Origin of the sequence: Pseudaeromonas paramecii, from assembly GCF_039540575.1 — a bacterium.
GTDB classification, from domain to species: Bacteria; Pseudomonadota; Gammaproteobacteria; order Enterobacterales; family Aeromonadaceae; genus Pseudaeromonas; species Pseudaeromonas paramecii.
The window spans coordinates 1-54,788 of sequence record NZ_BAABFC010000012.1 but is presented as its reverse complement, the minus strand read 5'-3'; the positions used below and the strand labels follow the sequence as shown (position 1 = coordinate 54,788).

Annotated in this window: 60 protein-coding genes (1 of these 60 running past the window's edge); 36 read left to right on the top strand and 24 right to left on the bottom strand. The window is 63.0% G+C overall.

From position 1 onward, the window contains the following. On the top strand, positions 1-1,083 hold the 3' portion of the coding sequence (locus ABD847_RS08855) for a methyl-accepting chemotaxis protein (RefSeq protein WP_345012113.1). The gene continues 492 nt to the left of window position 1, outside the view; only the last 1,083 of its 1,575 coding nucleotides appear in the window; its start codon lies beyond the left edge, outside the window; its stop codon occupies positions 1,081-1,083. On the opposite strand, the gene ABD847_RS08850 is transcribed toward ABD847_RS08855, so the two are convergent. Next, a complete protein-coding gene (locus ABD847_RS08850) occupies positions 1,080-1,973 on the bottom strand; it encodes a LysR family transcriptional regulator (RefSeq protein ID WP_345012688.1) in 894 nt (297 codons plus the stop codon). The genes ABD847_RS08855 and ABD847_RS08850 overlap by 4 nt on opposite strands. 185 nt (positions 1,974-2,158) lie before the next feature. On the opposite strand from ABD847_RS08850, the gene ABD847_RS08845 reads away from it, so the two are divergent. Next, the gene (locus ABD847_RS08845; protein WP_345012111.1) at positions 2,159-3,565 is read left to right on the top strand and encodes an APC family permease; all 1,407 of its coding nucleotides are present in this window, start codon (positions 2,159-2,161) and stop codon (positions 3,563-3,565) included. Positions 3,566-3,613: 48 nt separating this feature from the next. On the opposite strand, the gene ABD847_RS08840 is transcribed toward ABD847_RS08845, so the two are convergent. The 3 genes from ABD847_RS08840 to prfB all read right to left on the bottom strand — a co-directional run bounded on the left by ABD847_RS08840 (position 3,614) and on the right by prfB (position 6,812). After that, positions 3,614-3,985 carry a VOC family protein gene (locus ABD847_RS08840; protein WP_345012109.1) on the bottom strand — a complete coding sequence of 124 codons (372 nt, stop codon included), beginning with the start codon at positions 3,983-3,985 and terminating at the stop codon, positions 3,614-3,616. 178 nt (positions 3,986-4,163) lie between these two features. Further along, positions 4,164-5,696, bottom strand: coding sequence for a lysine--tRNA ligase (gene lysS, locus ABD847_RS08835; protein WP_345012107.1), 1,533 nt, complete (start codon positions 5,694-5,696; stop codon positions 4,164-4,166). A gap of 17 nt (positions 5,697-5,713) precedes the next feature. Further along, positions 5,714-6,812, bottom strand: a protein-coding gene (gene prfB, locus ABD847_RS08830; RefSeq protein WP_345012105.1) for a peptide chain release factor 2 whose coding sequence is annotated in 2 segments (ribosomal slippage) — positions 5,714-6,736 and positions 6,738-6,812 — 1,098 coding nt in all. Because the reading frame shifts where the segments join, the coding sequence is not laid out codon by codon here. A 331-nt stretch (positions 6,813-7,143) separates the two neighbouring features. Here prfB and ABD847_RS08825 point away from each other — a divergent pair. Next, a complete protein-coding gene (locus ABD847_RS08825; protein WP_345012103.1) occupies positions 7,144-9,009 on the top strand; it encodes a methyl-accepting chemotaxis protein in 1,866 nt (621 codons plus the stop codon). Positions 9,010-9,080: 71 nt separating this feature from the next. Here ABD847_RS08825 and recJ read toward each other — a convergent pair whose 3' ends face one another. After that, complete coding sequence (recJ, locus tag ABD847_RS08820; protein ID WP_345012101.1) at positions 9,081-10,799, bottom strand: single-stranded-DNA-specific exonuclease RecJ; 1,719 nt, start codon at positions 10,797-10,799, stop codon at positions 9,081-9,083. Between the two features lie 130 nt (positions 10,800-10,929). On the opposite strand from recJ, the gene ABD847_RS08815 reads away from it, so the two are divergent. Further along, positions 10,930-11,529, top strand: a complete 600-nt coding sequence (locus tag ABD847_RS08815) for an HD domain-containing protein (protein ID WP_345012099.1) — start codon at positions 10,930-10,932, stop codon at positions 11,527-11,529. A gap of 1 nt (position 11,530) precedes the next feature. Here the strand turns inward: ABD847_RS08815 and xerD are convergent, their stop codons facing one another. Then, positions 11,531-12,418 (bottom strand): site-specific tyrosine recombinase XerD, encoded by an 888-nt coding sequence (gene xerD, locus ABD847_RS08810; RefSeq protein ID WP_345012097.1) that lies wholly within the window; start codon positions 12,416-12,418, stop codon positions 11,531-11,533. A gap of 107 nt (positions 12,419-12,525) precedes the next feature. On the opposite strand from xerD, the gene fldB reads away from it, so the two are divergent. Together fldB and ABD847_RS08800 are read left to right on the top strand one after the other, a co-directional pair. Next, positions 12,526-13,044, top strand: a complete 519-nt coding sequence (gene fldB, locus ABD847_RS08805; protein WP_345012095.1) for a flavodoxin FldB — start codon at positions 12,526-12,528, stop codon at positions 13,042-13,044. 64 nt (positions 13,045-13,108) lie between these two features. Further along, on the top strand, positions 13,109-14,119 hold the full coding sequence (locus ABD847_RS08800; protein WP_345012093.1) for a DUF2860 family protein: 1,011 nt from the start codon (positions 13,109-13,111) through the stop codon (positions 14,117-14,119). Between the two features lie 63 nt (positions 14,120-14,182). Here the strand turns inward: ABD847_RS08800 and brnQ are convergent, their stop codons facing one another. Both brnQ and ABD847_RS08790 read right to left on the bottom strand, forming a co-directional pair. Continuing rightward, positions 14,183-15,481 carry a branched-chain amino acid transport system II carrier protein gene (brnQ, locus tag ABD847_RS08795; protein WP_345012686.1) on the bottom strand — a complete coding sequence of 433 codons (1,299 nt, stop codon included), beginning with the start codon at positions 15,479-15,481 and terminating at the stop codon, positions 14,183-14,185. A 186-nt stretch (positions 15,482-15,667) separates the two neighbouring features. Next, on the bottom strand, positions 15,668-16,375 hold the full coding sequence (locus ABD847_RS08790; RefSeq protein WP_345012091.1) for a tRNA1(Val) (adenine(37)-N6)-methyltransferase: 708 nt from the start codon (positions 16,373-16,375) through the stop codon (positions 15,668-15,670). 84 nt (positions 16,376-16,459) lie between these two features. Between ABD847_RS08790 and srmB the strand changes: the two genes are divergently transcribed. Next, entirely contained in the window at positions 16,460-17,770 is a 1,311-nt protein-coding gene (srmB, locus tag ABD847_RS08785; RefSeq protein ID WP_345012089.1) for an ATP-dependent RNA helicase SrmB, read from the top strand. Positions 17,771-17,917: 147 nt separating this feature from the next. Here the strand turns inward: srmB and yaaA are convergent, their stop codons facing one another. From yaaA to tapT, 3 genes are read right to left on the bottom strand one after another with little or no spacing between them, the layout of a single operon-like run. Then, positions 17,918-18,691, bottom strand: a complete 774-nt coding sequence (gene yaaA, locus ABD847_RS08780) for a peroxide stress protein YaaA (protein ID WP_345012087.1) — start codon at positions 18,689-18,691, stop codon at positions 17,918-17,920. A 46-nt stretch (positions 18,692-18,737) separates the two neighbouring features. Then, positions 18,738-19,844, bottom strand: coding sequence for a PilT/PilU family type 4a pilus ATPase (locus tag ABD847_RS08775; protein ID WP_345012085.1), 1,107 nt, complete (start codon positions 19,842-19,844; stop codon positions 18,738-18,740). 9 nt (positions 19,845-19,853) lie between these two features. After that, complete coding sequence (tapT, locus tag ABD847_RS08770; protein ID WP_345012083.1) at positions 19,854-20,888, bottom strand: type IVa pilus ATPase TapT; 1,035 nt, start codon at positions 20,886-20,888, stop codon at positions 19,854-19,856. 36 nt (positions 20,889-20,924) lie between these two features. On the opposite strand from tapT, the gene ABD847_RS08765 reads away from it, so the two are divergent. The 8 genes from ABD847_RS08765 to hemW all read left to right on the top strand — a co-directional run bounded on the left by ABD847_RS08765 (position 20,925) and on the right by hemW (position 28,614). Then, entirely contained in the window at positions 20,925-21,632 is a 708-nt protein-coding gene (locus ABD847_RS08765; protein ID WP_345012081.1) for a YggS family pyridoxal phosphate-dependent enzyme, read from the top strand. Next, a complete protein-coding gene (gene proC, locus ABD847_RS08760; protein WP_345012079.1) occupies positions 21,633-22,457 on the top strand; it encodes a pyrroline-5-carboxylate reductase in 825 nt (274 codons plus the stop codon). It begins immediately after the preceding gene. 8 nt (positions 22,458-22,465) lie between these two features. Further along, the gene (locus tag ABD847_RS08755; protein WP_345012077.1) at positions 22,466-23,017 is read left to right on the top strand and encodes a YggT family protein; all 552 of its coding nucleotides are present in this window, start codon (positions 22,466-22,468) and stop codon (positions 23,015-23,017) included. After that, the gene (gene yggU / locus ABD847_RS08750) at positions 23,017-23,307 is read left to right on the top strand and encodes a DUF167 family protein YggU (RefSeq protein WP_345012075.1); all 291 of its coding nucleotides are present in this window, start codon (positions 23,017-23,019) and stop codon (positions 23,305-23,307) included. Before ABD847_RS08755 ends, yggU begins: the two co-directional genes overlap by 1 nt. Before the next feature lie 84 nt (positions 23,308-23,391). Continuing rightward, positions 23,392-25,032 (top strand): hypothetical protein, encoded by a 1,641-nt coding sequence (locus tag ABD847_RS08745; protein WP_345012073.1) that lies wholly within the window; start codon positions 23,392-23,394, stop codon positions 25,030-25,032. Positions 25,033-25,179: 147 nt separating this feature from the next. Beyond that, positions 25,180-26,799 (top strand): hypothetical protein, encoded by a 1,620-nt coding sequence (locus ABD847_RS08740; RefSeq protein WP_345012071.1) that lies wholly within the window; start codon positions 25,180-25,182, stop codon positions 26,797-26,799. A gap of 73 nt (positions 26,800-26,872) precedes the next feature. After that, entirely contained in the window at positions 26,873-27,469 is a 597-nt protein-coding gene (gene rdgB / locus ABD847_RS08735; RefSeq protein WP_345012069.1) for an RdgB/HAM1 family non-canonical purine NTP pyrophosphatase, read from the top strand. Beyond that, on the top strand, positions 27,469-28,614 hold the full coding sequence (hemW, locus tag ABD847_RS08730) for a radical SAM family heme chaperone HemW (protein ID WP_345012067.1): 1,146 nt from the start codon (positions 27,469-27,471) through the stop codon (positions 28,612-28,614). The genes rdgB and hemW overlap by 1 nt, the downstream gene beginning before the upstream one ends. Here hemW and ABD847_RS08725 read toward each other — a convergent pair. After that, on the bottom strand, positions 28,611-29,507 hold the full coding sequence (locus tag ABD847_RS08725) for a LysR family transcriptional regulator (protein WP_345012064.1): 897 nt from the start codon (positions 29,505-29,507) through the stop codon (positions 28,611-28,613). The two genes, hemW and ABD847_RS08725, sit on opposite strands and share 4 nt — an antisense overlap. A 113-nt stretch (positions 29,508-29,620) precedes the next feature. Here ABD847_RS08725 and ABD847_RS08720 point away from each other — a divergent pair, with 113 nt between their 5' ends. Continuing rightward, positions 29,621-30,400 carry a dioxygenase family protein gene (locus tag ABD847_RS08720; RefSeq protein WP_345012062.1) on the top strand — a complete coding sequence of 260 codons (780 nt, stop codon included), beginning with the start codon at positions 29,621-29,623 and terminating at the stop codon, positions 30,398-30,400. Positions 30,401-30,442: 42 nt separating this feature from the next. Further along, positions 30,443-30,850, top strand: coding sequence for a DoxX family protein (locus ABD847_RS08715; protein ID WP_345012059.1), 408 nt, complete (start codon positions 30,443-30,445; stop codon positions 30,848-30,850). Positions 30,851-30,914: 64 nt separating this feature from the next. Here ABD847_RS08715 and ABD847_RS08710 read toward each other — a convergent pair whose 3' ends face one another. The 4 genes from ABD847_RS08710 to rplM all read right to left on the bottom strand — a co-directional run bounded on the left by ABD847_RS08710 (position 30,915) and on the right by rplM (position 33,124). Beyond that, entirely contained in the window at positions 30,915-31,343 is a 429-nt protein-coding gene (locus tag ABD847_RS08710; protein ID WP_425568453.1) for a ClpXP protease specificity-enhancing factor, read from the bottom strand. 15 nt (positions 31,344-31,358) lie between these two features. Beyond that, positions 31,359-31,991, bottom strand: coding sequence for a stringent starvation protein SspA (gene sspA / locus ABD847_RS08705; RefSeq protein ID WP_345012055.1), 633 nt, complete (start codon positions 31,989-31,991; stop codon positions 31,359-31,361). 297 nt (positions 31,992-32,288) lie between these two features. Next, complete coding sequence (rpsI, locus tag ABD847_RS08700; RefSeq protein ID WP_345012053.1) at positions 32,289-32,681, bottom strand: 30S ribosomal protein S9; 393 nt, start codon at positions 32,679-32,681, stop codon at positions 32,289-32,291. 14 nt (positions 32,682-32,695) lie between these two features. After that, positions 32,696-33,124: a 50S ribosomal protein L13 gene (rplM, locus tag ABD847_RS08695; RefSeq protein ID WP_345012050.1), complete on the bottom strand. Its 429-nt coding sequence runs from the start codon at positions 33,122-33,124 to the stop codon at positions 32,696-32,698. Positions 33,125-33,582: 458 nt separating this feature from the next. Between rplM and ABD847_RS08690 the strand changes: the two genes are divergently transcribed. The 3 genes from ABD847_RS08690 to degS all read left to right on the top strand — a co-directional run bounded on the left by ABD847_RS08690 (position 33,583) and on the right by degS (position 36,620). Continuing rightward, entirely contained in the window at positions 33,583-33,969 is a 387-nt protein-coding gene (locus ABD847_RS08690; protein WP_345012048.1) for a Z-ring associated ZapG family protein, read from the top strand. Positions 33,970-34,043: 74 nt separating this feature from the next. After that, complete coding sequence (locus ABD847_RS08685) at positions 34,044-35,408, top strand: DegQ family serine endoprotease (RefSeq protein ID WP_345012046.1); 1,365 nt, start codon at positions 34,044-34,046, stop codon at positions 35,406-35,408. Between the two features lie 57 nt (positions 35,409-35,465). After that, positions 35,466-36,620, top strand: coding sequence for an outer membrane-stress sensor serine endopeptidase DegS (gene degS / locus ABD847_RS08680; RefSeq protein ID WP_345012044.1), 1,155 nt, complete (start codon positions 35,466-35,468; stop codon positions 36,618-36,620). 77 nt (positions 36,621-36,697) lie between these two features. Here degS and murA read toward each other — a convergent pair whose 3' ends face one another. From murA to mlaF, 7 genes are read right to left on the bottom strand one after another with little or no spacing between them, the layout of a single operon-like run. After that, on the bottom strand, positions 36,698-37,957 hold the full coding sequence (murA, locus tag ABD847_RS08675) for a UDP-N-acetylglucosamine 1-carboxyvinyltransferase (protein WP_345012042.1): 1,260 nt from the start codon (positions 37,955-37,957) through the stop codon (positions 36,698-36,700). A 14-nt stretch (positions 37,958-37,971) separates the two neighbouring features. Then, entirely contained in the window at positions 37,972-38,229 is a 258-nt protein-coding gene (gene ibaG / locus ABD847_RS08670; protein ID WP_345012040.1) for a BolA family iron metabolism protein IbaG, read from the bottom strand. A gap of 14 nt (positions 38,230-38,243) precedes the next feature. After that, on the bottom strand, positions 38,244-38,504 hold the full coding sequence (locus ABD847_RS08665; RefSeq protein WP_345012037.1) for an STAS domain-containing protein: 261 nt from the start codon (positions 38,502-38,504) through the stop codon (positions 38,244-38,246). Then, positions 38,501-39,130, bottom strand: coding sequence for an ABC transporter substrate-binding protein (locus ABD847_RS08660; protein WP_425568452.1), 630 nt, complete (start codon positions 39,128-39,130; stop codon positions 38,501-38,503). The genes ABD847_RS08665 and ABD847_RS08660 overlap by 4 nt, the downstream gene beginning before the upstream one ends. Positions 39,131-39,151: 21 nt before the next feature. Continuing rightward, a complete protein-coding gene (gene mlaD / locus ABD847_RS08655; protein ID WP_345012031.1) occupies positions 39,152-39,625 on the bottom strand; it encodes an outer membrane lipid asymmetry maintenance protein MlaD in 474 nt (157 codons plus the stop codon). Positions 39,626-39,630: 5 nt separating this feature from the next. Further along, positions 39,631-40,410 (bottom strand): lipid asymmetry maintenance ABC transporter permease subunit MlaE, encoded by a 780-nt coding sequence (gene mlaE / locus ABD847_RS08650; RefSeq protein WP_345012684.1) that lies wholly within the window; start codon positions 40,408-40,410, stop codon positions 39,631-39,633. Beyond that, a complete protein-coding gene (mlaF, locus tag ABD847_RS08645; RefSeq protein WP_425568445.1) occupies positions 40,410-41,213 on the bottom strand; it encodes a phospholipid ABC transporter ATP-binding protein MlaF in 804 nt (267 codons plus the stop codon). The genes mlaE and mlaF overlap by 1 nt, the downstream gene beginning before the upstream one ends. Positions 41,214-41,358: 145 nt before the next feature. On the opposite strand from mlaF, the gene ABD847_RS08640 reads away from it, so the two are divergent. Genes ABD847_RS08640 through ABD847_RS08590 form a run of 11 tightly spaced genes read left to right on the top strand, consistent with a single transcriptional unit; the run spans position 41,359 to position 48,497 of the window. Continuing rightward, positions 41,359-42,333 carry a KpsF/GutQ family sugar-phosphate isomerase gene (locus ABD847_RS08640; RefSeq protein WP_345012682.1) on the top strand — a complete coding sequence of 325 codons (975 nt, stop codon included), beginning with the start codon at positions 41,359-41,361 and terminating at the stop codon, positions 42,331-42,333. After that, positions 42,330-42,887 carry a 3-deoxy-manno-octulosonate-8-phosphatase KdsC gene (gene kdsC, locus ABD847_RS08635; protein WP_425568444.1) on the top strand — a complete coding sequence of 186 codons (558 nt, stop codon included), beginning with the start codon at positions 42,330-42,332 and terminating at the stop codon, positions 42,885-42,887. Before ABD847_RS08640 ends, kdsC begins: the two co-directional genes overlap by 4 nt. Next, positions 42,884-43,444, top strand: coding sequence for an LPS export ABC transporter periplasmic protein LptC (lptC, locus tag ABD847_RS08630; protein WP_345012025.1), 561 nt, complete (start codon positions 42,884-42,886; stop codon positions 43,442-43,444). Before kdsC ends, lptC begins: the two co-directional genes overlap by 4 nt. Further along, positions 43,419-43,943 carry a lipopolysaccharide transport periplasmic protein LptA gene (lptA, locus tag ABD847_RS08625; protein WP_345012023.1) on the top strand — a complete coding sequence of 175 codons (525 nt, stop codon included), beginning with the start codon at positions 43,419-43,421 and terminating at the stop codon, positions 43,941-43,943. Before lptC ends, lptA begins: the two co-directional genes overlap by 26 nt. Before the next feature lie 3 nt (positions 43,944-43,946). Beyond that, entirely contained in the window at positions 43,947-44,672 is a 726-nt protein-coding gene (gene lptB / locus ABD847_RS08620) for an LPS export ABC transporter ATP-binding protein (RefSeq protein ID WP_345012021.1), read from the top strand. Between the two features lie 45 nt (positions 44,673-44,717). Next, complete coding sequence (locus ABD847_RS08615; protein ID WP_345012018.1) at positions 44,718-46,166, top strand: RNA polymerase factor sigma-54; 1,449 nt, start codon at positions 44,718-44,720, stop codon at positions 46,164-46,166. A 35-nt stretch (positions 46,167-46,201) separates the two neighbouring features. Next, complete coding sequence (gene hpf / locus ABD847_RS08610; protein WP_345012016.1) at positions 46,202-46,489, top strand: ribosome hibernation promoting factor; 288 nt, start codon at positions 46,202-46,204, stop codon at positions 46,487-46,489. A 2-nt stretch (positions 46,490-46,491) separates the two neighbouring features. After that, entirely contained in the window at positions 46,492-46,938 is a 447-nt protein-coding gene (gene ptsN, locus ABD847_RS08605) for a PTS IIA-like nitrogen regulatory protein PtsN (protein WP_345012014.1), read from the top strand. 7 nt (positions 46,939-46,945) lie between these two features. Continuing rightward, complete coding sequence (gene rapZ, locus ABD847_RS08600) at positions 46,946-47,812, top strand: RNase adapter RapZ (RefSeq protein WP_345012012.1); 867 nt, start codon at positions 46,946-46,948, stop codon at positions 47,810-47,812. Further along, positions 47,799-48,074: an HPr family phosphocarrier protein gene (locus ABD847_RS08595; RefSeq protein WP_345012011.1), complete on the top strand. Its 276-nt coding sequence runs from the start codon at positions 47,799-47,801 to the stop codon at positions 48,072-48,074. The genes rapZ and ABD847_RS08595 overlap by 14 nt, the downstream gene beginning before the upstream one ends. A 51-nt stretch (positions 48,075-48,125) precedes the next feature. Beyond that, on the top strand, positions 48,126-48,497 hold the full coding sequence (locus tag ABD847_RS08590; RefSeq protein WP_345012010.1) for a hypothetical protein: 372 nt from the start codon (positions 48,126-48,128) through the stop codon (positions 48,495-48,497). A 3-nt stretch (positions 48,498-48,500) separates the two neighbouring features. Here the strand turns inward: ABD847_RS08590 and pmbA are convergent, their stop codons facing one another. Continuing rightward, entirely contained in the window at positions 48,501-49,844 is a 1,344-nt protein-coding gene (pmbA, locus tag ABD847_RS08585; protein ID WP_345012009.1) for a metalloprotease PmbA, read from the bottom strand. A 154-nt stretch (positions 49,845-49,998) separates the two neighbouring features. Here pmbA and yjgA point away from each other — a divergent pair, with 154 nt between their 5' ends. Genes yjgA through ABD847_RS08560 form a run of 5 tightly spaced genes read left to right on the top strand, consistent with a single transcriptional unit; the run spans position 49,999 to position 54,720 of the window. Next, on the top strand, positions 49,999-50,532 hold the full coding sequence (gene yjgA / locus ABD847_RS08580; protein ID WP_345012007.1) for a ribosome biogenesis factor YjgA: 534 nt from the start codon (positions 49,999-50,001) through the stop codon (positions 50,530-50,532). A gap of 16 nt (positions 50,533-50,548) precedes the next feature. After that, entirely contained in the window at positions 50,549-50,881 is a 333-nt protein-coding gene (locus ABD847_RS08575) for a rhodanese-like domain-containing protein (RefSeq protein WP_345012005.1), read from the top strand. A gap of 55 nt (positions 50,882-50,936) precedes the next feature. Further along, a complete protein-coding gene (locus ABD847_RS08570; RefSeq protein ID WP_345012004.1) occupies positions 50,937-51,848 on the top strand; it encodes an AAA family ATPase in 912 nt (303 codons plus the stop codon). Further along, positions 51,845-52,792, top strand: coding sequence for a DUF58 domain-containing protein (locus tag ABD847_RS08565; protein ID WP_345012003.1), 948 nt, complete (start codon positions 51,845-51,847; stop codon positions 52,790-52,792). The genes ABD847_RS08570 and ABD847_RS08565 overlap by 4 nt, the downstream gene beginning before the upstream one ends. Further along, positions 52,789-54,720 carry a transglutaminase TgpA family protein gene (locus tag ABD847_RS08560; RefSeq protein ID WP_345012001.1) on the top strand — a complete coding sequence of 644 codons (1,932 nt, stop codon included), beginning with the start codon at positions 52,789-52,791 and terminating at the stop codon, positions 54,718-54,720. Before ABD847_RS08565 ends, ABD847_RS08560 begins: the two co-directional genes overlap by 4 nt. Positions 54,721-54,788 lie beyond the last annotated feature (68 nt).

Genomic DNA, 54,788 nt, shown 5'->3' with positions numbered 1-54,788 from the left:
CTAAGCTCCGCCCTGCTGTTGGTTGACGACCTTTGGCCCGGGTTGGGCGAGACCCTTGGACTGGGTTCCACTGCCGCCAGCCTGCTGCACCTCATCAATCTGCTGACACTGCTACTGTTGCTGGTGTTGCTAAATCGCCAGATCTTTACCCCAATGCGCCTCTGCCAGCAGGAACTGATCCGCATCGCCAACGGTGATCTCACCGCCAACCTGCCGGATCTGCCTCAACATGAACTGGGACAGCTGCTGCTGGGGATCCGCATGATCCAATCCCGTTTACTGGCCATCTTTGGCCGCTTTGGCGAGGCCTGCGGCACCCTATCCCACTCATCCGGTACCCTGACCCAGACGGCGGATCAGCTCAGCCGCGGTGCTGGTACCCAGGCCGCCAGCGTGGAAGAGAGCACGGCGGCCATGGAGCAGATGGGGGCCTCCATCAGTCAAAATGCCGACGGCGCCCGTCTGACGGGTGAGCTGGCCACCCAGGTGGCACGGCATGCCGAACAAGGCGGCGAGGCGGTACGCCAGACAGTCAGCGCCATGAAACAGATCGCCGGCAAGATTGGCATCATCGACGACATCGCCTATCAGACCAACCTGCTGGCCCTGAATGCCGCCATTGAGGCCGCCCGGGCCGGGGATCACGGCAAGGGCTTTGCTGTGGTCTCCGCCGAGGTCCGTAAGCTGGCCGAACGCAGCCAGGTAGCGGCGCTGGAGATTGGCCAGGTGGCACGACAAAGCGTGGCCATGGCGGAAGAGGCGGGCCATCTGTTTGAGCAGATGACGCCGGACATAGAGCGCACCTCGACCCTGGTGCAGGAGATCGCTCAATCCTGCGCCGAACAAAATACCGGGGTGGAACAGATCAACATCGCCATGAACCAGCTCAGCCAACTCAGCCAGCACAGCGCCAGTGCCGCCGAAAATCTGTCGGAAACCGCCAGCGCCATCGAGGGTCAGGCAGCCCGGCTGCAGGAGATGCTGGCTTGTTTCCGTCTGCAGGCTCAGCAGGGAATGGCCAGAAAAGGCACGATAGAGCCGGTCAGCCCCACACTGCGCGTGCCCAGAGTCAAACCCGCCTAGCTCCCCATCAGATGGCACTGGCTAATCTCCTCGATCAGCCAGCGGATATCCGCCTGATGGTCGTACAGGGAGTGGCTAAGGATGGTCAGGGTCAGCTCGGGTGCCCCGTCAGGTAACTCTATGATGCGCAGGGGCAGCATCTCCACCAGCTCCTGGGCGATGCGCAAGGGCACACACATCAGATAACCGGAGCTCGCCACCACCCGGCCACCCACCGCATAGCTCTGCACTATGGTGGCCAGGGTACGGGACTGATGCTGGGCGCTGAGCCAGCGCTCGATGAGATCCGCCCCCGAGATCACCGCCGGCAGGTGCACCTGGGGTTCCGCCAGAAACTGCCTGAGGGTGAGACGCGCCGGCAGATCCGTGCGTTGCCGTGCCGTGATGGCCACGAAACGATCGGTAAGCCAGGTGCGCTTGTTAAAGGAGTGGGGCACATGCTGCAACCCCTCGATACCGACAAACACGTCCAGCTGCCCCGACTCCACCCCGGTATCCTGAATTTTCTCCGCCAGAATATCCACGCTCAGCCGGACATTGGGCGCCAAGGTCTTGAAGCGCGACACCAGCCTGGGTAGGGCGAGAAACTCGAAGTAATCCACCGCCCCTATGTAGAAGGTGCGTGCCGACTCGGCCGCGACAAACTGGCTCCCCCCCTGCAGACCGCGCTCCAGTTGCCCCAGGCTGCGCCGGATCACCGGGATCAGCTCCTGGGCCCGCGGCGTGGCCTCCATCCCCTGGCTGGTGCGCACGAACAGCGGGTCCCCCAGCTGCTCCCGCAGGCGGTTGAGGGCATGGCTGAAGGCCGACTGGCTGATGAACAACCGCTCCGCCGCCTTGGTCACGCTGCGCTCTTCGGACAACACCAGCAAAAGCCTTAATAAATTCAAGTCTATAGACAGCAAAATGAATTCCAGTCATGGTTTTATTAGAACATTGCATTTAAATCATAATCCTTGGCGAGGTATTACTGAAGACTCAGGAGATCAATGACCAAGGAACCCTTCATGTCAGGACGAACGCAGCAAGCCCTCCCCCCATGCCATTATTCCGCCCAACGGCAGGAGGCCACACTATGAGCCAGTCCCGCAACACCATAGGCCTCGGCGGCCAAATCCTCTTCATCCTCTGCGCCGTCCTCATCATCGACACCCTGACCGCCGCCGCGGCCCTGGGCCCCAGCGTCATCGGCTGGTGGGGGCTGACCCTGCTGGCCTTCGTGGTGCCCTATGCCCTGATCGCCACCGAGCTGGGCACCGCCTACCCGGCGGACGGCGGCCTGTATGACTGGGTCAAGCGGGCCTTCGGCGACAAGATGGCCGCCCGCACCTCCTGGCTCTACTGGATCAACGTGGGTCTGTGGATGCCGGCCGTCTATATCCTGTTTGCCGGCATGGCCTCCGAGCTGTTCGATCTGGAGCTGAGCCTGGCCGCCCAGGTGGGGCTGTGCATCCTGCTCACCTGGCTGACCGTCTGGTTCTGCAATGTGGCGGTGGATATCGGGGTGGGGATCAGCAAGGTCGGTGCCCTGCTCAAGATGGTGGTGATCCTGGCCCTGGGCATCGCCGGCTTCCTCTACGCCAAAGAACACGGCATGGCCAATGAGCTGACCTGGCAGAGCATGCTGCCCTCCTTCGAAGGCGGCGTCGGCTTCCTGCCGGCCATCATCTACAACCTGTTGGGGCTGGAGCTGGTGGCCTGTCTGGGCCGCGACCTCAAGGATCCGGTGCGCAGCATGCCCAAGGCCATGCTGCTGGCCAGCCTGGCCATCGCCCTGCTCTACGTGTTCGGCACCCTGGGGATCCTGGCCGCCCTGCCGGTGGATCAGGTGGGTCTGGTGGCCGGTCTCACCGATGCCCTCAAGATCCTGTTTGCCGCTCTGCCCTACGGCCAGTTCTGGGTGATGGGGCTGGGCATCCTCGGCCTGCTGACCCTGATCAGCAACATGGTGAGCTGGACCATGGGCTCCAGCCGCGCCGCCGCCGAATCCGCCCAGGCGGGCGAGCTGCCGGCCCTGCTGGGCTACCGTCATCGCCGGCTGGGCACCCCGGTAGGCGCCAACTGCCTCACCGGCCTGGTCTCCACCGCGGTGATCCTCTGCTATGGCTTGCTGGCCAGCAGCAACGACGAGCTGTTCTGGACCGTGTTCGCCTTCTCCAGCACCGTCTTCCTGCTGCCCTACCTGCTGATGTTCGCCGCCTTCTTGCGCCTGCGCCTCAAGGATGCCCGCCACCCGCGCCCCTTCCCGCTGCCCGCCAGCCGGCCGCTGGCCTGGCTGCTGACCGGCTGCAGCCTGAGCTTCATCCTGGGCGCCCTGCTGCTGTTCATCTTCCCGCAGCTGGCCGAGGGGATCATCGACTGGCAGGAGAGCGGCCCCCTGCTGCTGGGCCTGGGGCTCACCCTGCTGCTGGGCGAGGCGTTGATCCATCGCCGCCTGGGCCGAACCGCCCAACCCGAGCTGGCCCGCCACACCGCCGGCTAAATAAAAAGCCCCGCTCAGATGAGCGGGGCTTTTTCCTTATGGTCGCAGTTAGCCGCCCTTCGGCGAGCAAAACCACAGCTTGTTGCCCTCGCTGTCGAGGAAGCTGCCCACCAAGAAGGCCTCATCGTACAAGGCCACCGGATCCGCCACCCGGACACCCAACGCCTGCAAGGCTGCCTGGGTCTCAAGCGCGGCGTCCACCGCCAGGGTGACCCTGGGGTTCGGCTGCTCGGTGGGAGCCCGCTCGCCGTCGTCCTTCAGCATCAGTATGCTGCCTCCTAAGCGATAACCCAGAACCAACCCGGCCTCCTCGGCCACCGGCAGGCCTAACACCTCACCGTAAAACTGTTGCGCCCGCGCCAGATCCGTTACCGCCAGGGCGATGACCTCCACGTTGCGCAAGCCCAATCTCTGCTGCATCTCTGCTCCTCCCAACACTGGAGTCACAGCCGGTCGGGTATTGGGCCCGGCCCCCCCAGGCCGCCAGATCGAACCATGTAAAGGTGCCTGTCAATTACCAGTATAGTTGCCGCTGGCCGGCGGCCGACCAATAAAAAGCCCCGGCACAGAGCCAGGGCTTTTTGCTAGACGCTAGGCCTTACTTCTGCGGCCGCAGGGCCGGGAACAGGATGACGTCGCGGATGGTGTGGCTGTTGGTGAACAGCATCACCAGACGGTCGATGCCGATGCCTTGGCCGGCGGTGGGCGGCAGACCGTGCTCCAGAGCGGTGACGAAGTCGGCGTCATAGAACATGGCCTCGTCATCACCGGCTTCTTTTTGTTGCACCTGGGCCTGGAAGCGCTCGGCCTGATCCTCGGCGTCGTTCAGCTCGGAGAAGCCGTTGGCCAGCTCGCGACCCCCGATGAAGAACTCGAAGCGGTCGGTGATCTCCGGGTTGTCATCATTGCGACGGGCCAGCGGAGAAACGGCCGCCGGATATTCGGTGATGAAGGTGGGCTGCATCAGCTGCGCTTCGGCGGTCTCTTCGAAGATGGCGGTGATGATATGGCCCAGCTCCCAGCTCTTCATCAGGTCGATGTGCAGACGCTTGGCCACGGCGGTGGCGCCTGCCAAGGTGGTCAGCTCCTCCGCCTGCACGCCCGGGGCGTACTTGAGGATGGCCTCGATCATGGTCAGGCGGGCAAACGGCTGGCCGAAGTCGATCTCGAAGCCCTCTTCCCCTTCCTTGGCGTAGCGGATCCGGGTGGTGCCATGAATGTCCTGGGCCAGGGTGCGCAGCATCTCCTCGGTCAAGTCCATCAGATCCCGGTAGTCGGCGTAGGCCATGTAGAACTCGAGCATGGTGAACTCGGGGTTGTGACGCACCGAGATGCCTTCGTTGCGGAAGTTACGGTTGATCTCGTACACCCGCTCGAAGCCACCCACCACCAGCCGCTTGAGGTACAGCTCGGGGGCGATACGCAGGTACATGTCGATGTCCAGCGCGTTGTGGTGGGTGATGAAGGGCCGGGCGGAGGCGCCGCCGGGGATCACCTGCATCATGGGGGTTTCCACTTCCATGAACTGCTTGGCGTTCAGGAAGTTGCGGATACCGTTCACCACCTGGTTGCGGATCTGGAAGGTGCGGCGGGACTCTTCGTTGGCGATGAGATCCAGGTAGCGCTGACGGCAGCGGGCTTCCTGGTCGGTCAGGCCCTTGTGCTTCTCGGGCAGCGGACGCAGCGCCTTGGTCAGCAGGCGGATGTCGGAGACGTGCACGGAGAGCTCACCGGCATTGGTGCGGAACACTGTGCCTTCCACGCCGACGATATCCCCCAGATCCCACTTCTTGAACTGCTCGTTGTAGAAGCCTTCGGCCAGATCGTCACGGGTCACGTAGACCTGGATCTTGCCGCCCATGTCCTGCAGGGTGGCAAAGGAGGCCTTGCCCATGATGCGGCGGGTCATGATACGGCCGGCGATCTTCACCTTGACCGCCAGGGCCTCAAGCTCTTCGTTGCTCTTGTCGCCGTAAGCGGCATGGATGTCGCTGGAGATATGGTCACGACGGAAGTCGTTGGGGAAGGCGTTACCCTGTTCCCGCAGCGCCGCCAGCTTGGTGCGGCGCTGGGCCATCTCGTTGTTGAATTCCTGAACGTCCTGTTCCGGGCTTTGATTCTGTTCTGACATTATGATTCCTGCTTTGCTTACAGCCCGGACTTCAGGCTGGCCTCAATAAACTTGTCCAGATCGCCGTCCAGCACCGCCTGGGTGTTGCGGGTCTCGACGCCGGTACGCAGATCCTTGATGCGGGCATCGTCCAGCACGTAGGAGCGGATCTGGCTGCCCCAACCGATGTCGGACTTGGTCTCTTCCAGTGCCTGCTTCTCGGCGTTCTGCTTCATGATCTCCAGCTCGTACAACTTGGCCCGCAGCTGCTTCATGGCCTGGTCCTTGTTCTTGTGCTGGGAGCGATCGTTCTGGCACTGCACCACGGTATTGGTGGGGAGGTGGGTGATCCGCACCGCGGACTCGGTCCGGTTGACGTGCTGACCACCGGCGCCGGAGGCACGGTAGACGTCGATGCGCAGGTCCGCCGGATTGATCTCGATCTCGATGTCCTCATCGATTTCCGGATAGACGAAGGCCGAACTGAAGGAGGTGTGGCGGCGGCCACCGGAATCGAAGGGCGACTTGCGTACCAGGCGGTGTACACCGATCTCGGTGCGCAGCCAGCCAAAGGCGTATTCGCCGGTGAACTTGATGGTGGCGGACTTGATGCCGGCCACTTCCCCTTCGGAGCATTCGATCAGCTCAGGCTTGAAGCCGTGGGCTTCCCCCCAGCGCAGGTACATGCGCAGCAGCATGTTGGCCCAGTCCTGGGCCTCGGTGCCGCCGGAGCCGGCCTGGATGTCCATGTAGCAGTCGGAGGCATCGTGGGGGCCGGAGAACATGCGGCGGAACTCCAGCTCGGCCAGCTTCTTTTCCAGGGCGGCCAGTTCTTCCTCGGCCTCATGGAAGGTCTGCTCGTCTTCGCCTTCCACCGCCAAGTCCACCAGCATGGCCACATCGTCGGCGCCCTGAGTCAGATCGTCGATGGTCTTGACCACGCCTTCGAGGGCGGAGCGTTCCTTACCCAGGGCCTGGGCCCGTTCCGGCTCGTTCCACACATCCGGCTGTTCCAGCTCGGCGCTTACTTCTTCCAGACGCTCTTTCTTGGCGTCGTAGTCAAAGATACCCCCTCAGGAGTTCTGTCCGTTCAGACAGCTCCTTGAGAGTATTCAGTACGGGATTCACTTCAAACATGAAGGAGGCTCTCACTTGGGTTCAGCGGGTCATCGCCAGGATGACCAAAACAATCGACCGCCCCTGACGCGGGCCGGCCATGAAAAGCGCAGTATTTTACCCAATCGGCTGGGGAATAGACAGCCAAAGCCGGCGTTTTTTGCCGCTAAACCGACTAGAAGGATTCGTCGGATAAACAGTAAAAAAAACTACTTTACTGCATAAATTGAATTATTATTCACCACCAAGACGCGGTATTCCCGCGTCTCTTCCCAAGACAATACCCATCAGGCCCGGCGTGTGCCCCAGGGCAACTTCCCCAACACCCCGGCCAAGGAACGAAGGACCCCGAATGAACTCCATGACACTCAAGCAAAAAATCCTGCTGACGGTGAGCCTGGCACTGGCGTGCGCCATCCTGCTGCTCTCCGGGCTGGCCTACCGGGACAGTCGCCAGCAGCTGCTGGACGATCACTTCGCCCTGTTGCAGGGGGTGGGCCACGAAGGCGCTCGCGCCATCGCCAGCTGGCTGGACATCAAACGCCAGGCGGTGGATGCCCTGTCCCAGCAAAGTGCGCTGGAGTCCACCCGTGAGCTGAGCCTGCTGAAAAACGCCGGTGGCTTCCTCACCGCCTACGTGGGCGATGCCCAGGGCGGCATGAAGGATGAAAATCCCGCCTCCGATTACAGCGACTATGACCCCCGCACCCGCCCCTGGTATCAGCAGGCCGAGCGGCAGGCCGGTACCGTAGTGACCGAGCCCTACGTGGATCACACCACCCAGAAGCTGGTCATCACCCTGGCCCGCAAAATCGACGGCGGCGTGGTGGGGGCGGATCTGACCCTGGATACCGTGCTCGACACCGTCAACGCCATGAAGCTGCCGGATCATGGGGTGGCCATTCTGGCGGACCAGGCGGGCAATGTCGTTGCCTACAGCGACTTCAAGCAGGTGCTCAAGCCCCTGGCGGAGCTGGTCCCCGGGCTGGATCGCGGTCAGCTGGATCGCCTGCAGCAGGCCCAGGAGTTCAGCACCCTGAGCTGGCAGAACCGGGATCGGCTGGCCTGGGCCATCGCCGTGCCCCAGACCGACTGGCGACTGGTGTTCCTGCTGGATAAAGACCAGACCCTCTCCCCCCTCTCCGGTTATCTAATGAAACAGATCGGGGTGGCCCTGCTGGTGCTGCTCATCAGCCTGCTGGCCATCAACAGCCTGCTCTCCCTGGTGCTGCGGCCCCTGGGAGTGGTCTCCAGTGCCCTGGCGCGCATCGCCGACGGTAACGGCGATCTGACCCAGCGCATCCGCCTGGACAGCCGGGATGAGGTGGGTCAGCTGGCGGAAAACTTCAACCGTTTCGTCGGCAGCCAGCATGAGCTCATCGGCCACATCCGCCATGAGGCCAGCCTGCTGGGTCAGGCCGCCAGCGATGGCCTGCAGCGCAGCCACGCCACCGTCAGCGAGCTGGGCCGCCAGCAGCAGGAGATCGCCATGGTGGCCACCGCCGTCACCGAGATGGCCTCCGCCACCGCCGAGATCGCCCACAACGCCGAGAACACCGCCACCGCCGCCCAGCAGTCCGCCACCAGCAGCGACCAGGGCCGCAACCTGGTGAACCAGACCCGCGGCTCCATCACCCAGCTGGCCAACGGCGTGGGGGAAGCCACCGAGGTCATCGGCGAGCTGAGCCGTCACGCCAACGACATCTCAGGGGTGCTGGCCACCATCCAGAGCATCGCCGAGCAGACCAACCTGCTGGCGCTCAACGCCGCCATCGAGGCGGCGCGGGCCGGTGAGCACGGCCGTGGCTTTGCCGTGGTGGCCGACGAGGTGCGGGTGCTGTCCAAGCGCACCGCCACCTCCACCACAGAAATCCAGACCACCATAGAGACGCTGCAGCGCACCACGGGTCAGGCGGTGGAGATCATGGACAAGAGCCGTCAGCTGGCCGAACGCAGCGTCCGTGATGCCGAAGCCGCCACCGCCGCGCTGGAGGAGATCACCCAGGCCATCGGCCTCATCTCCGACATGTCCAGCCAGATCGCCACCGCCGCCGAGGAGCAGAGCAAGGTGACCGAGGAGATCACCATGAACGTCACCGCCATCAAGGAGGTGGGGGATCAGCTGGCCGACGAGGCCCAGCAGGGACGTCAGGAGTCCGATCGCCTGCAGCAGCAGGCCGACAGCCTCAACCAGAAGGTGGCGCGCTTTATCCTGTAATGCCGTCTAGTTAGCGCAGACCAAACGCACAGGGCCCGCCATCGCGGGCCCTGTTTTATCCGGCGCGGCCGTCATAACGGATTGAGCACAGACACCAGCAGCTGCACGCTGCGGTTGCCCCGCCACTCGTTGATGTCCAGCCGGTAGCCCAGCTCCACCCACTGCACCGAGGCATCGGGCCAGCGGGCCAGATCCACGTTGAAGGCGATGGCATCCAGGGTGGGGCCACCGGCCTCGGGCTGCACCTGCATCTTCAGGTGCTTGGCCCCCACCAACCGCTGAGCCAGCAGGCGGAAGCGGCCGTCGAAGGTCGGCTCGGGGAAGGCCTGGCCCCAGGGGCCGCCGTCCCGCAGCGCCTCGGCCAGGCTCAGGGTCAGCTCGTCCGCCGCCAGCTCGCCGTCGGACAGCCAGTAACCGGTGCGCAGCTCGGGCGCCAACCAGGTCTCGGCCAGGGCGACAAACTGCTGCTCGAACGCCGCCAGATGGGCACTGGGCAGACTCAAGCCCGCCGCCATGGCATGACCGCCAAACTTGCCGATGAGACCGGGATGCAGGGAGTCGAGCCGCTCCAGCAGATCCCGCAGGTGCAGGCCGGGCACCGAACGTCCCGATCCCTTGAGCTCGCCCTCCCCCGCCTCGGCAAAGGCGATCACGGGTCTGTGGTAGCGCTCCTTGATCCGCGAGGCCACCAGCCCCACCACCCCCTGGTGCCAGTCCGGCCGGTAGAGCACCAGGCCCGCTGGCGGCTCGGCGCCGAAATCCAGCGACTGCAGCCCCGCCAGGGCCTCCTGCTGCATGCTCTGCTCTATCTCCTTGCGCTCCTGGTTCAGGCTGTCCATCTGGCTGGCCAGGGTACGGGCGCGATTCATGTCATCGCACAGCAGGCAGTCGATGCCCAGGCTCATGTCATCGAGCCGCCCCACGGCATTGAGCCGCGGGCCGAGGAAGAAACCCAGATCGCTGGCGGTAAGCTGGCTCAGGGTGCGCCCCGCCACTTCGCACAGGGCCCGTAGGCCTGGACGACACTGGCCGGCACGGATGCGCTGCAGCCCCTGGTGCACAAGGATGCGGTTGTTGGCATCCAGCGGCACCACGTCCGCCACCGTGCCCAGCGCCACCAGATCCAGCCACTGGGCCACGTTCACCGCCGGCTTGTCGGCAAACCAGCCCAGCTTATCCAGGTGGCTGCGCAGGGCCGCCATCAGGTAGAAGGCCACCCCCACCCCGGCCAGGGCCCCCGAGCCGAAGCCGCAATCCGCCTGATTGGGGTTGATGATGGCGTCGGCCGCCGGCAATGCGGGGCCGGGCAGGTGGTGGTCGGTCACCAGCACCGCCATGCCCGCCGCCTTGGCCGCCGCCACGCCGGCAAAGCTGGAGATGCCGTTGTCCACCGTGATGAGCAGCTGGGCCTGCTGCTGTACCGCCAGGGTGACGATCTCCGGCGACAGGCCGTAGCCATACTCGAAACGGTTGGGCACCAAAAAGGCCACCTGGCGGGCGCCGAAGGCGCGCAGGGCCAGCACCATCAGGGCCGTGCTGGTGGCGCCGTCGGCATCGAAGTCGCCGACGATGAGGATGCGCTGCTGCTGGCGCAGCGCCGTCTCCAGCAGACTCAGGGCCACGTCGAGGCCCTTGAGGCCGGAGGGCGACAGCAGGCCGCTGGTCTGGCGATTGAGTTCGGCAGGCAGCGTCACGCCACGGCTGGCGTAGATCTGGCGCAGGCGCGGCGGCAGCTCGGACGGCAGGGCGGAATCATCCACAAGGGGGCGGCGGCGGATCAACTGGGTCATGGCATCACACTGGCAACGGAGCAGGCGCCAGACCTTAGCCCGAAGCCAGACCGGGTGCAACCTTGCCTTGGCGCGCCAGGGCGGCAATCATGGCGTTTTGTCTGTCACCCGTATTCCCCAAGGAGTCCCCATGACCCCAGACTGGCGCCAAGCCATCGCCGACTATATCCGCGAACAAGCCCGCCCGGCGGACAAGTACAGCCACCAGCCCCGCCTCTACGCCCTGGCCTGCCGCCTGGGCACGGGAGTGAACTATGACGACGAGGTGCTCTACGCCGCCTGCTGGCTGCACGATCTGGGGGTGTTTATCGGCCACAGACCCGAGGATCCCGCCCAGCTGGCCCGCTGGGACAACCTGGCCTACGCCCTGGATAAGGTGCCGGGACTGCTGACCGGCTGGGGCTTCCCGGCGGCCAAGATCCCCGCCGTGCTGGAGGCCATCGCCCAGCACATGCCGGCCTCGCGGCCTGAGGTGCCCGCCGCCGTGCTGCTGCATGATGCGGATCTGCTGGAGCAGCTGGGGGCCGTGGGCCTGCTGCGCGCCATCGCCAAGGTGGGCCGGGATACCCGCTACGCCACCTTTGCCGATCTGCTGCCGGTGCTGACCCAGGCCCAGACGCTGCCCGAGCAGCTGATCCTGCCCCAGGCCCAGGCCGAGGCGGCGCCGCGCCTGGCGCTAGTGACTCAGTTTCTGCGCCAGCTCGAAGACGAGGCGAGAGGCGTGCTGTGACTCAGGCCCGGGGGTGGTGCTGGGCATGCAGGGCGCTTAACCGCTCCTTGGCCACATGGGTGTAGATCTGGGTGGTGGAGAGATCGGCGTGGCCCAGCAGCATCTGCACCACCCGCAGATCGGCGCCGTGGTTGAGCAGGTGGGTGGCGAAGGCATGGCGCAGGGTGTGGGGCGAGAGTTCCACGCCGATACCGGCCCGCTTGGCGTACAGCTTGATGCGGTGCCAGAAGGTCTGCCGGGTCATCTGCTGGGCCCGGCTGGAGGGGAACACCACGTCGCAGCTCACCGCCCCCAGCAGCAGGATGCGCCCCTCATGCAGGTACTGCTCCAGCCAGTAGAGCGCCTCCTGCCCCAGGGGCACCAGCCGCTCCTTGTTGCCCTTGCCGGTGACTCGCACCAGCCCTTGGCCACGCCCCAGATTGCTCATGGTGAGGCTCACCAGCTCGCTGACCCGCAGGCCGGTGGCGTAGAGCAGCTCCAGCATGGCCTTGTCCCGCAGCTCAAGCGGATCCGCCGGGTCGGGTTCGGCCAGCAGCGCCTCCACCTGGGCCTCGGAGAGATCCTTGGGCAGCCGCTTGGGCAGTTTGGGGCCCATCAGCAGGGCGGTGGGATCGTCCTCGCGAAACTGCTCGCGGATCAGGTGCTGGTAGAAGCGCCGCAGGGCCGAGAGCAGGCGGGCGGTGGAGCTGGCCTGGTAACCCTGATCCAGCCGCCAGGCCAGATACCCCTGCAGCTGCAGGCTGTCCAGGGTCAGCAGGGAGTGGCCCTGGCCGTCCAGCCAGGCGGCGAACTTCTCCAGATCCGTCCGATAAGAGGCCAGGGTATTGGCCGACAGGCCGCGCTCGAGCCACAGGGCATCCAGAAACTGATCGATCAAGGGCTGGGACATATCACCTCCACTCAGGCCTCCTTGTATACCACAGGCCGGCGGCTGCCGCTGCCCCTGCCTAGAGGGCTCTGTTACACTGCACTGTCGCGTTAATGAAGGATATTCCCATGCAGATAGGTCTCTTTTACGGCTCCACCACCTGTTACACCGAGATGGTGGCGGAAAAGATCCAACATCGTCTGGGTGCGGTTCAGGTTGAATTACATAACCTTAAGACCAGCTCTATCGAGCGGATGCTGGACTACCCCATCCTCATCCTGGGCATCTCCACCTGGGACTTTGGTGAGATCCAGGAGGACTGGTTGGCCAGCTGGGATGCCATCGACTCGGTCGACTTATCCGGCAAGGTGGTGGCCCTGTTTGGCCTGGGGGATCAGCAAGGCTATGGCGAGTGGTTTCTGGATGCCATGGGGCTGCTGCATGACAAGCTGGTGGCCAAGGGCTGCCAGATGGTCGGTTACTGGCCCAACGAAGGTTATGAATTCGAGGCCTCCAAGGCCCTGGTGGACGAAGGACGCCTGTTCGTCGGCCTGGCACTGGACGAGACCAATCAGTACGCCCTCACCGACGACCGGCTGGATGCCTGGCTACCCCAGGTACTGGAGGACGCGGTCGCCTTGCTGTAATCCTCACCGGATAGCATCATAGGACTATATTTTCATTCGACACCCTTATAAAAGGACAGACACCATGCCCTCCCCCACCCTGTCACGCTCCCTGCTCGCCCTGGCCCTGTTGCCGGTCATTGGTCAGGCAGAAGTACTGGGCATCCCCAAGGAAGATGGCTTCAGCGGCTTCGTATTCGCCGGTGCCGCCTATAACAATGTGGACTCCAATATCCTGGTGGGGCCAAGCAAGAATGACAGCCGCCGCATCGGCAGCCTCAGCGACATGGCCAGCAGTGATGGCACGGATCTGAGCCTCAACTTCGACCTGCGCTACACCTTCGCCGACGCCCGCACCCAGATCTACTTGGGGAACCTGATCCAGGATGCCATGCGCCTGGACTTCAGCCAGCAGCTGGGGGTCCGGCATGAGTTTGGCGACCAGGGCATCGGCTCCCTCGCCTATGTCTTCAGCGGCATTCCCACCAAGGTGTGGCAGGATCCGTACCGTACCGGCAGCGACCGCAGCACCACGGATCGCACCTCCCGCGGTGTACGCCTGGGCTGGGATGGCATCGCCGGCTCGGCCTTCGACGCCAGCTACACCTACCGTAAGATCGAATTGGATGACGAACGCAGTGGCCAGAGCATCAGCAGCCTCAGTCCTGCCGAGCGGGCCAGCCTGAATCGCAACGGCAGCAGCCAGGCGGTGGATCTGGCCTATAACTGGCTGCTGAGCCCCGGCCGGGTGCTGCGTCCCAGCCTGACCTACAGCGTCAAGGATGCCGACGGTGATGCCATGGATTACAGCCGGCTGACCGGCCAGCTCTCCTATAGTGTGCGGACTCCGCAGTACAGCCTGATCAGCAACCTGTTCGCCGGCACCCTGCGCTATGACGAGGCCAATCCCGTCTTTGACCGCAAGGCCGATGCCACTGAGTACGGCCTCAACGTCAACTTCATCTGGCATCGTCTGGCCGGCATCGACAAGCTCAATGGCACCCTCATGGCCACCTACGGCAAATCCGACGCCGACGTGCACTTCTTCGATAGCGAGTTGAGCCAACTCAGCGCCGGCGTGCTGTACAACTTCTGATAGCTCCAAACAAACAAAAAGCCCTGCCGATTGGCAGGGCTTTTTTTTATGGCGCCGTCGGGATTAGGCGGCGCTGCTCACCACGCCGCGGCGAGGCAGCGCCAGGCACAGGATGGTCACCAGGCTGGTGGGCAGCAGCCAGGCCAGCCCCAGATCGAACAGCGGCAGGAAGTCGAAGGCCGACAGATCCACCCCGGCAGTCTTCAGACCATCCAGGGCGCCGAACAGCAGGGCCACGGCGATGATGACCCGCAGGCTGTGGCGGGGATGGGCGAAGCCGCCTTGCAGCAGGGTCGCCAGCACCAGGGCCACCGCCACCGGGTAGATGCCCACCAGCACGGGGATGGAGAGGCTGATCAGGGTGGAGAGACCCACGTTGGCCACCAGGGCACACAGGGCACCCATCACCAGCGCCAGGTTGCGGTAGGAGCAGCGCGGCCACAGGTTGCTGAAGAAGTCGGCACAGGCGGAGATGAGACCCACGGCGGTGGTGAGACAGGCCAGGGAGACGATGGCCGCCAGGATCAGCTGGCCCGTGCTACCAAAGAGGGCCTGCACATAGGTGGAGACGATGACGCCACCGTTCTCAGGAGACGCCAGCAGGCCGCCGGCGGTGCCCCCCAGCTTGAACAGGGCCATGTACACCAGGGCCAGGCCGGTGGCGGCAATCACGCCGGCCCGCACCAGATACCGGGTCTGCAACTTACTGTCGCTGATGCCCTTCTCCTTCAACACATCGATGATCAGCATGCCGAACATCAGGGCACCAAAGGTGTCCATGGTGTTGTAGCCTTCCATCAACCCCTTGATGCCGGGGTGGCTGACGTATTCGCCGGCGGCCTGGGGCACGCTGCCCTGGGGCGCCACCAGGATGGCGATGGCCAGCACGGCCAGCAGGAGCACCAGCAAGGGGGTGATCAGCTTGCCGATGGCATCCAGCAGACGGCCTGGCTTCAGGGAGAGGTAGGTGGCCAGGCCAAAGTAGCCCAGGCTAAACAGCGCCAGGCTGGTCTGGCTGGCGGATCCCCCCAGGAAGGGCTTGAAGCCCATCTCGTAGGCCACGAGACCCGTGCGGGGGGTGGCGAACGCCGGACCAATGATGAGGTAGACAGCCACCGCCATGGCCACGCCCATGCCGGCCGGCAGGTGACGGGTCATGGTCAGCAGACCGCCGCCGGCCTTGGCCACGGCGATGATGGTGGCCAGCGGCAGGCCCACGGCGGTCACCAGGAAGCCCAGCATGGCCAGGGTCAGGTGCTCGCCGGCCATGAAACCGGCCATGGGCGGAAATATGATGTTGCCTGCCCCCAGAAAGAAGGCAAAGGTCATGAAGCCCAGGCCGACCAGATCGGCTGCGGTCATGGATTTGTTCACGGATCACTCCAAAACTGACGTTAAAACAGACACCTATGGGAGGAAAGACAGGGCTTTCCCCTCGGGCAGGCGCAGCTCAAAGAGTCACCATCCGTGGAATATTCTTCTAATAGTGAGCGGGCACCGGATTGGTGCAGCAGAATAAAGCAATGGTCAACGAGATCAAGGCGAAATTTACAGCTTAAGATAAAAGGCCGAGGTCATATTGGCATATATTTCGCTATAACCACCACCACCAGACAATATAACCATATCATTTGTACTGATAGCCAATTCCTCTCTAGATAACCGCAATAAAACACGATTAACCGCTTTAGATTCCTTTGGCGATATATTCCATCGGCAATTGGGATAGAAGCCCATCTGCCTGGCACCAGCCAGCAGAGATGGCTCCCAGTCCTTGGGCAACACCAAGGCCAACTGGCCGTCGGGGGTCAACAGGCGGTCCACCGCGCTCAGCAGCTCGGCATAGCTCAGGGTATGGGTGTGGCGGGCCTGGGCCCGGGCGCCATCGCTGGCCACCTGGCCCACCGGGAAATAAGGCGGGTTGCAGACGATGAGATCAAAGGGCGCTGCGTCATAGGTCTGGATCGCGCCCTGATGCACCCGGATGCGGGATGCCCAGGGGGAGTCCAGCACATTCTGAGCCGCCTGGGCCGCCGCCGCCGGATCCAGTTCCACCGCCTCGATCTGCACATCGGGCGGGGTGCGTTGCGCCAGCATCAGGGCCAGCAGACCGGTGCCGGTGCCGATATCCAGGATACGCCGCACCCCGTCCACCGGCGTCCAGGCCCCCAGCAGCACCCCGTCCGTGCTCACCTTCATGCCGCAGCGATCCTGGCGGATATGAAACTGTTTGAAGCGAAAATCCCGTCCGGCCATGGCCCCTCCTGCAACAGGTGGCGGATTTTATCATGGCCCTGGCCTATAATGTGCGGCCAACCCTAGCCTACAGAGAAAGCCTGCATGTCCTTTGACACCTTCGACCTGGATCCCGCCCTGCTGCGCGCCGTTGCCGAGCTGGGCTACACGCGGCCCACCACCATACAGCAGCAGGTGATCCCGGAAGCCATGGACGGGCGGGACATTCTGGCCTCGGCCCCCACCGGCACCGGCAAGACCGCCGCCTTCCTGCTGCCGGCCCTGCAGCACCTGCTGGACTATCCGCGCCGTAAACCCGGCCCGGCCCGGGTGCTGATCCTCACCCCCACCCGCGAGCTGGCGCAACAGGTGGCCCAACAGGCCAAGGATCTGGCCCGCCACACCCATCTGCACACCGAGACCATCATAGGTGGCATCAGCTTCGAGGATCAGGAGGTGGCGCTGGGCAACGAGGTGGACGTCATAGTCGCGACCCCGGGCCGCCTGCTGCAATACATAGAAGAAGAGAGCTTCGACAGCCGGGAGATCGAGATCCTGATCCTGGACGAGGCCGACCGCATGCTGGACATGGGCTTCATCGGTGAGGTGGATCGCATCGCCGGCGAAGCCCGCTGGCGCAAGCAGACCATGCTGTTCTCCGCCACCCTGGAGGGCGCCGGCCTGGTCAAGTTCGCCAACGAGCTGCTGAAGAACCCGGCGGAGCTGCACGCCGAGCCGCCCCGCAGCGAGCGGCGCAAGATCCACCAGTACCTCTATCAGGCCGACAGCCTGGAGCACAAGTTCGCCCTGCTGACCCACCTGCTGCGGGAGGAAGAGGTCAAGCGCAGCATCGTCTTCGTCAAGACCCGGGAGCGGCTGGCGGAGCTGTCGGCCCAGCTGCAGGGCGTCGGCATCCGCTGTGCCTGGATCCGCGGCGAGATGGAGCAGGCCAAGCGGCAGGAGGCCATCCGCCGCTTCAAGGATGAGGAGGTGCATATCCTGCTGGCCACCGACGTGGCGGCCCGGGGCATCGACCTGCCTGACGTGAGCCACGTGTTCAACTACGATCTGCCCCGCACCGCCGATGTCTATGTGCACCGCATCGGCCGCACCGGCCGGGCCGGCAAGCGCGGCACCGCCATCAGCCTGGTGGAGGCCCATGATGTGCCCATGTTGACCCGCATCGTGCGCTACACGGGCGAAGAGCCCAAGCGCCGGGTGGTGGACAGCCTGCGGCCCCAGCACAAGTTCGCCGCCCCCGTGGCCAAGAAGAAGAGCGTCAAGGCCAAGGAAAAAGAGAAAGAGAAGCTGGAAGAACCGCGCAAGAAGGTGCGCCTGCGGGATCAGAAGAACAAGGGCAAGCCGGACTGGGCCGCCAAGAAGGCCAAGAAGGCCGGCGGTACTCCGGCCGCCTGATAGGAAGAAAGCAGGCCGGCGGTACTCCGGCCGCCTGATCAGAAGAAAGAAGTCCGGCGGTACACCGGCCGCCTGATCCGGCCATCCCCCAAAAAAACCAGACCCGGCCTAGGCCGGGTCTGGTGTTTTTAGCGCTGGATAAATGCCTTAGCGTTCTGGCCGCCGGAACACCGGCTTGTCCGGGGTGGAAACTTCCGGCGCGTAGGCGTACTCCTCCAGATCGAAGTCCAGCAGATCGGCCGGATCCGTCAGCCGATGCTGAATGATGTAGCGCGCCATCAGGCCCCGCGCCTTCTTGGCGTAGAAGCTGATGATCTTGTACTGACCGTTCTTCTGGTCCTGGAATACCGGGCTGATGATGCGGCCCTGCACCGCCTTGGGCTGCACCGCCTTGAAGTATTCGTTGGAGGCCAGATTCACCACCAGATCGTCCCCCTGGGCGGCGAGATCTTCGTTGATCAGGGCCGTGATGCGGTTGCCCCAGAAGGCATAGAGATCGGCACCGCCCTCATTGGCCAGCTTGGTGCCCATCTCCAGCCGATAGGCCTGCATCCGATCCAGCGGCCGCAACAACCCATACAGACCGGAGAGCATCCGCAGGTGATCCTGGGCGAACGCCAGATCCGCGTCGCTCAGGGTCTCGGCCTGCAGACCGGTATAGACATCCCCCTTGAAGGCAAACAGCGCCGGCCGGCTGTTGTCCGCCGTGCACTCGGGTTGCCACTGGGCAAAACGCGCCACGTTGAGGCCGGCCAGCTTGTCGCTGAGGCTCATCAGGGAGGCCAGCTGGGGAGCGCTCAGCTGACGGCAAACCTCGATAAGCCGTGCCGAATCGTCCAGCATACGCGGCAGTGTGTATTGGTCTGTGGCGAGGGGCGATTCGTAATCCAGAGTCTTGGCCGGGGAAAGCAGCATCAGCATGGGGCTTGGGCTCCTGTTGCAACAAGGGCCCTTGCGGGCCCCTGGGTTAATCGACGGTCACATTGTCCAAGGTGCCGGCACTCATGTTGTTGCCACCGGCGAGCTTGATCATCAGGCGCACCTCGTTGGCCGAGTCGGCAAAGGCCAGGGCCTCGTTGTAACCGATAAGTCCCTGACGATACAGCTCGAACAGCGACTGGTCAAAGGTCATCATGCCCTGCTCGTTGGAGCGGGCCATGACCTCCTTGAGACGATGCAGTTCGCCCTTGCGCACTATGTCGCTGACCAGTGGCGTATTGGCGAGAATTTCGAACACCGCCCGCCGCCCCTGACCATCCCGGGTGGGGATCAGTTGCTGGGCTATGATGCCCTTGAGGTTCAAGGAGAGATCGAACAGCAGCTGGCGGTGCTTGTCCTCGGGGATCAGGTGCAGGATCCGCTCCAGCGCCTGGTTGGCGTTGTTGGCGTGCAAGGTGGCCATACACAGGTGCCCGGTTTCGGCGAAGGAGATGGCAAACTCCATGGTCTCCTTGGAGCGGATTTCACCGATGAGGATGACATCCGGCGCCTGCCGCAACGAGGACTTGAGGGCCGCATCGAAGGACTCGGTATCCGCCCCCACCTCCCGCTGGGTGATGAGGCAGCGCTCATGCTGGTGCACGAATTCCACCGGGTCTTCCACCGTCAGGATGTGGCCGTCGCTGTTGTGGTTGCGATAGCCGATCATGGCCGCCTGGGTGGTGGACTTACCGGCCCCGGTGGCACCGACAAACAGCAGCAGGCCCCGCTTGGCCATCACCAACTCCTTGAGCACCGCCGGCAGGTAGAGCTCCTCCATGGTGGGGATGCGGGTCTCGATGCGGCGGAACACCATGCCCGGCATCTCCTGCTGCCAGAAGCAGCTGACCCGGAAACGGCCCAGTTGGGGCCGCTGCAGGGCGTAGTTGGCCTCCTTGGTCTGACAGAAGCGCTCCAGCTGCTCCTGACTCATGGCCTCCTTGAGCAGGGTGACTATGTCATCCGCCTCCAGGTTGGTCTTGTCGATGGGGGTCAGCACCCCGTTGATCTTGAGACAGGGGGGCTTGCCGACGGTGACAAACAGGTCAGAGCCGTGACGATCCACCAACTGGCCCAGCAGACTATCCAGTGTCATGAGTGCTCCTTAGATGCTGTTGGGATCCACGGCCTTGGCCTTGGCATCCGCCACGTTGACGATACCCCGCGCCACCAGCTGCTTGAGGCACTGATCCATGGTCTGCATGCCGTGCATCATCCCGGTCTGGATGACGGAGTACATCTGGGCAATCTTGTCTTCGCGGATCAGGTTTCGGATGGCGGGGATGCCAATCATGATCTCGTGAGCCGCCACCCGGCCGCCGCCGGTCTTCTTCAGCAGGGTCTGGGAGATGACCGCCCGCAGGGATTCGGACAACATGGAGCGCACCATGTCCTTCTCGGCGCCGGGGAACACGTCGATGATACGGTCTATGGTCTTGGCCGCCGAGCTGGTGTGCAGGGTGCCGAACACCAGGTGACCGGTTTCCGCCGCCGTGAGGGCCAGACGTATGGTTTCCAGATCCCGCATTTCCCCCACCAGTATGATGTCCGGGTCTTCCCGCAGGGCCGAGCGCAGGGCGGCGCTGAAACCCAGGGTATCCCGGTGCACTTCCCGCTGGTTGACCAGGCACAGCTTGTTCTCGTGCACGAATTCGATGGGGTCCTCAATGGTGAGGATATGGTGATGGAAGCCTTCGTTGATGTAGTTGATCATGCCGGCCAAGGTGGTGGACTTACCGGAGCCGGTGGGCCCGGTCACCAGCACCAGTCCCCGGGGGTATTCGCAGATCTTGCGAAAGATCTCCGGCGCGTTGAGGTCTTCCAAGGTCAGCACCTTGCTGGGGATGGTCCGGAACACCGCCGCCACCCCACGGCTCTGGTGAAAGGCGTTCACCCGGAAACGGGCCAGGTTGGGCACCTCGAAGGAGAAGTCCACCTCCAGGTTCTCTTCCAGCTCCTTGCGCTGGTGGTCATTCATGATGTCGTACACCAATGTGTGCACCTGACGGTGCTCCAGCGGCGGCAGGTTGATCTTGCGGACATCGCCATCCACCCGGATCATGGGAGGCACGCCGGCGGAGAGGTGTAGATCCGAGGCTTTATGCTTTACACTAAAGGCCAGTAATTCTGTGATATCCATGTGAAACCCATTCCTTCATCAACAACTTACGACGCTATGAATTCGATTTCCCAGCAACTGCAGACGGTTCAGGCCCGCATCCGCCAGGCGGCTCGGCAGGCCGATCGCCCCGAGTCGGCGGTGGCACTGCTGGCGGTAAGTAAAACCAAGCCGCTGACCGCCATCATGGAAGCCTACCAGGCGGGGCAGCGGCAATTTGGTGAAAACTATGTGCAAGAAGCGGTGCAAAAGGTGCAGGAACTGCGCCAGATCCCCGGCTTCGAGCAGATCGAATGGCACTTCATCGGCCCGCTGCAATCCAACAAGACCCGCCTGGTGGCGGAGCATTTTGCCTGGGTGCAGAGCGTGGAACGCCTCAAGATTGCCCAACGGCTCAACGAGCAGCGCCCCCATCACATGGGGCCGCTGAACGTCTGCCTGCAGGTGAATATTAGCGGAGAAAGCAACAAATCCGGTACGACCGAAGCCGAAGTTTTTGAACTGGCTGCAGAAGTCAGTCGGCTCCCCATGCTGCGGCTGCGCGGACTGATGGGCATACCGGAAGACACAGAGGATCAGGCCAGACTGCAGATGCAGTTTGCCGCCCTGGCCCGGCTGTTTACCCAGCTACAGGCCGATTATCCCTCCATGGACACCCTGTCCATGGGCATGACCAACGATCTGGAGACGGCCATCGCCTGCGGCAGCACGCTCGTGCGCGTCGGCACCGCCCTCTTCGGAGCCAGAGACTACAAGCAGGACTAAATGGAACAACGTCATATCGCCTTTCTCGGCGCCGGCAACATGGCGCGCAGTCTCATCGCCGGCCTGCGGGCGGCTCAGTTTCCCGGATCCCTGATCCACGCCACGGATCCGGATGCCCAGAAGCTAGCCCAACTGGCCGGGGAGTTCGGCATCCAGGTCACCACGGACAATACCGCCGCGGCCCGCGCCGCCCAGGTCATCGTCCTGGCGGTCAAGCCGCAATACATGGCCCAGATGCTGGAACAGCTCACCGCCGAGCTGGGCAGCCTGGAAGATCGTCTGGTGGTCTCCATCGCCGCCGGCATCAAGGTGGCGCGCCTGAGCCAGCTGCTCGGCGGCCACCGCAAGATAGTGCGCTGCATGCCCAACACCCCGGCCCTCATCGGCCTGGGCATGACGGGCCTGTACGCCCCGGGCGAGGTGAGCGATAGCGATCGCGCCTTCGCCGAGGCCATGCTGCAGGCGGTGGGCAAGACCGTCTGGGTACCGAGCGAAGCGGACATCAATGCCGTGATCGCCGCCTCCGGCTCGGCACCGGCCTATTTCTTCCTGTTCATGCAGCACATGGCCGAAGAAGCGGTTCGCCTGGGCTTTAGCGAGGCCGATGCCCGCCTGCTGGTGCAGCAGACCGCCCTGGGCGCCGCCCAGATGGTCATCGACAATCCGGCCACCAGCCTGGTCACCCTACGGGAGCAGGTCACCTCCAAGGGCGGTACCACCGCCGAAGCGGTGCGCACCTTTGAGGAAGGCAAGCTGGACGAGCTGGTGAGCCGTGCCATGCAGGCGGCCATAGTGCGGGCCGAAGAGATGGAACAACTGTTCTAAGGATCCCCATGCAGAGCCTTTATTTTATTCTCGATACCCTGTTCAACCTCTACCTGATGGTGGTGATACTGCGCATCTGGTTGCAGTGGGCCCGTGCCGACTTCTACAACCCCCTGAGCCAGTTCGTGGTGCGCTGCACCCATCCCATCCTGGGCCCCTTGCGCCGCCTCATTCCCAGCCTGGGCGGACTGGATTTGGCCGCCGTGCTGCTGGCCTATGCCGTGGCCCTGGGCAAATACCTGCTGTTCCTGGCATTGGGCATGATCCACGGTCAATGGCTGGGTCTGTTGCTGGTGAGCCTGCTGCTGGTGCTCAAACAGGCCGGCTCCCTGCTGTTCTGGCTGCTGGTGGCCCGGGCCATTCTCAGCTGGGTCAGCCAGGGCCGCAGCCCGTTCGAGCTGGTACTGTATCAGCTCACCGAGCCCCTGCTGTCCCCCATCCGCAGGGTGATCCCTGCCATCGGCGGTCTGGATCTGTCGGTGCTGGTGCTGTTTATCGCCCTGCAGGCGCTGAACTACCTGTTCCTGGATCTGTTCCCCAGCCTCTGGAGCATGCTCTGATGAGCGCCGTGCGCTGGGAGGGAGAGCAGCTGCTGCTGGCGCTGCTCATCCAGCCCAAGGCCAGCCGGGATCAGTTCCAGGGGCTGCACGGCGACGAACTCAAGCTGGCCATCACGGCACCGCCGGTGGATGGCCAGGCCAACGCCCATCTCATCAAGTTTTTGGCCAAGCAGTTCAAGGTGGCCAAGGGCCAGGTCAGTCTGCTCAAGGGCGAGCTAGGCCGCCATAAGCTGCTGGCCATAGACACACCACGGCAGATCCCCGAGCCGATAGCCCAACTGCTCAACTAAACCTGTCACTTATGCCAGTTACCCTCTCCGCCGGTTTTCCTGATACACCCTACTGTGTGGATTAGGAAAAACCGGGAGAGTGACATGGTTGAGCCACTGATCTGGCTGATAGACGACAGCCGGCTCCACCGCAGCCTGTTTCGACAGCAACTGTCGGAGCAGGGCATCGGCACTCAGCGACTCATGTGCTTCGAACACCCCAAACACTTGCTGGAGCAGCCAGGTTGGGATGAGGTTGCGCTCATCATCTGGCGAGATGATCAGCCTGATGGCACTCTTGGCCGCCGCCTGTTTCAAGAACTGGCCCACAGCCAACGGTTGCCCCCCTTTACCCTGTTGCTGCAGCTGGAAGCCCATCCACACTCAAAAGTGCTGCCGGCAGAACGGCCTCCGTTAAGCCTGCCGTTCTCGCTGTCCCTTCCGTTATCGCAGGACTCCCTGGCTAGACGCCTGGAGAGCCTGGTTCACCTGCTAGAGCAACAAGCCCAACTCAGACAAAGCTACCGGGATGGCCAGTATGCCACCCTGTGTGGTCAGTGCGAGGATCTGATGCTCCAACTGGAGCAGGACGCTGACGTCCTGGAGCCCCTCAAGGGAGAAGTCATGCTGCGAGGGGGGATGCTGAGCGAAGCCGCGCAGTACTTCAGTCTGTGCATCATGGAGCAAGGCGAGGGGTGGGCCAAGGCCGGTCTGCTCATCAGCCTGCTGTGGCAAGGCAAGCTAGAGGCGGCCCGACGCTTTTGCGCCCAGCAGAAGCACCCACAGACGGAAGAAAACCGCCGCCTGCAGCTGTTGGTTGATCTGGTCAGACAGGAGTTGCTGGATGCCCAGCAAACACTGCAGGCGCTGCAGCAACAGGATACCGACAGTCTCGACTATCCCCTGATCGGCCAACAACTACGCCTGATACTGAGCCAGCCCCCCGACCTGGCGCTCACCACGCCCTATCGGCTGTTGAGCCCGCTCAATACCGATTTCCAGTTGAGACTGTGGCAACTGGCCAGCATCGGCCAGAACTGGCAAGGATTACCCTCGGCCGCCGCCCGCCGCAACCTGCTGAACCAGTGGCGGCAGCTGGCCAGCCGCCTCGGCCCCTCCCACTGCCCGCTGAGCCAGCAACTGGCTCTAGCGCAGCAAGCCTGCTACCAGTTGGATTATCGCTTGGCCCGCGAGCGGCTTGAACCGCTGAGGATGGATGAGGAACAGCCGGCCACCAGCCTGCTGTTTGGTGCCTCGGTAGCAGAGCTGGTCGGGCTCACCAGGCTGGCGGATCACTACCTTAATTCCCTGACACACCAACTCCTCCACCAGCGCAATGCCCACCAAGACATCTTGGAATACCAGCTCACAACCCTGCTGTTGCAGCAGGCCCGCCACTGCTTGTCCAATCGAAAAATTCTCCAGCAAACCCTACGTCAAAGCCGCCAGCATGCCATTGCAGGGCATGACTTCTTTCATGCCCTGCAGCTATCCACTCAGCTGGTGCGGGACTTTGGCGCCCAGCCCCAGGACAGCCTGATCGCACTGGAGCTCCTGACTCGAGTCTGGCCCAGCAAGCCAGTCAGCAACCAGTTCAACCGGCTGCTGGGCAACTTGCTGAAAATTTTAGACAACTGTCCCGACATGACCCTGCAGCAGCAACGGCGTTTCAATCTCATCAGAGCCCGCGCCATGCAACAACGACAGCACCAGATGGCGCTGCGCCAGCAACAGGCCTCCACCTAGTTGGGGCTTGAGAGGTCCATCGACGCCCGTAGGCCTTAGCTCAGGGGAAAGAAATTCGCCCTGTCATATCTAGCAGGCCTCCCTGGCTGGGCGGCCGCAACGCTTCTGGTGCACCATAAATAGAGAACCCACCTTTTGGAGCCCCTCATGGAGCAGCCGCTCGTTTGGCTGATTGCCGACAATCCCAGCCTGACCCACCAGGTGGAGCTGAGCCTAGGCAGATTGGGAATGGGGGTCCACCTGCAATGCTTCAGCCAAGCCAGCCTGCTGCTGAGCCAGCCTGAGTGGTCATCGCTGGCCATGCTGATCTGCCAGGGCAGTACCGGCGAGCAACTGCTGCAGGAGCTCAAGGCCAGTCGGATGCTGCCCCCCTTCACCCTGCTGGTGCTGCTGGATGCCCCCGCCGGCACCCAGGCCATGGTGGGCCAGATGGATCTCAATCTGACGGTACGCCTGGCGACCACCACCAGCACGGATGCGCTCGTTGACCGGCTTGGCAATCTCATCTGCTGGCTGCGGCAACAAGGCGCCTTACGCCGCGCCTATGCCGAAGGCAACCCCGCCGCCGCCTGCGGTCTGTGTGAGGATCTGATGTTCCTGCTGCCCAAGGAGACCCGGGAGCTGGAGCGGCTCAAGGGCTGCCTGTTGCTGCAGACGGATCGTCTCGCCGAGGCCGCCCAGTTCTATGGCCTCTGCTTGATGGAGCAGGCAGAGGTGTGGGCCAAGACCGGCCTCATCACCACACTCCTCTGGCAGGACAAGCCTGAAGCTGCCGCCCGTCTGCTGGCCCAACAGCAGCATCTGCCGCCACAAGCGCGGCTCGCCTTGCAGCTGTTGGTCAGTCTGTGCGGCCGTAACCTGCTGCAAGCCAGCCAGAACATGCTCGGGCTGCAACAGCTGGAGCCCCAGCAGGCTCGCTGGCAGACAGTCTCGCGCCAGCTGGCCCTGCTGCAAAACCAACCCATGCCAGCCGACGGCCCGCCCCCGTATCGCCAGTTGGTCGCCCTGAACCTGGAACATGAGTTCCGCCAATGGCAGCTGGCCAGCATGGCCCAGAACTGGCTGGGAATGCCCGCCACCCCAGTCCGTCGCCAGCTGCTCAATCACTGGCGGCAACTGGCCGCTGCCCTGGGACCGGCCCACTGCAGACACGCCCGCTTTCTGGCTCAGGCCCAGCAAGCCTGTTACCGGCAGGACTACCAACTGGCACGGGATCTGGTGGAACCCCTGGTGATTGATGAGGCCCTGCCCGCCACCACCTTGCTGTTCGGTGCCTCGGTGGCGGAACTCAGCGGCCTCACCGATCGGGGAGACTATTATCTCAACGCCCTGGAACGACAGCTGGAGCTGGCCCGGCAGCGACGGGAGGATGTGCTGCAGACCCGACTCCATGGGCTGTTACTGGAACAGTTCCGCGCTTGGCGGCTGATGCGCCAGCAGACCCTGCTCGACCTGCGGGAGGCCCGCCAGCAGGCCATAGAGCAACGGGACTTCCTGCATGCCTTACAGCTGGCCAACCAGTTGTTGCGGGGCTTCGGTGCCCAAACCAAAGACACCCTCATCGCCCTGGAGCTGCTGACCCTGGTGTGGCCCAGCCGGCCACACTACCACCCGTTCAAGCAGCTGCTGGCCCAACTGCTGCGTATCCTGGGGGCCGCCAGCGATCTCAGTCCCCAGCAGCGGCAACGCTACAGCATCAGCAAAGCCCGCGCCCTGCATCAGCTGAGCCAACAGATGACATTACGCCGACAAAAAGCCTCGGCCTGAGGCTGGATCTAGGCTGGCCCCTGCCTCGCCCTGCCGCTATCATGGCGGCCATCCAAATGAGGGAGAGGAAGCGATGTCACAACTGGTGCTGGCAACCGGCAATAAGAAGAAGGTCGAAGAGCTCAATGCCCTGCTGGGCGACCTGGGATATGCGGTGCTGCCACAGAGTCAATTTCAGGTGGAGAGCGTCCCCGAGACCGGCACCACCTTCGTGGAAAATGCCATCATCAAGGCCCGGCACGCGGCGCGGGTGACCGGCCTGCCTGCCATTGCCGATGATTCCGGTCTGGAAGTCGACGCCCTGTTGGGCCGCCCGGGCGTCTACTCCGCCCGCTACGCGGGCGACGAGGCCTCGGATCAGGATAATCTGGAAAAGCTGCTGGAAGATCTCGAAGGGGTACCCCTGGTGCTGCGCAGCGCCCGCTACTGGTGTGTACTGGTTTACATGCGCCATGCCGACGATCCCACCCCCCTCATCTGTCAGGCCAGCTGGGAAGGCATCATCGGCCTGGAAGCCATCGGCGAGAACGGCTTTGGCTATGACCCCATCTTCTTCGTTCCCGAGTCCGGCTGCACCGCCGCCGAGCTGGATCCGGCCGAAAAGAACCGGCTGAGCCACCGAGGCCAGGCCCTGCAACAGCTGCTGAACAAGCTGAACGAGCCGGATTGATGCTGAGCCTGCCGCCCCTGTCGCTGTACGTGCATATCCCCTGGTGCGTACAGAAGTGCCCCTACTGCGACTTCAACTCCCATGCCTTGCGCCAGGGGCTGCCGGAGACCGAATACGTCGCGGCCCTGTTGCGGGATCTGGAGGCTGACCTCCCGCTGGTACAAGGCAGAGCCCTTGCCAGCATCTTCATCGGCGGTGGTACTCCCAGTCTGTTCAGCCCGGCCAGCGTGGCTCAGCTGCTGGCGGGAATACGCCAGCGTATCCCCTTTGCACCAGACATAGAGATCACCCTGGAGGCCAATCCCGGCACAGTGGAGGCCGGCCGGTTCCCCGGCTATGTGGCCGCCGGCGTCAACCGGATCAGCATAGGGGTACAGAGCTTCGCGCCCGAACAGCTGCAGCGTCTGGGACGGATCCACGGTCCGGACGAGGCCATCGCCGCCGCCCACCAGGCCGCCCAGGCGGGGTTGCGCAGTTTCAACCTGGATCTGATGCATGGCCTGCCACAGCAGGACGTCGCCGCGGCGCTGGCCGATCTACGACAGGCCATCGCCCTGGCTCCGCCCCACCTGTCCTGGTACCAGCTCACCATAGAGCCCAACACCGCCTTCGGCTCCAAGCCGCCGGTGTTGCCGGAGGATGAGCTGCTGTGGGAGATCCAGGAACAGGGTCATGCGCTACTGCTGGCCGCCGGCTATCGCCAGTACGAGATCTCCGCCTACGCCAAACCCGGCTTCGAGTGCCGGCATAACCTCAACTACTGGCGCTTTGGCGACTACCTGGGGATTGGCTGCGGGGCCCACGGCAAGATCAGCCTGCCGGAGCAAGACGTCATCTGCCGTACCGTCAAGGTCAAGCATCCCAAGGGGTACCTGGAGCCCGGCCGTGCGGCACTGGATCAACGCTGGGAGGTGAGTCATGACGAGCGGCCGTTCGAGTACTTCATGAATCGCTTTCGCTTGTTTGAGCCGGTCCCCAAGGCCGAATTCGCCGCCCGTACCGCCCTGGCCGCCGACTCGGTGACAACACGGCTGGCCGATGGTTTAAGGCTGGCACTGCTCAACGAAACCCCCAGCCACTGGCAGGTGACCGAGCTGGGACATCGCTACCTTAACCGCTTGCTGGCGGGTCTGATGGACGACTAGTCCACCGCCAGGGCCGCCAGCAGGAACTCCTTGAACGCCTGCACCCGGCCTGGCGCCCGCAAGCCGCTTTGGGTAATGAGATACAACTCGGCGGCCGGTGCCTGCCAGGCCGTCAGCACAGGCTGTAATTGGCCCCGACTCACGGCCTGCGCCGCCACCAGGGACGGCATGAATCCCAGACCGCCTCCGCACAGCGCCAAGCGCAAGACGCTGGCATAATCCAGGGTCTGCAGTCGTGGCCAGAAGGTGAGTTGCTCTTCCATTGCCCCCTGACGCAGGCGCACTCGACACCCCTGACTGCCCTGCCCTGCCAGGATCAGGGCATGGCCGTGCAGATCCTCCGGGCACTGTGGGGCCGGCGCCTGAGCCAGATAGTCAGGAGCGGCGAACCAACCCATGGTCAAGGGAGTTAGGGCCCGCGCACTGTAACCCATGTCCGGCAAGCCGCCCTCGGTGGCCCGCAGCGCCACATCGATCTGATGACTGGCCAGATCCAGCCGCTGATCGCTCAGCAGCAACTCCACCCGGATCTGCGGATACTGGCGGGCAAAGTCCACTATGATGGGCGGCAGCCACTCCTGGCCCAAATCCAGCGGTGCCGTGATGCGCAGCACCCCGCGCGGTTCACTGCGGGTGGCGCGCGCCAGCTCAGCCCCCTCCTCCAGCAGCAGCAGCCCCTCCCGCGCCTTGCCGTAGAACAGCTGTCCCTCGCCGGTGACGGTCACCGAACGTGGGTGCCGGGCCAGCAGGGTGAGCCCCAGGCTGCTCTCCAGCCGTCGTAGCCGCCGACTGATGCTGCCCTTGGTTTCCCCCAGCACCCGCGCCGCCGCAGACAGTGTGCCCAGCTCCACCACCCGGCAGAAGGCCCGCACATCGGTCAGTGAACCGTTCATGGTTTCCAAATCATCAACTTTGTGTGCCATTTTTACGGTCTTCCCGGAATTTATGGAAACCATATCATCTCCTCATCGGCCCCTGGGGCCAAGCAGAATGAGGAGTCATGACCATGCGCATGCCAGTGATTTTTATCGGCCACGGTAGCCCGCTCACCCTGGAACACCCGGAGCGTTTCACTCAATGGCAAGCCTGGGGACAGGCGTTGCCGCGCCCCAAGGCGCTGCTGGTGATCTCCGCCCACTGGGAGACCCGGCCCCTGATGCTGGGGGCGACGCAAACCCAGCCGCTGGTGTATGACTTCTATGGCTTCCCCGAGTCCTATTATCGCCTGCAATACCCAGCCCCCGGCGCCCCCGCCTTGGCCTCTCGGGTCAAAGCCCTGCTGACGCAACAGGGTTGGGAGTTTGGCGAACGACCGGAACGGGGCTGGGATCACGGCGTCTGGATCCCCCTGCTGGGGCTCTACCCGGAGGCGGACATACCGCTGCTGCAGATCTCCCTGCCCAGTCATGATGCCGGTCAGCTGCTGGCTCTGGGTGAGCTACTGGCGCCGCTGCGTGACGAGGGCGTCCTCATCATCGGCAGTGGCCTCATCACCCACAACCTGCGGCAGTGGACACCGGAGGGGGTGGTAGCCCCCTGGGCCCAGGCATTTGATCAATGGATCGAGGAGCGCCTGGTGGCGCGGGACTGGGACGGGCTTACTCGCTGGGCTCAGGCGCCTGGCGCCCGGGAGTCGGTGCCGACCCCGGATCACCTCTTGCCCCTGTTTGTCACCCTGGGCGCGAGCCACCCGGACGATGCCCTGAGCTTCCCGGTGAATGGCTTTGAATTTGGCTCTTTTTCCCACCGCTCGGTGCAGCTTGGCACCAGCGAAACCGGCCGCTAGGCCAAGCAATACGACCGAGAAACCACCATGGAGATATCTATCATGAACAATAAAGTTGCGATCGCTACTCTGCTGCTGCGCGTCAGCCTGGGCATCCTGTTTCTGGCCCACGGCCTGATGAAGCTCTTTGTCTTCACCCCCGCCGGCACCGTCGGCTACTTTGCCTCCCTTGGCATACCGCCGATCTTCGCCTGGTTGACCATGGCGGCGGAGGCCGGCGGCGGTCTGCTGCTGATCCTGGGGGTGCAGGTGCGCTGGGTGGCCCTGCTGCAGTTGCCGGTGATCCTGGGGGCCCTGGTGGTACACAGCGGCAATGGCTGGGTGTTCTCCAGCCCCAATGGCGGCTGGGAGTTCCCGGCACTGTGGGCGGTGCTGCAACTGGTGCTGGCCCTGCTGGGTGATGGCCCCTATGCCCTCTGGCCCAGCCTGGGCAGCAAGAAAAACGCCTGATCCCTGGCCATAAAAAAAGCCGAGCAACTTGCTCGGCTTTTTTCATTCGTAGCAGCTTATGCGCTTACTTCACCACCCGCAGGCTGGGCCGGCCGCTGGGCCGCGGTGGTTCAGGCTCATCGTCCGGCGAATCGCTCGCCGTCGCCTGAATGGTATCCTCTTCCTTGAGCCACTCCTCGTAGGCCGGCTCAGGCGGAAAGAAGGTCCCCACGCCGTTCTCACGGGCATGAATGGCCAGCACCGCCGCCATGGGAATATAGACCTGAAAGGGCACGCCGCCGAAGCGGGCGTTGAAGCTCACCGCATCCATATCCATGGTGAATGCCATCACGGCACTGGGCGAGATGTTCAGCACTATCTGCCCATCCTGCACGTACTGCATGGGCACCTTCACATGGGGTACCCGTGCATTGACCAGCAGGTGTGGCGTCATCTCGTTATCCAGCAGCCAGTCGAAAAACGCCTTGAGCAGATAAGGCCGGCTGGGTGTCATCTCTTGTGACATGGCTTAGAACCCGTTGCGTACTTCACGCTCAACATCGGTGAGGGACGCCTGGAAGGAGTCACGCTCGAACAGGCGGGTCATGTAGCCCTTGAGCTCCTTGGCCCCCTTGCCGGTCAGCTCAATGCCCAGTTGCGGCAACCGCCACAGCAAGGGTGCCATATAGCAATCCACCTGACTGAACTCCTCACTCATGAAGTAGGGATATTCGGCAAAAATGGGGGCGATGGCCAGCAGGCTCTCGCGCAGCTCCTTGCGCGCGGCTTCGGCATCGGCGCCATCGGCCAGGATGCGATCCACCTGGCTGTACCAGTCCAGCTCGATGCGGTGCATCATCAGACGGCTATTACCACGGGCCACCGGATACACAGGCATCAGGGGAGGATGGGGGAAACGCTCGTCCAGGTACTCCATGATGATGCGGGAGGTGTAGAGCACCAGATCGCGATCCACCAAGGTCGGTACCGTGTTGTAGGGGTTCAGCTCCAACAACTCCTCGGGCAGGTTGTTCACATCCACCTGCACGATATCGACACTGACCCCTTTCTCGGCCAGCACGATGCGTACCTGATGACTGAACATGTCATTGGCCCCAGAAAACAGAGTCATAATTGAACGTTTGTTGGCAGCGAAAGCCATTGACCCCTCCGATTCACAATCAAAACAAGAACAATGAAGACACCTGGCCTCCATTGGAAATTATCTACGCGCCTATCCAGGTCGTGGAGGGCAGAGCCAGTTTCGAGCCGGCCCGGCACTTACGCCGACACGTTTCGGCAGCAAAGCAGGCCAAAAAGTCTACCAGATCTTGGGCCACTTGAGCAGGCCCTGTGTGACTTTCTTCTGCACAAAGCCCATCCCCCGCGGCATTCGTCTCAGGGGCGAAAAAAAACCCGGCATTGCTGCCGGGTTTTCTCGACCAGAGTCGCAAGCGAATTAACGCTTGGAGTACTGCGGACGCTTACGCGCCTTGTGCAGACCGACCTTCTTACGTTCCACTTGACGAGCGTCACGAGTAACGAAGCCAGCCTTGCGCAGGGTGCCGCGCAGGGTCTCGTCGTATTGCATCAGAGCACGGGTGATACCGTGACGGATAGCGCCAGCTTGACCGGAGATACCACCGCCAACGACGGTGATGTACAGGTCCAGCTTCTCGCTCAGGTCGACCAGCTCCAGCGGTTGACGGACTACCATACGGGCAGTCGGACGACCGAAGTAGTCTTCCAGAGAACGCTTGTTGATCACGATGTTACCGCTACCGGGCTTGACGAACACACGAGCAGTGGAGCTTTTGCGACGGCCAGTACCGTAGTATTGATTTTCTGCCATTTGCCTAATCCCGTTTAGATATCCAGTACTTGAGGTTGTTGAGCAGCGTGGTTGTGCTCTGCACCTGCGTAAACCTTCAGCTTACGGAACATGGCACGACCCAGCGGACCCTTCGGCAGCATGCCCTTGACGGCAGCTTCGATAACCATCTCAGGCTTACGGACGATCAGCTTCTCGAAGCTGATAGACTTGATGCCACCGGGGAAACCGGAGTGAGCGTGGTACATCTTGGCAGCAGCCTTGTTACCGGTTACGGCTACCTTCTCGGCGTTGATCACGATGATGTAATCACCTGTATCAACGTGCGGAGTGTATTCCGGCTTGTGCTTACCGCGCAGACGGCTAGCAATTTCAGTAGCGAGGCGACCCAGAGTCTTGCCATCGGCGTCAACAACATACCAGTCACGCTTGACGGTTTCTGGCTTGGCAACGAAAGTTTTCATTTAGCTAAACCCATATTACCTATGAAGTAATAATCATGCATGGGGACATCCCACACACAATGAACGAAGTCCTCCCGTATCCCTTCGAATACAAGCAGGTCTCAAATGCTAGTACCGCCAGATTGGCGGCCTGTAACGTGGGCCGGGCGATTATAGGTAAAGTCGCCCAAGAAATCACCTCGAAATTTCATTGCCCATGAAATTTCTAGCCGCCCGGCCCATGCCTGTTACGCCGGATGCCCCCGGCACAGACAAGCGGCGTATTTTGACGAACAAATGCCCATGCTGGCAAGGCATTCCTGCAGGCAGCGTGCCCAACCGGGTCGACTCAACCGCCGAATGCCGTGATCCAGCCCGCTCCCTGAGGGGCTCACCGGCAAAAGCAGTACCGCCACCGGGAGCGACAAGCTATAGTGAGCCGGCTTACGTTTCACGCCAGTCAGTCATAAGGTGTTGTTATGAATGAATTCACTCTGATCCTCTCCGTTCTGGTTGCCCTGGTGGTGGGCTTCATCATTGGTCGCTTCACCTCCCGGGCAGGCGATGCCGCCAAGTTGCAGTCCGCCTACAACAAGTCCCGCAAGGAGCTGGAGCAGGTCAAACGCGACCTGGGCGACCACTTCACCGGCTCCGCGGCCCTGCTGGAACAATTGGATGAGCAATATCAACGCCTGTACCAATACATGGCCGAGCAGAACCAGAAACTGTGCGGGGAAAATGGCAGCTTCAAACATGAGCAGATTGACACCACTGGTGCTGTTGATGAATATGGAACCGATGTCCAGCCGCTTGATTATTCAGGCGAACCCTCTGGATTGCTGAGGGACCAGCAGAAAACCGGTTAGGAACCATTTGATTTGTCCGCTGTCATAATAGTGTGATTGAACAATCACTTATCATGTATTAGGAGCAGAGAGTAATGCGTTCAACCCGTCCTGTTGTATGTGCCCTTGCCCTGAGCCTGGGTCTGGTACTGAGTCCCATCACCGTCCAGGCCGCCCTGCCGTTAGCCGTTGATGGTCAAGCCCTGCCCAGCCTGGCCCCTATCGTCGCCCAGGCCTCGCCTGGCGTAGTCAACATTTCCGTCTCCGGCAAAAAGGTCACCCGCCAAGCCATTCCTGAACCCTTCCGTTTCTTCTTCGGCCCCAACATGCCCAACGAGCAGGTCCAGGAACGCCCGTTCCAGGCCCTGGGGTCCGGGGTGATTGTCGATGCCGACAAGGGCTATGTGATCACCAACCATCACGTCATCGATGAGGCCGATGACATCATGGTCACCCTCAAGGATGGTCGGGAATTCAAGGCCAAACTGGTGGGGGACGACAGCCAGTCCGACATCGCCCTGCTGCAAATCGATGGCAAGGATCTGACCGCCATTCCCTTGGCCAACTCAGACGCCCTGCAGGTGGGTGACTTTGCCATCGCCATCGGCAATCCCTTCGGCCTGGGCCAGACCGTCACCTCCGGCATCATCAGCGCCCTGGGGCGCAGCGGTCTGAATATCGAAAACCTGGAGAACTTCATCCAGACCGATGCTGCCATCAACTCCGGCAACTCCGGTGGCGCCTTGCTGAACCTCAAGGGTGAACTCATCGGCATCAATACCGCCATTCTGGGACCCAACGGTGGCAATATCGGCATCGGCTTTGCCATCCCCGCCAACATGGTGAAGAACCTGATGGAGCAGCTGGTCAAATACGGTGAAGTCCGCCGGGCCATCCTGGGGATCTCAGGGGGCGAGCTGACCAGTGATCTGGCCAAGACCTTCGGCTACGACAAGCAGAAGGGCGCCTTCGTCAATCAGGTAATGCCGGGTTCTGCCGCCGAAGAGGCCGGCATTGAGGCGGGTGACATCATTGTCTCCCTGGACGGCAATCCTGTGGGTTCCTTTGGTGAACTGCGAGCCAAGATCGCCACCATGGGCGCCGGCAAGCAGGTCAAACTGGGCCTGATCCGCGACGGCAAAGAGAGGACGGTCACAGTGACGCTCAAACAGGCGGATCTCACCGAGGCCAAGGCCAGCGTGCTGCACTCGGCGCTGGATGGCGCCACCCTCACCGACAGTGAACCGGGCAGCAAACCGGCTGGGGTGCTGGTGAAGGAGGTAGCGGAGAACTCACCTGCCGCGGCCGCCGGCCTGCGCAAGGGGGATCTTATCCTGGGGGTCAACCGGGTGCGTACCGAGAACCTGGACGATCTGCGCAAGGCCCTCAAGGGCAAGCACAAGCTGCTGGCCATCAACATCAAGCGCGATAATTCCAGTCTCTATCTGGTGCTGCGCTAACCGCCATGGCCGCTCTCGAGCGGCCATGCTTTTTACCTGGAGTCGATAAGCCAACCCATGAAGTTGACCTCCCTGCTCTCCTATTTCGTTAAGGCCATACTGCTGGGCGCAGCCGTTGCCGGTCTGCTGTTGCTGGCCTTTCCCAAACTCAGATACCAATCGGGGGATTACGGCAGCGAGATCCTCAATTCGCCGCCCATCAGCTATGCCGCCGCCGTCCGTCTGGCGGGACCTGCGGTGGTGAATATTTACACCCGCAGCTTTCAGCGCTCCTTGCGGGATGGCAATGACACCGAATTGCGCCCCAAGAGCCTGGGCTCCGGCGTCATCATGACCGCCAAAGGGCAGATACTCACCAATTACCATGTGATCGCCGACGCCGACCAGATCATAGTGGCGCTGCAGGATGGCCGTATCCTCACCGCCGATCTGGTGGGGGTGGATGTGCCCACCGATCTGGCGGTGCTTAGCATCAGCGCCGACAACCTACCCGTCATCCCCCAGGATCAGAAGCGCACCCCTGAGGTGGGGGACGTGGTGCTGGCCATAGGTAATCCCTACAACGTGGGCCAAACCATCACCCAGGGCATCATCAGTGCCACCGGTCGCAACGGCCTCAGCTCCATGGGGCCGGACAGCAATGGGCGTCAGGATCTGCTGCAAACCGATGCGGCCATCAACTCGGGCAACTCGGGCGGCGCCCTGGTCAACACCCGCGGTGAACTGGTGGGGATCAACACAGCCGCCTATCACCTCAGCAGCAATCAGGAGAGTTACGGCATCAGCTTCGCCATTCCCTACCGGCTGGCTCGCCGTATCATGACCGAGCTCATCGCCAACGGCCGTGTCTCACGCGGCTATGTGGGCGTCTCCACCGTGGAGGTGGATCCGGTCACCGCCCGGCTGCTTAACCTGGGTGACCTCAGCGGCCTGGTGGTGGAAAACCTGGACCCCAACGGCCCGGGCGCCAAGGCCGGCCTGGCGCGCGGCGATGTGCTGCTGATGATCGACGATCAACCCCTGCAGGGGGTGCGCTCCGTGATGGATCGCATCGCCGAGAGCAAACCCGGTCAGGTGGTGCGCTTCACCGTGCTGCGGGAGGGTAAACGGCAGGAAATCCCGGTCACCATTGAAGAGGATTTGCGCTTCCAGCATCTGCGACAGAAAGGCAGCGAGGGCGAGAGTCCCGCCTCTGCCGCTGAAAAAAGCTAACCCCATAGAGCCGTGCGCTTGAGAGCCAAACACAAAAAAGCCCTGCATTGCAGGGCTTTTTTACAGAGGCGTGCGATTTACTCGCCCTTGATCCGGGTGATATCACCACCCAGGCCGCGCAGCTTCTCTTCGATGTGCTCATAGCCCCGATCGATGTGGTAGATACGATCCACCACAGTCACCCCTTGCGCGACGAAGCCGGCCAGCACCAGGCTGGCGGAGGCCCGCAGGTCGGTGGCCATCACCTGGGCACCGCTCAGCTGCTCGGTATCCCGGCAGATGGCCAGGTTGCCCTGCAGCTCGATGCTGGCACCCATGCGGTTGAGCTCAGGCACGTGCATGAAGCGGTTTTCGAAGATGGTCTCGGTCACCATGCCGGTGCCCTTGGCCACGGCGTTCAACACGGTAAACTGGGCCTGCATGTCAGTGGGGAACGCCGGATAGGGCGCCGTGGTGATGTCCACCGGCTTCAGGGTCCGCCCCGCCATATCCAGCTTGATCCAGTCGGCGCCTTTCTCGATCAGGGCCCCCGCCTCTTCCAGCTTCACCAACACGGCTTCCAGCAGGCTGGGATCCGTCTGCCGGCAGACGATGGTGCCACCTGAGATGGCGGCCCCCACCAGGAAGGTACCTGTCTCGATGCGATCCGGTTGCACCCGGTAACTGCCACCATGCAGCTTCTCCACCCCGTCGATCACCAGGCGATCGGAGCCGATACCGGAGATCTTGGCCCCCAGCGCATTGAGGAAGTGCGCCAGATCCACCACCTCGGGCTCCCGGGCGGCGTTGTCTATGATGGTCTGACCGTCCGCCAGCACGGCGGCCATCATCAGGTTTTCGGTGCCGGTGACGGAGACCATGTCCATCAGGATATGGGCCCCCTTGAGGCGACCATCCACCCGAGCCTTGATATAGCCGTCTTCCACCACCACCTTGGCACCCATCAGCTCCAGACCATGGATATGCAGGTTGACCGGGCGGGCACCGATGGCACAACCACCGGGCAGCGACACGTCCGCCTTGCCGAAGCGGGCCACCAGGGGGCCCAGAGCCAGGATGGAGGCGCGCATGGTCTTCACCAGCTCATAGGGCGCCACATGGTTGTTCACGGCACCGGCCAACACGGTCACGCTGCCATTTTGCTTGACGCTGGCGCCCAGCAGCTCCAGCAGCTTCAAGGTGGTGGTGACATCTTTCAGATGAGGCACATTGCTCAGCTGGATCTCTTCATCACACAGCAGGGAACCGAACAGGATGGGCAGGGCGGCGTTTTTCGCCCCAGAGATGGTGACCTCACCCTTGAGGGTGCAGCCGCCGTTGATTTTGAATTTGTCCATGAATAGTGCCGACCTCAAGAAGGCATGATGAGTTTCTTGTTGCGTTGCCACTCGGCGGGGGTGAAGGCCTTGATGCTCAGGGCATGGATGGCGTTGCTGGCGATCTGCTCCATCAGGGGGGCATAGATAACCTGCTGCTTCTTCACCCGGCTCATACCGTCGAACAGGGACGCCACGGCAATCACCTGATAATGACCGCCCTCCCCGCTGACATGAACTTCGTCCAATGCCAGTGCGGAGCGCAGGATACTCTCAATCTCGCTAGGTTGCATAGGTAAACTCTCGATTAGTGAAGCGGCGCCAGCTCAAACAGTTCGGCCACCCCGTACAGGCTGGCCAGCTTGATGAAATTGTCGTCGGCGCCCAGGATGCGTAGCCGGCTGCCGCGGGCCTGACAAGCCTGACTCCACTTCACCAGCAGGGCCAGGGCCGCAGAGTCCAACCGCACCACCTCGGTCAGATCGGCCTCATCCTGGGCAAACAGCTGGGCCTGCTGGCCCCAGCTGCTGGCCGCCCAGGCGGCATTCAGGCTGCCGTCAAACTTCATGAGCTCTTGCTCGGCAGGGTGGCGGGCTTGCTGTTGTGCTCTTCGAGCATGGCGCTGACCTTGTCAATGCCCTGCTGGCGGATCATGCCCCCCAGTTCGGACTGTTTGGCCGCCAACAGGCTGATGCCCTCGGCCACCATGTCATAGGCCTTCCATTCGCCGGTCTTGCTGTTCTGCCGCAGCTTGAAGATCACCGTGATCTCCGGCGCCGCAGGATCCAGCACCTTGACGCTGACGGAGGCAACCTTCTGGTCACCCAGCGGCTTGGACGGCTCCACCTGGATGGTCTGGTTGTCGTACTTGCCCAGGGCATCGGCGTAGGTGGCCACTATGTAGTCGGTGAAGGCCAGGGTGAAACGGTCACGCTGCTCCGGTGAGGTGTTCTTGATGTTGCTGCCGATCACCTTGTAGGCGGCAAACTTGTTGTCCACGTAGGGCAGCAACTCCTCACGGATCACCTGACGCAGATAGCCTGGCTCCTGCTGGATGCGGGCGTGCTCCTTGTTCATGCGATGGAAGGTATTCTGCGCCACCACATCGATCAGCTGATAGGGATCCTGGGGCGCCGCCAGGGCCACGGGCATCAGCCCAACAAACGCCAACAGGCACAAGACACGCGAAAAAATGCGCAGCATGGAATCGACTCCTTACTGTTTGGATTGGCTGTAGAGGAACTTGCCAATGAGGTCCTCCAGCACGATGGCCGGCTTGGTGTCCTCAATGTAGTCCCCTTGCTTGAGCAACTCCGTGCCCATCTCCTCGTCCATAAACCCGGGGGTAAGCCCGATATACTGTTCCCCCAGCAGTCCGGCGGTCAGGATGGACGCGCTGGAGGTGCTGGGCAGGTCATCATATTGACTTTGGATCTGCAGCTCAACGACCGGGGTGAAGCTCTTGGCATCGATATGGATGCTGGCCACCCGGCCCACCACCACACCGCCGATCTTCACCGGCGAGCGCACCTTGAGGCCGCCGATGTTGTCGAACTTGGCATACAGGGTATAGCTGCTGCCCCGAGTGTCCAGAGCCAGCCCGGCCACCTGCAGCGCCAGCACGACACCGGCCAGGATGCCAGCCAGCATGAAGAGGCCGACGGTAAATTCAATTTTGCTAAATTTCATGATTTTCATCCAAACATGACTGCGGTGAGCACAAAGTCCAACCCCAGCACCGCCAGGGACGAATGCACCACGGTACGGGTGGTGGCCTGACTGATACCCGCCGCCGTGGGCTTGGCATCATAACCGTTGAACAGGGCGATCCAGCTGACCACCAGGGCAAACAGCAGGCTCTTGATGAAGCCTTGCATGATGTCTTCCTGCAGATCCACCGCCGCCTGCATGCCGGACCAGAAGCTACCCTGATCCACCCCCAGCCAGTCGACCCCGACGAGCTTGCCGCCGTAGATGCCGATCAGGCTGAACATCAGCGCCAGCAGCGGCAGGCTGATGACCCCGGCCCAGAAACGCGGCGAGACGATGCGCCGCAAGGGATCCACCGCCATCATCTCCAGGCTGGAGAGCTGCTCGGTGGCCTTCATCAGGCCAATCTCGGCGGTCAGGGCCGAGCCGGCGCGGCCGGCAAACAGCAGCGCGGTCACCACAGGGCCCAGCTCCCGCAGCAAGGAGAGGGAGACCAGGGGCCCCAGGGAGCCTTCGGCGCCAAAATCCACCAGCACGTTGTAGCCTTGCAGCCCCAGCACCATACCGATAAACAGACCGGACACCAAGATGATCAGCACCGATTGCACCCCCACCACGTACAGCTGGCGCACCAGCAAGGGGAAGTGCTTGAGGGGTTCGGGTTTGCCCACCAGGGCGTGGAACAGCATGACGCCGGCCCGGCCCAGGCCGCTGAGCAAGCGCACCCCTTGCCGGCCTAACAGCGATATTTTCTCGACCAGTATCACAGCGCCTCCAGGTAGTTGCCGGCGGGATAATGAAAGGGCACGGGCCCGTCGGGCAGCCCCTGAACAAACTGCACCACCTCTGGGTTGCCCTCCCGGCGCAGCTCCTCCGGGGTGCCGGCCGCCACCACCCGCTTGTTGGCGATGAGATAGACATAATCGGCGATGCTCATCACCTCGGGCACATCGTGGGAGACGATCACCGAGGTGATGCCCATGGTCTGGTTGAGCTGACGGATGAGCTTCACCAGCACCGCCATGGTGATGGGATCCTGACCGACGAAGGGCTCGTCATAGAGGATCAGCTCCGGATCCAGGGCGATGGCCCGGGCCAGCGCCGCCCGCCGGGCCATGCCGCCGGAGAGCTCGGAGGGCATCAACTCGGCGGCGCCTCGCAGACCGACGCTTTCGAGCTTCATCAGCACCAGGGTGCGGATCAGTTCCTCAGGCAACTGGGTATGCTCCCGCAGCGGGTAGGCCACGTTCTCGAACACCGTCATACCGGTAAACAGGGCACCGCTTTGAAACAGCATGCTCATGCGTTTGCGCAGCTCATACAGGGCGCGGCGAGAAAGACGCGGCACATCGTGGCCGTCGAACAGCACCTGGCCGCTATCGGGCTTGAGCTGGCCACCGATCAGGCGTAGCAGTGTGGTCTTGCCGATGCCGCTGGGCCCCATCAGGGCCGTGACCTTACCCTTGGGAATGCTCAGGCTGATGTTGTCGTACAGCAGGCGATCGCCATGGCTGAAGCTCAGGTTGTTTATCTGAACCAATGAATCCGTCAAACGACACTCCCCCATGGGAACCCAGGAAACGGGCAGAAACGAAAAAGGGATTGTACCGGTTGCCGCTTGACCACCGCAACCAAGCCTTGGCACGGAGGTCGCATATGACGTTGAGGTTTCATATAATCGGCCGGTTAATCTTCTGCTGGAGCCTGCCTTGATGCCGGATCAATTCGATTTTCGTCGGGTCGCCCGACGAGTGCTGGATATCGAAAAACAAGCCATCGACAATCTGTATGCCACCCTGGATGAGGCCTTTGACGCCGCCTGTCAGCGGCTTTCTGCCTGTCAGGGCAAGGTCATCGTCATGGGCATGGGCAAGTCCGGCCATATCGGCCGCAAGATTGCCGCCACCCTGGCCAGCACAGGCACCTCCGCCTTCTTCGTACACCCCGGGGAAGCCAGCCACGGCGATCTGGGCATGGTGGGCCCCAAGGATCTGGTCATCGCCATCTCCAACTCGGGTGAAAGCGATGAGATCATCGCCCTGCTGCCGGTGCTCAAGCGCTGGGGCGTCCCCATGATCGCCATGACCGCCCGCCCCACCTCCACCATGGCCCGGGAGGCCGTGGTGCATCTGAATACCCGGGTGGAGCAGGAAGCCTGTCCCCTGGGGTTGGCCCCCACCTCCAGTACCACGGCGACCCTGGTGCTGGGGGATGCCCTGGCGGTGGCCCTGCTGGAAGCCAAAGGCTTCACCGCCGATGACTTTGCCCTCTCCCACCCCGGCGGCAGCCTGGGTCGCCGCCTGTTGCTGCGCACCAGCGATCTGATGCACGCCGGCGACGAGCTGCCCCAGGTGCCCCAGGATGCCAGCATCAGCCAGGCCCTGCTGGAGGTGAGCCGCAAGGGGCTGGGCATGACCGCCGTGGTGGCGGCCGACGGCCGTCTGGCGGGCCTGTTCACCGACGGGGATCTGCGCCGCATCCTGGATCAGCAGATCGACATTCATCAAACCCCCATCGCCCGGGTGATGACCGCCAACTGCATCACGGTCGGTCCCGACATGCTGGCCGCCGAGGCGGTACAGCTGATGCAGTCCCGCAAGATCAACGGCCTGGTGGTGGTGGACGGCGACCACAAGCCGGTGGGTGCCTTCAACATGCATGATGTGCTCAAGGCGGGGGTGGTATGAGTCAGATGGCTGATACGCCCTACGGCCCCGTCCCCCAAGCGACCCTGGAGGCCGCCCGTCGCATTCGTTTGCTGATCTGCGACGTGGACGGCGTGCTGTCCGACGGCAAGATTTACCTGGGTAACAACGGCGAAGAGCTCAAGAGCTTCCATACTAAGGATGGATTCGGCCTCAAGGCCGTGATGAGTCAGGGCATTGAGGTGGCCGTGATCACAGGGCGCTCCTCGCGCATCGTCAGTGATCGCATGCTCTCCTTGGGCGTGCGCCACGTCTATCAGGGTCAGGGGGACAAGTTGCCCGTCTATCAGCAGCTGTTGCAGAAGCTGGCGTTGACCGCCGACCAGGTGGCCTACATAGGCGATGATGTCATCGACCTGCCGGTGATGCGCGCCTGCGGACTGGGAGTGGCGGTGGCTGATGCCCATCCGCTGGTACAGCAGGGGGCCGACTTCATCTGCCGGCTCAAGGGCGGCGAAGGGGCGGTACGGGAGCTGTGCGATCTGATCCTGCAGGCCCTGGGCGCCCTGGAATCGGCACAGGGGCCCTCGGTATGAGTCGGCAAAATCTGCTCATCGGCGCCCTCTTCCTGTTTAGCCTGCTGAGCTGGCGCTGGTTTGAGGCCGATCGTCAGTCCGGCACCCTCACCAATCCCGAGGAGTACTACCAGCCCACCTTTACCGCCAACAAGCTCAAGTACCTGAACTTTGGCGACAACGGCCAGCTGCGTAACGAGGTCTCGGCGGACTATACCGAATATTACAATCAGCTGGAGCAGACGGAGCTGTTCAACCCCGTTATCATTGCTCACGATGAGCAGGGCCAAGCCCAGTGGCGCATCAGCGCCAAGCAGGGCATCCTCAATCTCAACGACAACGCCATCTTACGGGATCAGGTCCGCATCCTGGCCCTGACCGCCAATGACACCCTGGACTGGCTCGAGACTCCCTATCTGGAGATGGATCTGCTCCGTAACGAGGTTCGTAACCATCATCCCGTGACCATGGAAGGTCCCCGCTTCCACCTGGAAGGTGTGGGCTTACTGGGGCAACTGGATCAACGCATTTATGAAATTCTGGACAAGAGTCATGGTATCTACTTCAACCAGCCTTAAGTGGTGCCTGCTGGCCCTGTGCCTGCAACCCGTGATGGCCAAGCAAAGCGACTACAAGCAGAAGGTCTACGTGGACTCGGTGCGCCAGGTGGCCGAGCTCAACGACAACAGGCTGACCTTTTTGGATGATGTGGTGATCCGTCAGGGCACCATCGAAATCCATGCCGACAAGGTGGAGGTGATCCGCCACGGTGACAAGGGTGCCGATGAGATGATAGCCACCGGCCGCCCGGCCCGCTTCCACCAGGTGCTGGATAACGGCAAGCCGGTGGATGCCCAGGCCAATCGCCTGAGTTACAAGCTCAAGGAGCGCATGGTACTGCTCACTGGCAACGCCCGCATCAAGCAGTCGGACAACGAGATCAGCGGTGACCAGATCCGCTATGACATCCAGAAACAGCAGATGGTGGCCGAAAGCAGCGGAGGCTCCCGGGTCAAGACCATCTTCCTGCCCGACGAGATGGGCAGCTTCGATCAACCGGCCCAGGAGAAACCCTAAGCCATGGCCCTGTTACATGCCGCCAATCTGAAAAAGAGCTACAAGGGTCGCCAGGTGGTGAGCGACGTCTCCCTCCAGGTGGCCGCCGGCCAGGTGGTGGGTCTGCTGGGCCCCAACGGCGCCGGCAAGACCACCTCCTTCTACATGATCGTCGGCCTGGTACAGCAGGACGGCGGCCAGGTCTGCATCGACGAGCTGGACATCAGCTCCATGCCCATGCACCTGCGGGCCCGTAACGGCATCGGTTACCTGCCCCAGGAGGCCTCGATTTTTCGTCGCCTGACGGTGGAAGAGAACCTGCTGGGAGTGCTGCAGATCCGCCCTGAACTGACCCAGGAGGAACGGCGGCAGAAGATGGAGTCCCTGCTGGAGGAGTTTCACATCACCCATATCCGCCAGAATCTGGGCCAGAGCCTGTCCGGTGGCGAGCGCCGTCGGGTGGAGATCGCCCGGGCCCTGGCCGCCGAGCCCCGCTTCATCCTGCTGGATGAGCCCTTCGCCGGGGTGGATCCCATCTCGGTGAACGATATCAAACGCATCATAGAACACCTGCGGGATCGGGGATTGGGCGTACTCATCACAGACCACAACGTGCGGGAAACACTTGATGTCTGCGAGAAAGCCTATATCGTCAGCCATGGACATCTGATCGCGGAAGGGACACCCAGCGAGATTTTGGCCAATGAACAGGTGAAGCGGGTTTACCTGGGTGACGCCTTCAGCATTTGATCTTCTCGTCACCGGCATTGCATTAACAAGGACATACGGAAATAGATGAAGCCATCCTTACAGTTGCGACTGGGTCAGTCTCTGGCCATGACGCCACAACTACAGCAGGCGATTCGTCTGTTGCAGCTCTCCACACTGGAGCTGCAGCAGGAAATCCAACAGGCGCTGGATGCCAATCCGCTGCTGGAGCAGGAGGAGAGCGATACCCACGAGTCAGAGCAACCCAGCGAGGAAGCACAGGACAGCAGCCAGCTGGATACCAGCGAAGCCATGGAACAGGACAAGCTGCCGGATGATCTGCCCATGGATACCTCCTGGGACGAGGTCTACACCGCTGCCGGTTCCGGCCAGTCCAGCAGCCCCATCAGTGGCGATGAAGACTTCCTCTATCAGGGCGAAACCACAGAGACGCTGCAGGATTACCTGTTGTGGCAGATGCAGCTCACCCCCTTTAGCGAGGTGGATCAGGCCATCGCCCTGGCCATCATAGACGCCATCGACGACTCGGGTTACCTCACCATTGATCTGGACGATATCGTTCAGGCGGTGAGCGATGAGGATATCCAGGTTGAGCTGGACGAGGTGACCGCCGTGCTCAAGCGGGTGCAGCACTTCGACCCCATCGGCGTGGCCGCCCGCTCGGTGCAGGAGTGCCTGCAGATCCAGCTGGGCCAATACGCGCCCGGCATCCCCTGGTTGGCCGAGGCCAAGCAGGTGCTGGCCGAACACATGGATCTGCTGGGCAACCGGGACTATCGCACCCTGGCCCGCAAGATGCAGCTCAAGGAGTCCGAGCTCAAGGAGGTGCTGGATCTCATTCAGCAGCTGGAGCCCAGACCCGGCAATCGGGTGATGCAAACCGACTCCCAGTATGTGATCCCGGATGTGGCGGTGAGCAAGAAGCAGGGCAAGTGGGTGGTGGAGCTTAATCCCGATGCCATGCCCAAGATCCGCATCAACGAAACCTATGCCTCCATGGCCCGTCACGCCCGCAACAGCAGCGATACCCAGTTCATTCGCTCGCACCTGCAGGAGGCCAAGTGGTTCATCAAGAGCCTGGAGAGCCGCAACGAGACCCTGCTCAAGGTGGCCAACTGCATCGTCAAGCAGCAGCAGGACTTCTTCGAATACGGTGAAGAGGCCATGAAGCCCATGGTGCTCAACGACGTGGCCGAAGCCGTCGAGATGCACGAGTCCACCATCTCCCGGGTGACCACGCAAAAATTCATGCATACCCCGCGGGGTATCTTCGAGCTGAAGTACTTTTTCTCCAGCCACGTCAATACTGAGAGTGGGGGGGAGTGCTCTTCCACCGCCATCCGTGCCCTGATCAAGAAGCTGGTGGCGGCCGAAAACCCGGCAAAACCCTTAAGCGATAGCAAGATCGCGGATTTGCTCACCGAGCAAGGTATCATGGTAGCCAGACGGACCATCGCCAAGTACCGCGAGTCCTTGTCGATTCCCCCGTCTAGTCAGCGCAAACGCCTACTGTAAGTCACACTTACGGGGCCCTACTTAAGGACGACGTTATGCAAATTAATCTCTCAGGTCATCACATCGAACTCACCGATCCCCTGCGCGATTTTGTCACCACCAAGTTTGCCAAGCTGGAGCGTCACTTCGAACAGATCAATAACGTCCAGGTGATCCTGAACGTGGAGAAGCTCAATCAAATCGCCGAAGCCAAGTTGAACGTCAACGGCGGCGAAATCTTTGCCAATGCCCAGGATGCGGACATGTACGCCGCCATCGATGCCCTGATCGATAAGCTGGACCGGCAACTCATCAAACACAAAGAAAAGATCTCCAGCAAATAACCATGCAACTCTCCGACCTGCTCAGCGGGAACTGCACCAAGAGTGCAGTTCCCTGCTCCAGTAAAAAACGCGCCATCGAAATCATCAGTGAACTTGCCGCCGCACAGCTGGGCATCGACAGCCAGGAGCTGTTCGAATGCCTGCTGGCCCGGGAGAAGCTGGGCAGTACCGGCATTGGTGGCGCCATCGCCATCCCCCACGGCCGTATCCCGGACGAGCTGCCGGTGACCGGTGTGCTGCTGACCCTGGAGCAGCCCATCCCCTTCGATGCCATCGACAACCAACCCGTCGACATACTGTTTGCCCTGCTGGTACCCGAGAGCCAGTGCAAGCAGCACCTGCAAACCCTGGGGCTGATTGCCAAAAAACTCAGTGACAAAAACCTCTGTCGCCAATTGCGCCTGGCGGACAATGATGAAATGCTCTACCAACTGATCACCGCCCCCTGAGGAGCCCATGAAACTCATCGTCGTCAGCGGCCGGTCCGGCTCCGGCAAGACCATAGCCCTGCGGGTACTGGAGGATCTGGGTTACTACTGTGTCGACAACCTGCCGGTCTCCCTGCTGCCACAACTGGTGGCCGAGCTGCGTGGCAAGTTCGAGGAGATGGCGGTCAGCATAGACGTGCGCAACCTGCCGGAGCAGAGCGAGGATCTGGAACGTATCCTGGGGCTGCTGCGTCAGGCCTCGGATCTGGAATTCACCAGCTTCTTCATCGATGCCGACAACCCCATTCTCATCCGCCGCTACAGCGAGACCCGGCGGCTGCACCCCCTGTCCCGCAAGCAACTGACCCTGGAGCAGGCCATCCAGCATGAGACAGCCCTGCTCTCGCCCCTGTCCACCAGTGCCGATCTGCGCATCGACACCAGCCACCTGAGCATTCACGATCTCAGCGAACAGATCCGCGAGCGGGTGCTGGGCAAGAAAGAAAAAGAACTGGTGCTGGTGTTCGAGTCCTTCGGCTTCAAGTACGGCATCGCCAAGGATGCCGACTTCGTCTTCGATGCCCGCTTCCTGCCCAATCCCCACTGGATTGCCGAGCTGCGCCCCCTCACCGGCAAGGATGAACCGGTACGCCGCTATCTGCGCAGCCATGCCGATGTGATGCAGTACATACAGCAGATCGAGACCCTGCTGAGCAACTGGCTGCCCCACCTGGAGCGCAACAATCGCAGCTACGTGACCCTGGCGGTGGGTTGCACCGGCGGTCAGCACAGATCCGTCTTCATCGTCGAGCAGCTGGCGGCCCGCTTCACCGCCGCCGGCAAGACGGTGCAGATCCGCCATCACAGCCTGGAGAAATCCCATGCCGCGCATTGAGAAGCGCCTGCCCATCGTCAACAAGCTGGGCCTGCATGCCCGGGCCGCCATCAAGCTGGTACAGCTGACCGCCAGCTTTGCGGCCACTGTGACGGTCTGTAATGGGGAGCGTCAGGCGGATGCCGACTCCGTGATGGGTCTGCTTATGCTGGAAGCCGCCCAGGGCGAGACCATACGGGTGATCTGCGAGGGAGACGATGCCGCCGCTCTGATGGCCGCGGTGGAACAACTGGTGGCCGATCGCTTCGACGAAAACGAATAATGCTGCAGTGGTTCATACTTTCCCAGATAGCGCCACATCTGGAGGTGAACCATGTCTCGATGGCAACTGGGTATCGTCGCCTTGCTCTTTTCCCTATCCCTGTCCGCCAACGACAGCTTCAACAGCGAGTTGAGCCATTTCGCCGGCGGCGCCGCCATGGCCGGCGGCATCAGCCTGCTCAGTCATCACTACTACCCCGAACAAGACGCCTTCTGGATGGGCTTTGGCCTTTCCTCGCTGGCCGGTGTGCTCGGCGAGGGCGCCCAATGGGCCAGTGGCGGACGCTTCTCCGCCCTGGATGCCGGCTCCCATATGGCCGGCTCCCTGCTGGGTGCCACCACGGTGGAACATCTGTATATCCAACCCGATCTCTATCGGGCGCAGGAGCACTATGTAGGACTGCAGGCCCGCTACCTGCTCTGAGGCTTAGCTGCCGGCCAGCTTCATGCTCTCCACCAGCACTGAGCCGGTGCGCAGGCTGGAGCGGGTGTCCACGTCGTTGCCCACCGCCAGCAGGCTGGCAAACATCTGCTTGAGGTTGCCGGCGATGGTGATCTCCTGCACCGGATAGGCTATCTCGCCGTTCTCCACCCAGAAACCCGCCGCCCCCCGGGAGTAATCCCCGGTGACGATATTCACCCCCTGCCCCATCAGCTCGGTCACCAGCAGGCCGGTGCCCATCTGCTTGAGCAATTGCGCCTGTGACTCGCCACGCCCCTGCACCTGCCAGTTATGGATGCCGCCGGCGTGGCCGGTGGACGCCAGTCCCAGCTTGCGACCGGAATAGCTGGTCAGCAGGTAGGTGGCCAACCGGCCCTGCTCTATGATGGCCCGGTCGCAGGTCCGCACCCCTTCGGCATCGAAGGGCGAGCTGGCCAGCCCCTTGGCCAGATGAGCCTGCTCCAACACGCTCAGCCAATCCGGGAAGATGGACTGGCCCAGGGCATCCAGCAGGAAAGAGGACTTGCGATACAGGTTGCCGCCGCTGATGGCGGAGACTAGGTGACCAAACAGGCTGGTGGCCGCCTCGGGGGCAAACAGCACGGGCACCTGACAGGTCTTCACCTTGCGCCCGCCCAGGCGGCTGACGGTACGCTCTACCGCCTCCTCGGCGATGCGCTCCGGTGACCAGAGATCCTGCAGATCCCGGCAGGAGGAGTAGCTGTAGTCCCGCTCCATCTCGCCGTTTTGCTCGCCGATCAGCACGCAGCTGAGGCTATGGCGGCTACCGGCATAGCCTTTGACGAAACCATGGGTGTTGCCGTACACCTTGATGCCGGTATGGCTGCTGAAGCTGGCGCCGTCGGAATGCTTGATGCGGGGATCCAGCCCCAGGGCGTGGCGTTCGCAGGCACTGGCCAGCGCAATACCCTGAGCCGGATCCAGCGCGGCGGGATAGAGCAAGTCCACCTGGGGGGCCTCCCAGGCCATCCAGTCGGCGTCGGCCAAGCCGGCGAAGGGGTCACAGGCGGTGTGGCGGGCGATCTCCAGGGCCGCCTCCACGCAGCGGCGCAAGGCAGCGGGGCTCAGATCCGTGGTGGACGAGGAGCCCTTGCGCCCCTGGCGATAGACGGCGATGCCCAGGGCGCCATCCTTGTTGAATTCGATGTTCTCCACCTCGCCACCCCGGGTATTCACCGAGATGCCGGTCTGCTTGCTGATGGAGATCTCGGCGCTGTCCGCCCCCAGGGATTGGGCCAGGCTCAGCGCATCGGCCACCACAGTTTCCAATTGTGCCTGTTCCTGGCGGATCTGTTGCTCAAGGGTCATAGTAGTCTGCGTATCCAGTGTGGGGCGCGACGCGCCCGGCCGCGAGGGTTGCCGGGGAACCACCCCGGTTGGTAACCGCCAAGCCTACCACAGGCCACCCATCAGCGGGAGAAGCTGGTAATATATCCGCCATACTTAGCGACATGAGTGTCATATGAATCAAGATTTTGACCAACCCCAGGACGATGCCTGGGACGACGAGGATTACGTCAGCAAAAACCAACTCAAACGGGAGTCCACCGCCCTGCAGAAACTGGGCGAGGAGCTGGTGGCCCTGCGTCCCAGCGAACTGGCCAAGGTACCCCTGGACGAAGAGCTGGCCGATGCCATCGACCTGGCCCACCGGCTGGAAAGCAAGCGGGAAGCCAAGCGCCGTCACCTGCAATTTATCGGCCGTCTGATGCGCAACCGCGACATTGCCGCCATCGAGGCGGCCATGGATGAGATCCGCAACCGCCACATCGGTGCCAACCTGCGCCACCACAAGCTGGAGCAGTGGCGGGATCGCCTGCTGGCCGAGGGGGATGACGTCATCAACGAGCTGCTGGCCCTGAACCACGAGCTGGATCGGCAGAAGCTGCGGCAACTGGTGCGCCAGGCCAAGAAGGAGCAGGAACAGGGCAAGGCCCCCAGCGCCTTCCGCGAGCTGTTCAAGTACCTGCGGGATGGTCTCGAAGACCAGATCTGACGCGTAAGGAGTCTCCATGACCAGGCTGTTGCGTACCCTGTTGCTGCTCCCCCTGCTGGGTTGGACCGGCGCCCTGCTGGCCAGCCCGCTGGTGATCGATGTCCGCACCCCGGCGGAATACGCCCAAGGCCACGTGGCGGGCGCGCAACAGATCGACTATCAGCAGGTGGCTGCCCGCCTGGAGCAGCAGCAACTGGACCGGGCCACGCCCATCGCCCTGTACTGCCGCTCCGGCCGCCGTGCCGAGCTGGCCCGTCAGGCCCTGCAGGCCGCCGGGTTTTCCCAGGTAGAGAACCTGGGTAGCCTGCAACAGGCCGCCCAGCAGTTGGCACAGCCCATTACCCCCTGACAAGCCGGGGCGCCCTGGGCGATACTTGAGACTGTATCCCCTGCCGGAGCGCCCCATGCCTCACGCCACCCTTGAACAGATCCTGACGGATCTGGACACCGTCATCCTCGGTAAACCCCGGGTACTGCGTCTGGCCCTGTGCTGCCTGCTGGCCCGGGGCCACCTGCTGCTCGAGGATCTGCCCGGCATGGGCAAGACCTCCCTGAGTCAGGCTCTGGCCTCCGTGCTGGGCCTGAGTTTCGCCCGGGTGCAGTTCACCGCCGATCTGCTGCCGGCCGACCTATTGGGCCTGTCCATCTTCGATCCCCAGCAACAAAGCTTCGTGTTTCACCCCGGCCCCCTCTTCACCCAGGTGCTGCTGGCGGATGAAATCAACCGCGGCAGCCCCCGCACCCAGAGTGCCCTGCTGGAAGCCATGGCCGAGGGACAGATAAGCCAGGACGGCGTGACCCGCCCCCTGCCGGATCCCTATTTCGTCATCGCCACCCAGAATCCTCAGGAGCAGACCGGCACCTTCCCCCTGCCCGAATCCCAGCTGGATCGCTTCCTGATGTGCCTGACCCTGGGCTACCCGGATGCCCAGGCCGAGCGACAGATGCTGCTGCAGCCCCCCAAGAGCCAGCTGCCCCCCCGCCTGGATGACGAGGGGCTGCGCCGGCTGCAAACCCTGGCCAGCCAGGTGCATGCCAGCCCGGCGGCGCTGGATTATCTGCTGGCCCTGGTGCAGGCCAGCCGCGCCGATCCCCAGCTGCCCCACGCCCTCTCCCCCCGTGCCAGCCGCGGCCTGCTGGCGGCGGGGCGGGCCTGGGCCCTGCTGGCCGGGCGGGACTATCTGCTGCCGGATGATCTGCAGGCTGTGTTCCCCGCCGTGGCGGAACACAGGTTGCGCGGCGCTCACGGCGACAGCCGGCAGGCAGAAGCCAGTCTCAGCCAGCGGCTGCTGGAACGGGTGGATCCGGTTCAATGAGGCAGTGGATCGCCGCCTGGCGACAGCGCTGGCTGGCACGCCGCATCCCGCCAGCACCCGAGATCCGCCTGCACAGGGGCAACCTCTTCATCCTGCCCAGCCACTTCGGCCTGGGCTACCTGCTGTTGTGCCTGGCGCTGTTTGTGCTGGGCACCAACTACCAGAACAACCTGATCCTGGCCCTGACCCTGCTGCTGCTGAGCCTGTTTGTCACCAGCATCTGGCACGCCTACTTCAACCTGGCGGGGCTGACGGTCAGCACCGAGCCCCTGGCCCTGGGCCAGGTGGACAGCCCCCTGCCGGTGAGCCTGAGAGTGACTGCCCCCCATCCGGTGCAGAGCCTGCGGCTCGACCATCCCCAGGCGCTGGGCAGCCAGCTAGCGCGGCTGGCCCACAGCGGGCGGCTGACCCTGCTGTTCACCCCCAGTCGCCGCGGCCCCTTTACGCCCGGCCGCATCACCCTGCAGAGTCATTACCCTCTGGGGCTGCTGCGTTGCTGGACCCACCTCGATCTGGCGCAGCAGACCCTGGTGGCCCCCCGCCCCGTGCCCTGTGCCCTGCCGCTGACCGGTCTGGCTGGCCAGGGACAGCACGCTCAGCAGGCTCTCCATGCTCCGCCCGAGGAGCTGGCGGAGCTGCGGCCCTATCGCCCCGGCGAGCCCCTCTCCCGTCTGGCCTGGCGCCAGCTGGCCCAGGGGCGCGGCAAGCTGACCAAGGTGTTTGATGCCCCACAGGGGCCGGCCCAATGGCTGGATCTGGCTCAGACACCCGGCACGGATCTGGAACTGCGCCTGGGCCAACTGTGTCATCAGGTGCTGCAGCTGAGCCAACGCCAGCACCCCTTCGGCCTGAAGCTGGCCAACTGGCAGTTGCCGCCGGACTCGGGCCCTGAGCAGACCCGCCAGGCCTTGAGTGCCCTGGCCCGCTTCGGGCTCAGACCATGAACCGGCATCCGGCCCTGCCTTGGCTCGCCGCCGCCTACCTGCTGGGCCTGCTGCCCCTGCTGGATAAGCTGAGCCTCTGGCTGCTGCTGCCCGCCGGTGCCGCCATCCTGGCCCGGCTGCTGATGGCGCTGGATCGCCTAAAGCCCCTGCCCAGTCCCTGGCCGGGCCTGCTGGCCCTGGTCTGTGCCCTGCCCTTGGCGCTGCAGGCCCGGGGACAGGGGCTGCTGGGAGCCCTGCTGGGCCTGCTGGTGCTGGGTTGTGCCTTCAAGTTTCTGGAGTTTCGTCATCGCCGGGATCTGGGCTTTCATGCCCTGGCGCTCTTCTTCATGGGCGGGCTAACCCTGCTCTATCACACGGGCCCTTTGATGGGCGGCTACCTGCTGCTGTTGTGCCTGCTGGGGCTGGGCGCCCTGCTCAGCCTCTATCGCGTCGCACCCTGGCAGCAGCAGGGCCGCCTGGCCCTGTTGTTGCTGCTGCAGAGCCTGCCCCTGATGCTCTTGCTGTTTGTGCTGCTGCCGCGGCTGGGGCCCTTGTGGAAGATGCCGGATCCCCGGGTGGCCAGTACCGGGCTGTCGGAGTCGGTGGCACCGGGGGCCTTCAGCCAGCTCACCCGGGACAGCCGTCTGGTGCTGCGGGTGCACTTCGATGGCCCGCCCCCCGCCCAGCGCTACTGGCGGGTCTGGGTGCACGAGATCTTTGATGGCCAGGCCTGGCAGCGACGAGCCGAACACAAAAACTGGCAGGCCCAGCTGGCACGGCTGCCCGATACCCCTCGGCCGCCGGCCCAGGGGTCGGGTTACGATCTCCTGCTGGAGCCGGGCATCAACCAGCAGCTGCCGGTGCTCTGGCCCGCCACCAGTCAGGCCCCGGATCTGCGCCTGAGCCCCTGGGGCGGCTGGGCCCTGCAACAGCCGGTGACCCAACCCCGCCAGATCCGGTTTTCTGGCGCCAGCCTGCCGCCCCCATCGCTGGGCGACGCCGATCGCCGCCTCAACCTGGCCCTGCCCCCCGGCAATCCCCGCAGCCGGGCCCTGGTCGCATCCTGGCGCCGCCAGGCGGTTGATGACGGCGGCTTGGTACAGGTGGCCATGGCCTATTTTCGCCAAGCGCCTTTCGCCTATACCCTGAGCCCGCCCCCGTTGAGCGGCGATCAGGTGGACGCCTTCCTGTTCGACAGCCGGCGGGGCTTCTGCGCCCATTACGCCAGTGCGCTGGCCTTCCTGCTGCGCGCCGCCGGCATACCTGCGCGCCTGGTGACCGGCTACCTGGGGGGGGAATATCGGCCTGAGGCCGGATACCTCAGCCTGTATCAGTTCGATGCCCACGCCTGGGTGGAGGCCTGGTGGGATGGGCGTTGGCATCGGCTGGACCCCACCGCCATGGTGGCACCGGAGCGGGTGGAGCAGGGGCTGGAGCAGCTGGTAGGGGCGGACGAGTTTCTCGCCGCAGACCCCTTCAGCCTGCAGCGCTACCGCCAGGTGCCGCTGCTCAACGAGCTGCGCCTCTGGCTGGCCGAACTGGACTACCGCTGGACCCTCTGGGTGGTGAACTACGATGGGAGCCGGCAGCAGCGGTTATTGAGCTGGCTGGGCAGCGAGGCGCTCTGGGCGCGGGCCGCCTGGCTGCTGGGCGGTGGCGTGCTGTTGGCGGCACTGGTGAGCCTGGGGCTCTGGTGGGGACGTCGGCCGGTGCCCGAGGCCCTAGCGGTGCGCCTCTACCGGCGCGCCTGCCGCACCTTGACCCGCCGTGGCGTGGGACCGACACCCGGCGAGACGCCACAGGCCTATGCCCAGCGTCTTACCCAGATCGCCCGGCCCGAGGCCGAGGTCATGACCGAGATCGCCGAGCTGCTGGGGCAGTTGCGCTACGCCAAGACGACGAAGCCGGGCACCCTGGCCCGGCTTCGTCGGCTGGTGCGACGGCTCTAGCTGTGATCTCTCTGTAGGTTGTTCACTCGGGGCATTCCCGGAGAATTGGAGGCGCCAACCAAACCAAT

Bases quoted from the DNA above. Each gene is read 5' to 3' on its own strand.
- ABD847_RS08845 (WP_345012111.1), top strand. From the start codon at position 2,159: ATGAGCCAGTCCCGCAACACCATAGGCCTCGGCGGCCAAATCCTCTTC.
- ABD847_RS08840 (WP_345012109.1), bottom strand. From the start codon at position 3,985: ATGCAGCAGAGATTGGGCTTGCGCAACGTGGAGGTCATCGCCCTGGCG.
- lysS (WP_345012107.1), bottom strand. From the start codon at position 5,696: ATGTCAGAACAGAATCAAAGCCCGGAACAGGACGTTCAGGAATTCAAC.
- ABD847_RS08825 (WP_345012103.1), top strand. From the start codon at position 7,144: ATGAACTCCATGACACTCAAGCAAAAAATCCTGCTGACGGTGAGCCTG.
- recJ (WP_345012101.1), bottom strand. From the start codon at position 10,799: ATGACCCAGTTGATCCGCCGCCGCCCCCTTGTGGATGATTCCGCCCTG.
- ABD847_RS08815 (WP_345012099.1), top strand. From the start codon at position 10,930: ATGACCCCAGACTGGCGCCAAGCCATCGCCGACTATATCCGCGAACAA.
- xerD (WP_345012097.1), bottom strand. From the start codon at position 12,418: ATGTCCCAGCCCTTGATCGATCAGTTTCTGGATGCCCTGTGGCTCGAG.
- fldB (WP_345012095.1), top strand. From the start codon at position 12,526: ATGCAGATAGGTCTCTTTTACGGCTCCACCACCTGTTACACCGAGATG.
- ABD847_RS08800 (WP_345012093.1), top strand. From the start codon at position 13,109: ATGCCCTCCCCCACCCTGTCACGCTCCCTGCTCGCCCTGGCCCTGTTG.
- brnQ (WP_345012686.1), bottom strand. From the start codon at position 15,481: ATGACCGCAGCCGATCTGGTCGGCCTGGGCTTCATGACCTTTGCCTTC.
- ABD847_RS08790 (WP_345012091.1), bottom strand. From the start codon at position 16,375: ATGGCCGGACGGGATTTTCGCTTCAAACAGTTTCATATCCGCCAGGAT.
- srmB (WP_345012089.1), top strand. From the start codon at position 16,460: ATGTCCTTTGACACCTTCGACCTGGATCCCGCCCTGCTGCGCGCCGTT.
- yaaA (WP_345012087.1), bottom strand. From the start codon at position 18,691: ATGCTGATGCTGCTTTCCCCGGCCAAGACTCTGGATTACGAATCGCCC.
- ABD847_RS08775 (WP_345012085.1), bottom strand. From the start codon at position 19,844: ATGACACTGGATAGTCTGCTGGGCCAGTTGGTGGATCGTCACGGCTCT.
- tapT (WP_345012083.1), bottom strand. From the start codon at position 20,888: ATGGATATCACAGAATTACTGGCCTTTAGTGTAAAGCATAAAGCCTCG.
- ABD847_RS08765 (WP_345012081.1), top strand. From the start codon at position 20,925: ATGAATTCGATTTCCCAGCAACTGCAGACGGTTCAGGCCCGCATCCGC.
- proC (WP_345012079.1), top strand. From the start codon at position 21,633: ATGGAACAACGTCATATCGCCTTTCTCGGCGCCGGCAACATGGCGCGC.
- ABD847_RS08755 (WP_345012077.1), top strand. From the start codon at position 22,466: ATGCAGAGCCTTTATTTTATTCTCGATACCCTGTTCAACCTCTACCTG.
- yggU (WP_345012075.1), top strand. From the start codon at position 23,017: ATGAGCGCCGTGCGCTGGGAGGGAGAGCAGCTGCTGCTGGCGCTGCTC.
- ABD847_RS08745 (WP_345012073.1), top strand. From the start codon at position 23,392: ATGGTTGAGCCACTGATCTGGCTGATAGACGACAGCCGGCTCCACCGC.
- ABD847_RS08740 (WP_345012071.1), top strand. From the start codon at position 25,180: ATGGAGCAGCCGCTCGTTTGGCTGATTGCCGACAATCCCAGCCTGACC.
- rdgB (WP_345012069.1), top strand. From the start codon at position 26,873: ATGTCACAACTGGTGCTGGCAACCGGCAATAAGAAGAAGGTCGAAGAG.
- hemW (WP_345012067.1), top strand. From the start codon at position 27,469: ATGCTGAGCCTGCCGCCCCTGTCGCTGTACGTGCATATCCCCTGGTGC.
- ABD847_RS08725 (WP_345012064.1), bottom strand. From the start codon at position 29,507: ATGAACGGTTCACTGACCGATGTGCGGGCCTTCTGCCGGGTGGTGGAG.
- ABD847_RS08720 (WP_345012062.1), top strand. From the start codon at position 29,621: ATGCGCATGCCAGTGATTTTTATCGGCCACGGTAGCCCGCTCACCCTG.
- ABD847_RS08715 (WP_345012059.1), top strand. From the start codon at position 30,443: ATGAACAATAAAGTTGCGATCGCTACTCTGCTGCTGCGCGTCAGCCTG.
- ABD847_RS08710 (WP_425568453.1), bottom strand. From the start codon at position 31,343: ATGACACCCAGCCGGCCTTATCTGCTCAAGGCGTTTTTCGACTGGCTG.
- sspA (WP_345012055.1), bottom strand. From the start codon at position 31,991: ATGGCTTTCGCTGCCAACAAACGTTCAATTATGACTCTGTTTTCTGGG.
- rpsI (WP_345012053.1), bottom strand. From the start codon at position 32,681: ATGGCAGAAAATCAATACTACGGTACTGGCCGTCGCAAAAGCTCCACT.
- rplM (WP_345012050.1), bottom strand. From the start codon at position 33,124: ATGAAAACTTTCGTTGCCAAGCCAGAAACCGTCAAGCGTGACTGGTAT.
- ABD847_RS08690 (WP_345012048.1), top strand. From the start codon at position 33,583: ATGAATGAATTCACTCTGATCCTCTCCGTTCTGGTTGCCCTGGTGGTG.
- ABD847_RS08685 (WP_345012046.1), top strand. From the start codon at position 34,044: ATGCGTTCAACCCGTCCTGTTGTATGTGCCCTTGCCCTGAGCCTGGGT.
- degS (WP_345012044.1), top strand. From the start codon at position 35,466: ATGAAGTTGACCTCCCTGCTCTCCTATTTCGTTAAGGCCATACTGCTG.
- murA (WP_345012042.1), bottom strand. From the start codon at position 37,957: ATGGACAAATTCAAAATCAACGGCGGCTGCACCCTCAAGGGTGAGGTC.
- ibaG (WP_345012040.1), bottom strand. From the start codon at position 38,229: ATGCAACCTAGCGAGATTGAGAGTATCCTGCGCTCCGCACTGGCATTG.
- ABD847_RS08665 (WP_345012037.1), bottom strand. From the start codon at position 38,504: ATGAAGTTTGACGGCAGCCTGAATGCCGCCTGGGCGGCCAGCAGCTGG.
- mlaD (WP_345012031.1), bottom strand. From the start codon at position 39,625: ATGAAATTTAGCAAAATTGAATTTACCGTCGGCCTCTTCATGCTGGCT.
- mlaF (WP_425568445.1), bottom strand. From the start codon at position 41,213: ATGGGGGAGTGTCGTTTGACGGATTCATTGGTTCAGATAAACAACCTG.
- ABD847_RS08640 (WP_345012682.1), top strand. From the start codon at position 41,359: ATGCCGGATCAATTCGATTTTCGTCGGGTCGCCCGACGAGTGCTGGAT.
- kdsC (WP_425568444.1), top strand. From the start codon at position 42,330: ATGAGTCAGATGGCTGATACGCCCTACGGCCCCGTCCCCCAAGCGACC.
- lptC (WP_345012025.1), top strand. From the start codon at position 42,884: ATGAGTCGGCAAAATCTGCTCATCGGCGCCCTCTTCCTGTTTAGCCTG.
- lptA (WP_345012023.1), top strand. From the start codon at position 43,419: ATGGTATCTACTTCAACCAGCCTTAAGTGGTGCCTGCTGGCCCTGTGC.
- lptB (WP_345012021.1), top strand. From the start codon at position 43,947: ATGGCCCTGTTACATGCCGCCAATCTGAAAAAGAGCTACAAGGGTCGC.
- ABD847_RS08615 (WP_345012018.1), top strand. From the start codon at position 44,718: ATGAAGCCATCCTTACAGTTGCGACTGGGTCAGTCTCTGGCCATGACG.
- hpf (WP_345012016.1), top strand. From the start codon at position 46,202: ATGCAAATTAATCTCTCAGGTCATCACATCGAACTCACCGATCCCCTG.
- ptsN (WP_345012014.1), top strand. From the start codon at position 46,492: ATGCAACTCTCCGACCTGCTCAGCGGGAACTGCACCAAGAGTGCAGTT.
- rapZ (WP_345012012.1), top strand. From the start codon at position 46,946: ATGAAACTCATCGTCGTCAGCGGCCGGTCCGGCTCCGGCAAGACCATA.
- ABD847_RS08595 (WP_345012011.1), top strand. From the start codon at position 47,799: ATGCCGCGCATTGAGAAGCGCCTGCCCATCGTCAACAAGCTGGGCCTG.
- ABD847_RS08590 (WP_345012010.1), top strand. From the start codon at position 48,126: ATGTCTCGATGGCAACTGGGTATCGTCGCCTTGCTCTTTTCCCTATCC.
- pmbA (WP_345012009.1), bottom strand. From the start codon at position 49,844: ATGACCCTTGAGCAACAGATCCGCCAGGAACAGGCACAATTGGAAACT.
- yjgA (WP_345012007.1), top strand. From the start codon at position 49,999: ATGAATCAAGATTTTGACCAACCCCAGGACGATGCCTGGGACGACGAG.
- ABD847_RS08575 (WP_345012005.1), top strand. From the start codon at position 50,549: ATGACCAGGCTGTTGCGTACCCTGTTGCTGCTCCCCCTGCTGGGTTGG.
- ABD847_RS08570 (WP_345012004.1), top strand. From the start codon at position 50,937: ATGCCTCACGCCACCCTTGAACAGATCCTGACGGATCTGGACACCGTC.
- ABD847_RS08565 (WP_345012003.1), top strand. From the start codon at position 51,845: ATGAGGCAGTGGATCGCCGCCTGGCGACAGCGCTGGCTGGCACGCCGC.
- ABD847_RS08560 (WP_345012001.1), top strand. From the start codon at position 52,789: ATGAACCGGCATCCGGCCCTGCCTTGGCTCGCCGCCGCCTACCTGCTG.